The sequence below is a fragment of the Campylobacter sp. IFREMER_LSEM_CL1097 genome (genome assembly GCF_025772225.1).
Lineage (GTDB): Bacteria > Campylobacterota > Campylobacteria > Campylobacterales > Campylobacteraceae > Campylobacter_D > Campylobacter_D lari_D.
Genome location: NZ_JAKMRT010000011.1, coordinates 1 through 57,671 on the forward strand (window position 1 = coordinate 1; position 57,671 = coordinate 57,671).

At 29.0% G+C, this 57,671-nt stretch carries 56 protein-coding genes and 1 pseudogene (1 of these 57 running past the window's edge); 23 read left to right on the top strand and 34 right to left on the bottom strand.

Annotated features, from left to right (window positions below; translation table 11 throughout):
* The 10 genes from L8W64_RS05750 to L8W64_RS05795 form a co-directional block, all read right to left on the bottom strand.
* On the bottom strand, window positions 1-1,832 hold a 1,832-nt coding region (locus tag L8W64_RS05750), incomplete at its 3' end, for a hypothetical protein (protein WP_263673139.1).
* A gap of 190 nt (window positions 1,833-2,022) precedes the next feature.
* A complete protein-coding gene (gene cmoA, locus L8W64_RS05755; RefSeq protein WP_263673141.1) occupies window positions 2,023-2,727 on the bottom strand; it encodes a carboxy-S-adenosyl-L-methionine synthase CmoA in 705 nt (234 codons plus the stop codon).
* Window positions 2,717-3,568, bottom strand: coding sequence for a bifunctional riboflavin kinase/FAD synthetase (locus tag L8W64_RS05760; RefSeq protein ID WP_263673143.1), 852 nt, complete (start codon window positions 3,566-3,568; stop codon window positions 2,717-2,719). Before L8W64_RS05760 ends, cmoA begins: the two co-directional genes overlap by 11 nt.
* Window positions 3,534-4,256 carry a TlyA family RNA methyltransferase gene (locus L8W64_RS05765; protein WP_263670335.1) on the bottom strand — a complete coding sequence of 241 codons (723 nt, stop codon included), beginning with the start codon at window positions 4,254-4,256 and terminating at the stop codon, window positions 3,534-3,536. Before L8W64_RS05765 ends, L8W64_RS05760 begins: the two co-directional genes overlap by 35 nt.
* Window positions 4,246-6,201 carry an NAD-dependent DNA ligase LigA gene (ligA, locus tag L8W64_RS05770; protein WP_263673146.1) on the bottom strand — a complete coding sequence of 652 codons (1,956 nt, stop codon included), beginning with the start codon at window positions 6,199-6,201 and terminating at the stop codon, window positions 4,246-4,248. The genes L8W64_RS05765 and ligA overlap by 11 nt, the downstream gene beginning before the upstream one ends.
* Window positions 6,202-6,203: 2 nt before the next feature.
* The gene (gene folP / locus L8W64_RS05775) at window positions 6,204-7,346 is read right to left on the bottom strand and encodes a dihydropteroate synthase (RefSeq protein WP_263673148.1); all 1,143 of its coding nucleotides are present in this window, start codon (window positions 7,344-7,346) and stop codon (window positions 6,204-6,206) included.
* Window positions 7,333-7,944 carry a DNA polymerase III subunit delta' gene (locus L8W64_RS05780; protein WP_318529428.1) on the bottom strand — a complete coding sequence of 204 codons (612 nt, stop codon included), beginning with the start codon at window positions 7,942-7,944 and terminating at the stop codon, window positions 7,333-7,335. Before L8W64_RS05780 ends, folP begins: the two co-directional genes overlap by 14 nt.
* A gap of 41 nt (window positions 7,945-7,985) precedes the next feature.
* The gene (locus L8W64_RS05785; protein ID WP_126340811.1) at window positions 7,986-8,522 is read right to left on the bottom strand and encodes a HobA family DNA replication regulator; all 537 of its coding nucleotides are present in this window, start codon (window positions 8,520-8,522) and stop codon (window positions 7,986-7,988) included.
* A complete protein-coding gene (locus L8W64_RS05790; RefSeq protein WP_133319198.1) occupies window positions 8,523-9,725 on the bottom strand; it encodes an aspartate kinase in 1,203 nt (400 codons plus the stop codon).
* A complete protein-coding gene (locus L8W64_RS05795; RefSeq protein ID WP_133319199.1) occupies window positions 9,725-10,195 on the bottom strand; it encodes an RNA pyrophosphohydrolase in 471 nt (156 codons plus the stop codon). Before L8W64_RS05795 ends, L8W64_RS05790 begins: the two co-directional genes overlap by 1 nt.
* 80 nt (window positions 10,196-10,275) lie before the next feature.
* Here L8W64_RS05795 and hemW point away from each other — a divergent pair, with 80 nt between their 5' ends.
* A complete protein-coding gene (gene hemW, locus L8W64_RS05800) occupies window positions 10,276-11,325 on the top strand; it encodes a radical SAM family heme chaperone HemW (RefSeq protein WP_263673152.1) in 1,050 nt (349 codons plus the stop codon).
* On the opposite strand, the gene L8W64_RS05805 is transcribed toward hemW, so the two are convergent.
* Window positions 11,322-11,639 carry an ArsR/SmtB family transcription factor gene (locus L8W64_RS05805; protein ID WP_263666770.1) on the bottom strand — a complete coding sequence of 106 codons (318 nt, stop codon included), beginning with the start codon at window positions 11,637-11,639 and terminating at the stop codon, window positions 11,322-11,324. The genes hemW and L8W64_RS05805 overlap by 4 nt on opposite strands.
* Before the next feature lie 8 nt (window positions 11,640-11,647).
* The gene (locus tag L8W64_RS05810) at window positions 11,648-12,628 is read right to left on the bottom strand and encodes a permease (protein ID WP_263673154.1); all 981 of its coding nucleotides are present in this window, start codon (window positions 12,626-12,628) and stop codon (window positions 11,648-11,650) included.
* 154 nt (window positions 12,629-12,782) lie between these two features.
* Between L8W64_RS05810 and tatB the strand changes: the two genes are divergently transcribed.
* Genes tatB through queA form a run of 3 tightly spaced genes read left to right on the top strand, consistent with a single transcriptional unit; the run spans window position 12,783 to window position 14,933 of the window.
* Window positions 12,783-13,175 carry a Sec-independent protein translocase protein TatB gene (gene tatB / locus L8W64_RS05815; RefSeq protein ID WP_133319203.1) on the top strand — a complete coding sequence of 131 codons (393 nt, stop codon included), beginning with the start codon at window positions 12,783-12,785 and terminating at the stop codon, window positions 13,173-13,175.
* A 2-nt stretch (window positions 13,176-13,177) separates the two neighbouring features.
* On the top strand, window positions 13,178-13,918 hold the full coding sequence (gene tatC / locus L8W64_RS05820; protein ID WP_220566664.1) for a twin-arginine translocase subunit TatC: 741 nt from the start codon (window positions 13,178-13,180) through the stop codon (window positions 13,916-13,918).
* Window positions 13,905-14,933: a tRNA preQ1(34) S-adenosylmethionine ribosyltransferase-isomerase QueA gene (gene queA, locus L8W64_RS05825; RefSeq protein ID WP_263661309.1), complete on the top strand. Its 1,029-nt coding sequence runs from the start codon at window positions 13,905-13,907 to the stop codon at window positions 14,931-14,933. Before tatC ends, queA begins: the two co-directional genes overlap by 14 nt.
* On the opposite strand, the gene mrdA is transcribed toward queA, so the two are convergent.
* The 12 genes from mrdA to L8W64_RS05885 all read right to left on the bottom strand — a co-directional run bounded on the left by mrdA (window position 14,926) and on the right by L8W64_RS05885 (window position 25,631).
* Window positions 14,926-16,752 carry a penicillin-binding protein 2 gene (gene mrdA, locus L8W64_RS05830; protein ID WP_263673157.1) on the bottom strand — a complete coding sequence of 609 codons (1,827 nt, stop codon included), beginning with the start codon at window positions 16,750-16,752 and terminating at the stop codon, window positions 14,926-14,928. The two genes, queA and mrdA, sit on opposite strands and share 8 nt — an antisense overlap.
* A 1-nt stretch (window position 16,753) precedes the next feature.
* Window positions 16,754-17,245 carry a hypothetical protein gene (locus L8W64_RS05835; protein WP_133319207.1) on the bottom strand — a complete coding sequence of 164 codons (492 nt, stop codon included), beginning with the start codon at window positions 17,243-17,245 and terminating at the stop codon, window positions 16,754-16,756.
* On the bottom strand, window positions 17,235-17,834 hold the full coding sequence (gene yihA, locus L8W64_RS05840; RefSeq protein ID WP_263670319.1) for a ribosome biogenesis GTP-binding protein YihA/YsxC: 600 nt from the start codon (window positions 17,832-17,834) through the stop codon (window positions 17,235-17,237). Before yihA ends, L8W64_RS05835 begins: the two co-directional genes overlap by 11 nt.
* Window positions 17,831-18,289, bottom strand: coding sequence for a lipopolysaccharide transport periplasmic protein LptA (gene lptA, locus L8W64_RS05845; RefSeq protein WP_133319209.1), 459 nt, complete (start codon window positions 18,287-18,289; stop codon window positions 17,831-17,833). Before lptA ends, yihA begins: the two co-directional genes overlap by 4 nt.
* Window positions 18,271-18,750: a hypothetical protein gene (locus tag L8W64_RS05850; protein WP_263673159.1), complete on the bottom strand. Its 480-nt coding sequence runs from the start codon at window positions 18,748-18,750 to the stop codon at window positions 18,271-18,273. The genes lptA and L8W64_RS05850 overlap by 19 nt, the downstream gene beginning before the upstream one ends.
* A gap of 17 nt (window positions 18,751-18,767) precedes the next feature.
* Complete coding sequence (locus L8W64_RS05855; RefSeq protein WP_133319211.1) at window positions 18,768-19,256, bottom strand: HAD hydrolase family protein; 489 nt, start codon at window positions 19,254-19,256, stop codon at window positions 18,768-18,770.
* A 4-nt stretch (window positions 19,257-19,260) separates the two neighbouring features.
* The gene (locus L8W64_RS05860) at window positions 19,261-20,100 is read right to left on the bottom strand and encodes a septal ring lytic transglycosylase RlpA family protein (RefSeq protein ID WP_133319212.1); all 840 of its coding nucleotides are present in this window, start codon (window positions 20,098-20,100) and stop codon (window positions 19,261-19,263) included.
* Complete coding sequence (locus L8W64_RS05865) at window positions 20,036-21,187, bottom strand: lytic transglycosylase domain-containing protein (RefSeq protein ID WP_133319213.1); 1,152 nt, start codon at window positions 21,185-21,187, stop codon at window positions 20,036-20,038. Before L8W64_RS05865 ends, L8W64_RS05860 begins: the two co-directional genes overlap by 65 nt.
* A complete protein-coding gene (locus tag L8W64_RS05870; RefSeq protein WP_263673161.1) occupies window positions 21,187-21,984 on the bottom strand; it encodes a TatD family hydrolase in 798 nt (265 codons plus the stop codon). The genes L8W64_RS05865 and L8W64_RS05870 overlap by 1 nt, the downstream gene beginning before the upstream one ends.
* The gene (locus tag L8W64_RS05875) at window positions 21,975-23,219 is read right to left on the bottom strand and encodes a diguanylate cyclase (RefSeq protein WP_263673162.1); all 1,245 of its coding nucleotides are present in this window, start codon (window positions 23,217-23,219) and stop codon (window positions 21,975-21,977) included. Before L8W64_RS05875 ends, L8W64_RS05870 begins: the two co-directional genes overlap by 10 nt.
* A 67-nt stretch (window positions 23,220-23,286) precedes the next feature.
* Window positions 23,287-24,801 carry an AAA family ATPase gene (locus L8W64_RS05880; protein WP_263673164.1) on the bottom strand — a complete coding sequence of 505 codons (1,515 nt, stop codon included), beginning with the start codon at window positions 24,799-24,801 and terminating at the stop codon, window positions 23,287-23,289.
* Window positions 24,801-25,631 carry an NAD(+)/NADH kinase gene (locus L8W64_RS05885; protein WP_263659604.1) on the bottom strand — a complete coding sequence of 277 codons (831 nt, stop codon included), beginning with the start codon at window positions 25,629-25,631 and terminating at the stop codon, window positions 24,801-24,803. Before L8W64_RS05885 ends, L8W64_RS05880 begins: the two co-directional genes overlap by 1 nt.
* A gap of 85 nt (window positions 25,632-25,716) precedes the next feature.
* On the opposite strand from L8W64_RS05885, the gene aspS reads away from it, so the two are divergent.
* The 9 genes and pseudogenes from aspS to L8W64_RS05930 all read left to right on the top strand — a co-directional run bounded on the left by aspS (window position 25,717) and on the right by L8W64_RS05930 (window position 36,004).
* Window positions 25,717-27,468 (top strand): aspartate--tRNA ligase, encoded by a 1,752-nt coding sequence (gene aspS, locus L8W64_RS05890; RefSeq protein WP_263659603.1) that lies wholly within the window; start codon window positions 25,717-25,719, stop codon window positions 27,466-27,468.
* Window positions 27,465-28,037, top strand: coding sequence for an adenylate kinase (locus L8W64_RS05895; protein WP_263659602.1), 573 nt, complete (start codon window positions 27,465-27,467; stop codon window positions 28,035-28,037). The genes aspS and L8W64_RS05895 overlap by 4 nt, the downstream gene beginning before the upstream one ends.
* Before the next feature lie 10 nt (window positions 28,038-28,047).
* Window positions 28,048-28,566, top strand: coding sequence for an inorganic diphosphatase (gene ppa, locus L8W64_RS05900; RefSeq protein WP_263673166.1), 519 nt, complete (start codon window positions 28,048-28,050; stop codon window positions 28,564-28,566).
* A 36-nt stretch (window positions 28,567-28,602) separates the two neighbouring features.
* Complete coding sequence (locus L8W64_RS05905) at window positions 28,603-29,640, top strand: hypothetical protein (RefSeq protein ID WP_263659600.1); 1,038 nt, start codon at window positions 28,603-28,605, stop codon at window positions 29,638-29,640.
* A 74-nt stretch (window positions 29,641-29,714) separates the two neighbouring features.
* Entirely contained in the window at window positions 29,715-32,327 is a 2,613-nt protein-coding gene (locus tag L8W64_RS05910; RefSeq protein WP_263659599.1) for a valine--tRNA ligase, read from the top strand.
* Window positions 32,328-32,330: 3 nt separating this feature from the next.
* Complete coding sequence (locus L8W64_RS05915; RefSeq protein ID WP_263659598.1) at window positions 32,331-33,287, top strand: methionine ABC transporter ATP-binding protein; 957 nt, start codon at window positions 32,331-32,333, stop codon at window positions 33,285-33,287.
* Window positions 33,288-33,289: 2 nt separating this feature from the next.
* Window positions 33,290-33,946: pseudogene (locus L8W64_RS05920) on the top strand (methionine ABC transporter permease); the annotation flags it as partial.
* 9 nt (window positions 33,947-33,955) lie between these two features.
* A complete protein-coding gene (locus L8W64_RS05925) occupies window positions 33,956-35,161 on the top strand; it encodes a glycosyltransferase (protein ID WP_263659597.1) in 1,206 nt (401 codons plus the stop codon).
* A gap of 72 nt (window positions 35,162-35,233) precedes the next feature.
* Entirely contained in the window at window positions 35,234-36,004 is a 771-nt protein-coding gene (locus tag L8W64_RS05930; RefSeq protein ID WP_133319226.1) for a MetQ/NlpA family ABC transporter substrate-binding protein, read from the top strand.
* 31 nt (window positions 36,005-36,035) lie between these two features.
* Here the strand turns inward: L8W64_RS05930 and L8W64_RS05935 are convergent, their stop codons facing one another.
* Together L8W64_RS05935 and pta are read right to left on the bottom strand one after the other, a co-directional pair.
* Window positions 36,036-37,217: an acetate kinase gene (locus tag L8W64_RS05935; RefSeq protein WP_263660271.1), complete on the bottom strand. Its 1,182-nt coding sequence runs from the start codon at window positions 37,215-37,217 to the stop codon at window positions 36,036-36,038.
* 8 nt (window positions 37,218-37,225) lie between these two features.
* Window positions 37,226-38,695, bottom strand: a complete 1,470-nt coding sequence (pta, locus tag L8W64_RS05940) for a phosphate acetyltransferase (RefSeq protein ID WP_318529427.1) — start codon at window positions 38,693-38,695, stop codon at window positions 37,226-37,228.
* 85 nt (window positions 38,696-38,780) lie between these two features.
* Between pta and flgH the strand changes: the two genes are divergently transcribed.
* Window positions 38,781-39,482: a flagellar basal body L-ring protein FlgH gene (gene flgH / locus L8W64_RS05945; protein ID WP_133319229.1), complete on the top strand. Its 702-nt coding sequence runs from the start codon at window positions 38,781-38,783 to the stop codon at window positions 39,480-39,482.
* Between the two features lie 11 nt (window positions 39,483-39,493).
* On the opposite strand, the gene L8W64_RS05950 is transcribed toward flgH, so the two are convergent.
* The 6 genes from L8W64_RS05950 to L8W64_RS05975 are packed head-to-tail and all read right to left on the bottom strand — an operon-like array spanning window position 39,494 to window position 45,312.
* Window positions 39,494-40,894: a Mur ligase family protein gene (locus tag L8W64_RS05950; RefSeq protein ID WP_263673168.1), complete on the bottom strand. Its 1,401-nt coding sequence runs from the start codon at window positions 40,892-40,894 to the stop codon at window positions 39,494-39,496.
* On the bottom strand, window positions 40,887-41,630 hold the full coding sequence (locus L8W64_RS05955; RefSeq protein WP_263659595.1) for an alpha/beta fold hydrolase: 744 nt from the start codon (window positions 41,628-41,630) through the stop codon (window positions 40,887-40,889). The genes L8W64_RS05950 and L8W64_RS05955 overlap by 8 nt, the downstream gene beginning before the upstream one ends.
* A gap of 2 nt (window positions 41,631-41,632) precedes the next feature.
* Complete coding sequence (locus L8W64_RS05960; protein WP_087699049.1) at window positions 41,633-41,848, bottom strand: type II toxin-antitoxin system Phd/YefM family antitoxin; 216 nt, start codon at window positions 41,846-41,848, stop codon at window positions 41,633-41,635.
* Window positions 41,849-41,850: 2 nt separating this feature from the next.
* The gene (locus L8W64_RS05965) at window positions 41,851-42,891 is read right to left on the bottom strand and encodes a D-alanine--D-alanine ligase (protein WP_263659594.1); all 1,041 of its coding nucleotides are present in this window, start codon (window positions 42,889-42,891) and stop codon (window positions 41,851-41,853) included.
* A gap of 16 nt (window positions 42,892-42,907) precedes the next feature.
* On the bottom strand, window positions 42,908-43,459 hold the full coding sequence (gene ruvA, locus L8W64_RS05970) for a Holliday junction branch migration protein RuvA (RefSeq protein ID WP_263673171.1): 552 nt from the start codon (window positions 43,457-43,459) through the stop codon (window positions 42,908-42,910).
* Window positions 43,456-45,312, bottom strand: a complete 1,857-nt coding sequence (locus L8W64_RS05975) for a FapA family protein (RefSeq protein WP_263659592.1) — start codon at window positions 45,310-45,312, stop codon at window positions 43,456-43,458. Before L8W64_RS05975 ends, ruvA begins: the two co-directional genes overlap by 4 nt.
* 124 nt (window positions 45,313-45,436) lie before the next feature.
* Here L8W64_RS05975 and murJ point away from each other — a divergent pair, with 124 nt between their 5' ends.
* The 9 genes from murJ to rseP are packed head-to-tail and all read left to right on the top strand — an operon-like array spanning window position 45,437 to window position 55,730.
* Entirely contained in the window at window positions 45,437-46,891 is a 1,455-nt protein-coding gene (murJ, locus tag L8W64_RS05980; protein WP_263659591.1) for a murein biosynthesis integral membrane protein MurJ, read from the top strand.
* On the top strand, window positions 46,891-48,273 hold the full coding sequence (cysS, locus tag L8W64_RS05985) for a cysteine--tRNA ligase (protein WP_263659590.1): 1,383 nt from the start codon (window positions 46,891-46,893) through the stop codon (window positions 48,271-48,273). The genes murJ and cysS overlap by 1 nt, the downstream gene beginning before the upstream one ends.
* Window positions 48,266-50,029 carry an ABC transporter ATP-binding protein gene (locus L8W64_RS05990; RefSeq protein WP_263666793.1) on the top strand — a complete coding sequence of 588 codons (1,764 nt, stop codon included), beginning with the start codon at window positions 48,266-48,268 and terminating at the stop codon, window positions 50,027-50,029. The genes cysS and L8W64_RS05990 overlap by 8 nt, the downstream gene beginning before the upstream one ends.
* A gap of 50 nt (window positions 50,030-50,079) precedes the next feature.
* Entirely contained in the window at window positions 50,080-51,138 is a 1,059-nt protein-coding gene (locus L8W64_RS05995; RefSeq protein ID WP_220566636.1) for a quinone-dependent dihydroorotate dehydrogenase, read from the top strand.
* Window positions 51,135-52,388, top strand: coding sequence for a M16 family metallopeptidase (locus L8W64_RS06000; RefSeq protein ID WP_263673173.1), 1,254 nt, complete (start codon window positions 51,135-51,137; stop codon window positions 52,386-52,388). The genes L8W64_RS05995 and L8W64_RS06000 overlap by 4 nt, the downstream gene beginning before the upstream one ends.
* Window positions 52,378-53,274, top strand: a complete 897-nt coding sequence (dapA, locus tag L8W64_RS06005) for a 4-hydroxy-tetrahydrodipicolinate synthase (RefSeq protein WP_133319239.1) — start codon at window positions 52,378-52,380, stop codon at window positions 53,272-53,274. Before L8W64_RS06000 ends, dapA begins: the two co-directional genes overlap by 11 nt.
* Window positions 53,274-54,053 (top strand): enoyl-ACP reductase, encoded by a 780-nt coding sequence (locus L8W64_RS06010; RefSeq protein WP_263673175.1) that lies wholly within the window; start codon window positions 53,274-53,276, stop codon window positions 54,051-54,053. The genes dapA and L8W64_RS06010 overlap by 1 nt, the downstream gene beginning before the upstream one ends.
* A 38-nt stretch (window positions 54,054-54,091) precedes the next feature.
* The gene (gene pgsA / locus L8W64_RS06015) at window positions 54,092-54,622 is read left to right on the top strand and encodes a CDP-diacylglycerol--glycerol-3-phosphate 3-phosphatidyltransferase (RefSeq protein WP_263673177.1); all 531 of its coding nucleotides are present in this window, start codon (window positions 54,092-54,094) and stop codon (window positions 54,620-54,622) included.
* 1 nt (window position 54,623) lies between these two features.
* Window positions 54,624-55,730: an RIP metalloprotease RseP gene (gene rseP, locus L8W64_RS06020; protein WP_263673179.1), complete on the top strand. Its 1,107-nt coding sequence runs from the start codon at window positions 54,624-54,626 to the stop codon at window positions 55,728-55,730.
* Here rseP and L8W64_RS06025 read toward each other — a convergent pair.
* Together L8W64_RS06025 and L8W64_RS08920 are read right to left on the bottom strand one after the other, a co-directional pair.
* Window positions 55,727-56,557, bottom strand: coding sequence for a hypothetical protein (locus L8W64_RS06025; protein ID WP_263673180.1), 831 nt, complete (start codon window positions 56,555-56,557; stop codon window positions 55,727-55,729). The two genes, rseP and L8W64_RS06025, sit on opposite strands and share 4 nt — an antisense overlap.
* Before the next feature lie 11 nt (window positions 56,558-56,568).
* Window positions 56,569-57,671 carry the 3' portion of a methyl-accepting chemotaxis protein gene (locus L8W64_RS08920; protein ID WP_220566631.1) on the bottom strand. The gene runs 271 nt beyond the window's last position, so 1,103 of the gene's 1,374 nt are visible here — the last part of the coding sequence; the start codon falls outside the window, past its right edge — the gene reads right to left on this strand; the stop codon is at window positions 56,569-56,571.

The window sequence follows — 57,671 nt, forward strand, 5'->3', positions numbered from 1 at the left end:
GTAATAGTTTTTGTGTTTTTTAATGTTCCAATTATTTTAGCATTATCAGCTAAAGAAATATTTCCTTTTATAGTTCCATTATTGATTAAAGCATTGCCTGTGGTATTTATTTGATCATTATTCTGTGATGCTGTTATGGTGCCTTGATTTAAAATGATTGCATCAGAAGTATCATCTTTACCTATAGTTCCTTCATTATTAATACCGGCATTAACTCCTGCTATTAAAGCATTAGAACTAGTTGATATTATAGAATCTACCTTAGAAGTGCTATCTATATTTATTCCGTTAGAAGTATTATCTCTTCCTATTATACTTCCTGCATTAGCAAGGGTGCCACCTATAGCATTCTCAAAACTAATACCAGCTTGTTTTCCTTGTATGGTTCCTGAGTTGCTTAGATTTTCTAGAGTGGATTTTTTTAAAACCATGGAAGATGTTTGGCTATTTAATACTCCTGAATTAACAAAAGATTTTATAGTTGAACTATCTAAATTGAGAATTTCTTTTTGCGAATTAATACCAGCTATATTAGTAAAATTTGACATAGTTGAATTTATTAAAGATATACTAGGACCTATAGTAGATATAATACTTCCATAATTTTTAAAATCTACAATAGTGCTATTATTAACTCCAATAGCAGTAGCACCTTGTATGGTTCCTTTGTTAGTAAAATTTTGTAAAGTTGATTGCTTTTGCATATACAACCCGTATTCTTTTCCTAATATTTTACCTTTATTATCTAAATTATCTAGTGCTCCTTTACTTTTATAATTACTACCTATTCTAAGACCTTTTTTTTCACCACTAATAACTCCTAAATTGTTTAAAGTTTTTATTTTACCCCTATCTTCAATAGTTATTCCATCCCTACTACTACTAATTATATCTTTTGAGTTATACAAATTATCCAATATTGATCGTTCTCTAACTAAAATACCATAATTATTACCTTTAATAGTTCCATTATTATTTAAATTTTCTAAACTTTTTCCAAGATAAATACCATCGGTTTTAGCTACTATACTTCCCCTGTTATCAATCTTCTTTACTTTTGAACCATACTCTATAGAAATACCTCCTCTATTTAGACCTTGAATTAATCCACTGTTATTAATATTATCAATAGTGGAGCTATGTCTAATCAATATTCCAAAATTGCTTCCTTGTATGGTTTTTTTATTTTCGATAATAGTAACTTTACTATTGCCTATATAAAAACCATCATATTTTGCGAGTAGATTATTATTATTTGTAAATTTATCAATAGTTCCACCATAGATTAAAATACCATGATTTCCATCTATTAGATTATTATTTATGATACTTGCTACATGTGAGTTATTTCTAATAAAAATCCCATCTCCCTCTACAAATGGGTCTTGAGTCTCTTCAGGAGGTAATTCAGGTTTTTCTACTATTTCCGATTTTCCACCGATAATGGAACCATTATTAATAATATTTATATTTTTAGAATTTTCATCAATCATAATAGCATGTTGATTATCTTTAGAGATTTTACCTGAATTGCTAATATGTATATTATACCCATCAACATTTTTTAACCAAAGTCTAGTTGAAGCATCTGTGTTTATGGTGCAGTTTTTACCATCTAAACATCCAGCACCACTTACATTTTTTTCTAACATTCCTGCTTTAGAGATTTTTATAGAACCAGAAGAAGATGGATCGCTTATAACAACACTAGAATTAGCACATGTTGCTAAAAAAGATATAGTTGCCAAAGATAAAAAAATATTTTTAATTCTTTGGGTATTAGAATAATTAAAATTTTCCTTTGCATTTAATCTTTCTAGAGAGGAATTCATTATACCCCCCCCCCATATCGATAATAAGACATTATTACACCTCTTTTTTTAGTAAAATATCACTTATTATCACACTATATAATAAATTATTTTAAAATATATAAATAATTATTAATTTATAAATAATAAATATTTTTAACAATTATAAAAAATTATACAAAGCGATTTAAAAATTTAGCTATTAAATTTATCATTTAAAAGCTATGAAAGTTTCAAAATTTACCCACTTAAATACGCTTTCTACTTTAGAAAATCCTGCCTTTTTAAGCATAGCTATGTTTTCATTTTGAGTATAAGGAATGAGGACATTTTCTAAGGCTTCTCGCTTGCTTGAAATTTCTAGCTTACTATAACCTTGCTCTAGTTTATATTGCTCATAAATTTGTATCATTTTTTTAGCTATTTTTACATCTTCATAAAGAATTTTTTCACTAAGCACAAACATACCATTTTCATTTAAGTTTTGATAGATTTTATCAACTAATTCTTGTCTTTTAGGTGGGCGGATAAACTGCAAAGTATAAGTAGCTATAAAAACATCATTTTTAAAAAACTCAAAATCATCTAAATTTTTTTGATGAAATGCCACCCTAGCTCCAAAGGCTTGACATTTGTTTTTGGCGATCTCTAACATAGCATTAGCTTCATCAACCCCGCTTAAAAGAAAATCTTTTCTTTTTTCATAAAGTGCAAGCAATAAACTAGCCGTAGAACAACCAAGATCACAAATTCTCGCATTTTGTGGTGCAAAATGATCAATAAGTTCGACTATGAGTTTTAAATTTTGCGTATAAAAAGGCACAGATCTTGACACCATATCATCAAAAACACTTGCTACGCTTTTATCAAATTCAAATTGTTTTTCTAAGGGTTTTTTAAAAATTTCATCTTTCATTTAATCTTCCTAAAATTTCTTTTGCTTTGTCAATATCTTTACTAATTTGTGCTTTTAATAAGGCTAAGTCGTTAAATTTCTCATTAGCTCTTATATAGTCAATAAAACTTAACTCAACTGAAATTGCTTTTGTATTTGTGAAATTTTCATCTAAAATATGCGTTTCTAAAGCAAAATTTTCATCAGTAGATCTTATGCCTATAAAACTTACACTATGATAGCTTTTATTTTCAATCTTTACTAAAGTCGCATATACGCCATCTTTGGGTAAAAAGAAGTCTTTTGTATGTAAATTTAAAGTTGCAAAAAGCTCTTTAGCGCCTATACCTTGACCTTTGATGATATTTGCTTGTATATTATAAAATCTACCTAGAAAATTTTTAGCTTCTTTGACTTTTGCTTCTTTAAGTAAGGTTTTAATCATACTTGCATGAACACTTTTATTTTGAATTTTAAACTCATCTATGATGATGGTGTTTATACCACAAAGATTTTGTATGTCTTTGGCGCTACATTTTCTTTCTTTGCCAAATTTAAAATCATAACCTACGATAATCTTTTCTAGTTTGGGAAATTTTTGCTTTAAAAGTTTTAAAAAATCCCCACCTTTATAGTCCTTGATTTTATCAAAATCACAAAAAATCAAAGGAAAATCAACCAAATTTACTCTAAAATCCTTAGGTGTTAGGGCTTCTTTTTCCTCTTTAGTGATGATAAATAAGGCGCCATTTTCATCTAAATGCTTAAAAAGCTCAAAATGCCCCAAATGCATACCATCAAAACGCCCTATGGCTAAATTTGTGATCTTAGTTTTTTCTATAGGCGTAGAAAAACTCAACATTACCTTCTTTTCCTTTTAAGTGTGACTCTTGACTTGCTTGCAAGATCCAACCAAGCTTTACACAAGCTTTTTCAAAGCTTTCTTTAGCATTTTTGATAGCTTTGGTATCTTTTACCACTCCGTTTTTATCACGCTTAGCATTTTTACCTACTTCAAATTGAGGTTTAAAAAGCAAGATGATAAGATCTTTAGCAAGTTTATCTATATGAAAAATCAAATGTGTTAAAGATATAAAACTCACATCACAAGTGATAACATCATATAAAATTTCACTTTTAAACTCACGCAAATCAGTGTTTTCACAAATTTGGATATTTTCTAAATTTCTTAAGCTCTCATGAAGTTGGTTAGAGCCTACATCTAAAGCTGTGATGTGTTTAGCATTATTTTGGTGTAAAATTTGCACAAAACCTCCGGTCGATGAACCTATATCTAAACAAATTTTATCTTTTATGGTAAATGTATGCTCTTGTAAAAAATGCTTGAGCTTAAAAGCAGCTCTGCTTACAAAAAGCTCTTCTAAAAGCGTGAGTTTTAAACTCTCATCTTCTAAAGGATTTAAAGATGTGATTTTAAAAGAGGTTTTTTTAAACTCGCCATTGAGTAAAATTTGCTTGTTTTCTATAAACTCACAAGCTTTGTTGCGAGAAATGTTTAACTTTGCACTTACAAAGACATCATACCTCATCATCGTTACCTAAAAGAGCATTAAACTCAGCTTCATTAATACATTTAACCCCTAAGTTTTGAGCCTTTTCAAGCTTTGAGCCTGCTTCACTTCCATATAATACAAAGTCAGTTTTCTTAGACACACTTGAACTTACCTTTGCTCCAAAGCTTTCGATTAGTTCTTTAAAATGATCGCGTGATTTGCTTAAAGTGCCTGTGATAACAAAGGTTTTATTAGAAATATTATCATTTATAATAAGCTCTTTTTTCTCATCCTCTAAATGCAAAATTTCATAAAAATGCTTAATGCGATTTGCATTGACATGGGTAAATTCTTCTAAGCTTTTAGCCATTTGCTCGCCAAAGCCTTCTAAATTTGCATAAGCTTCATAGCTTTGCATAAACCATTCAAAGCCAAAAGATTGAGCTAATTTTTTAGCTGCTACTTCTCCAATATGCTCTATACCCAAAGCAGTGATAAACCTTGATAAGGGGCATTTTTTTGCATTTTCAATAGCACTTAGAAGATTGTTGATTTTTTTCTCTTTAAAACCTTCTAAGCCTTCAAAATCACTATATTTTAAGAAAAATATACTTTCTATGTTAGTGATTTTTCCTTCTTTAAATAAAAGCTCGACGATATTTTCTCCAAGGCCGTCTATATTTAAACACTTTTTAGATACAAAATGTATGATAGAATTTACAAGCCTTGCTTTACAGTCTAGGTTTTGGCATTTTAAAAAAGCACCCTCATCTAAAAGCTCACTTAAACACTCAGGACAAAGAGTTGGTTTAGCAATCTTACTTTCTAAACCATCACGCCTTTGAGTAAAAACTTTAGTAATTTTAGGTATAACATCTCCACTTCTTATCACACTTACGCTATCGCCTATCATCACTCCAAGTCTAGCTATCTCATCAAAATTATGTAAGGTTGCAGACTTTACGATAACCCCATCTAAATTTACAGGCTCTAAAACCGCCACAGGGGTAATCACCCCACTTCTTCCAACTTGTAAATTAACCCCAAGTAATGTTGTAGTTTTTTCCAAAGCAGGAAATTTAAACGCGGCCATAAATTTTGGAAATTTCACAGTATAACCCAAAAGCTTACAATGAGCTAAATCATCTACCCTTACAACCATACCATCCATCATCATAGGCTTTTGATCTCTTTTTTCTAAAAGCTCATGATATTTTTCCAAAACCTCATCTAAAGTTTTCACACAAAAAACAAAATCATCTTTTAAAAAACCAAGATTTCTTACAAACTCCATCACTTCAGAGTGCTTACTAAATTCCAAAGAATTCTCTCCCACTCCCCAAGGATAAAATTTTAAATTTCTTTCTTTTGTAATGCTTGTATCAAGCTGTCTTAGTGAACCACTTGCTGCGTTGCGTGGGTTTGCAAATAAGCTCAAGCCATCTTTAGCTCTTTTTTCATTGATTTTTTCAAAATCTTCTTTTAAAATTACCACTTCGCCACGAATTTCTATCTTGTCTTTATAAGGAATTTTTTGAGGTATGTTTGATATTTCTTTTACATTTAAAGTAATATCCTCACCCACTTCTCCATCGCCCCTTGTAGCACCGCTGATTAAAATACCATTTTCATAAGTAAGATTTAAACTCGCTCCATCAAATTTAGGTTCTATGAAAAAATCAAATTCACATTTAGCTCTTTTTGCCCAAGCTCTAAGCTCAGCTTCATCAAAAACATCTTCCATAGACCACATTTTTGCACTATGTGCAAGTTTATGAAACTCACTTTGTATAATAGGAGCGATATTTTGCGTAGGAGAATCTTTAGAAATCTTTTCTTGATGAAGCGTTTCAAATGCTTTTAACTCTCTTATAAGTTTATCATATTCTTCATCGCTTGCTAAAGGCTCATCATCTTCATAATAAGCCCTCATCCATTCTTTTGCTAATTTTACCTTTTCTAAATACTCTTGATAAGTCATCACTACTCCAAAGAAAGTTCATCCATAGCTTTTGCAAGTTCAAACATTTGCTTATGCTCATACACATCATGTGCTCTTATAATGCTTGCACCATTTTTAAAAGCCTCTAAATGTAAATAAAGTGTGCCCGCTAGTCTTTGTTCAACACTTGAGTTAAAATAAGCATTTATCACACTTTTCCTACTAGCTCCAATCAAAAGTTCTTTTTCAAAGCGTAAAAAATGCTCTAAATGTTTGATTAACATCATATTATGCCAAGGACTTTTACCAAAACCAATGCCAACATCTAAAATCACATCTTCTAAACCAAGCTTACCTAGTCTTTCTAGCTTTTGCGTAAAAAAATCATCAAGCTCGGTTAATACATCTTCATAATGCGGGTTATCTTGCATATTTTGTGGGGTATTTTGTATATGCATGAGTGTATAAGTGGCTTTGTATTTTAAAGCTAGTTTGGCTAAATTTTCATTTTTAAAACCGGCGATATCATTAATAAGTTTAAAACCTTTATTTAAAGCATATTCTAAACAATACTCATCAAAGCTATCTAAACTAAAAATACATTTTTCATAAAGTTTTTCTTTATAAATTAAATCTAGGGTGTTTTTTAAGCGCTTAAACTCTTCTTCTTTCCCACAATACACACTACCAGGTCTTGAAGAAACCCCGCCTATATCTATATAATCAGCCCCTTGAGAAATCATGAGTTCGATTTTTTCTAAAACTTCATTTTCTTTAACCCTACTTTGAGCGTTAAAACTATCTTCATTAACATTAATCACACCCATGATTTTTGCATATTTTGGTTTAGCAAAATTAGACTTTAAAAATAGTGCTAAATTTTTAAGTTTAAAATCTTGTAATTTTTCTTTTTCTATAAGCTTTTTAGCTTGATCTTGTGTTACCATAAGCAAGGCATTAGTATGTTCTTTACCTAGTATAACTTCTTTATGTGTTACAAGTTCAGCTCCAACCCTTAGTGCGTCTTGTTTAAGTATATTTGCAGCAGGTGCTCTTAGTTCTTTGATAAGAAAAAAATGAATTTGAGTTTTTTCACTCATAATTTTCTCACCTGCTTTATGTGGCTTTATATATTTAGAAATTTGCTCAAAGTCTGTGTTAGGATTGATTTTAATGATTTTCATTTTTTCTCTCGTGTAAAATTAAAGCTATGGTGCTTAGTAAAATAGTTGGCTTTGCATTTAATTTAGCTAGCTCATAAGCTTTATAAAAAAATTCAATTTCTTCATCGTTTAATTTTATATCTTGTTTAAAACACTCATAGCTTAAAACACTAATTAAATCTAAACATTCATGCTTGTCTATATTTTCATATTGTTTTAATAATGAAGCAATTTGAGCTAGATCCATTTTTTTAAGATCTAAATTTAAAGATATCTTTTCTTTTTGAATTTTATGCTTTTCTATGATAAATCTTGAAAGTATAGTAGGTAAAAAAACATTTTTTGAAGGAGCTACGATAATAAAATATACATTTTTTGGTGGCTCTTCAAAAAGTTTTAATAAAAAATTTTGTGCTTCTTCACGGAAAGACTTAGCTAGTATAATAATAATTTTAGCTTGTGCTTCAGCCATATAACTTTCTTTCATAATAGCCCTTGCCGTTGCTTGAGCGTTTTTGTCATAAGTTAAGTCATTTAATCTTAATTCTAAGTCAGGATTTTTAGGTATGAAAAATTTAAGATTTTTTGCTCCATATTCTTCTGTGAGTTTTTCTTGCATTAGTTCAAAATCATTATGGATAATGATTTTATTTCTTAGATTCAAATTTCTACCTTAGAAAAAAGTACAGCCTCTAAGCTTTGCTCAAATACTTTATATAAAGAAATGAGTTTATAGTCTAATTCTTTATCACGCGAGGAAAGATAAAAGCTATTTTGCAATTGCTCATCAAAAAGCCAAAGCATACTTTCTGCTTTAGAATTAGCGATTTTAAATTTAAATCCTGTATTAGTTCCTATATAAAAAAAAGCATAACCATTGGGAAAAGAAATACTTAAAAGATCATTAAGTAAATCTATATCTTCTTGGGTATTGCAAGCTTTGTTATAAATTCCTTTTAAAGACACAAAAGGCACTAAAGGTCTTGTAGTGCTAGCATTGATTTGGCTTAAAAAATACTCTTCAAACCAAGCTCTTTGATCATCAGTAATCACAATAAAAGTATAACCTTGCAAAAGCAAAGCTAATTTAGAAGCTATCAAAGGCGACCATTCAAGACGCCTTTCTTCTAACCAACTTGTATAAGTGCCATTTTCTCGGATTTGCTCTAGGGTAAATTTTAAAAAACTATTACTCATTTATACATCTAGTTTATAAACTTCATGCAATACTCTTACAGCTAATTCACCATATTTTTCATGCACGATAACTGAAATTTTAATTTCGCTTGTAGAAATCATTTGTATGTTAATATTTTCATTTGCCAATGCTTTAAAAGCTGCTGAAGCTACTCCAGAATGTGATTTCATACCCACACCCACAACTGAAACTTTTACCACTGCACTATCTGTTTCTATATTAGCATTAGCACCTAAAACTTTTTTCATAGCATTAGTTGCTAAATCAAGCTCGTTTTCAGGCACAGTAAAGCCCAAATTTGTAGCTCCATCTACACCTACATTTTGGATAATCATATCTACATTGATATTTTCATTTGCTAAAGTTCCAAAAATTTCAGCAGCAATTCCTGGCTTATCATCAATATTTCTTAAAGTAACCCTTGCTTGGTTTTTATCTAGTGCTATACCACTAACCAAAGCTTGTTCCATATTTTCCTCCTTAGTAATGATCGTCCCTTCATTTTCATTAAAGCTACTTCTAGTAACTAATTTTACATTTAATTTTTTAGCAAGCTCTACAGAGCGATTTTGTAAAACTTTAGCTCCCAAACTTGCAAGCTCTAGCATTTCTTCATAAGAAATTTTATCTAGCTTTTTAGCCTTTGGCTCAATTCTAGGATCGGTAGTATATACCCCATCTACATCAGTATAAATTTCACACAAATCAGCATTTAAAGCTCCTGCTAATGCAACTGCACTTAAGTCACTTCCACCACGACCTAAAGTAGTAACATTACCCATTTTGTCGATACCTTGAAAGCCAGCAACTACTACAATATACCCCTCATCTAAGGCTTTATTGATATTTGTAGTATCAATGTGTTCAATTCTTGCTTTAGTATAAACATCATCTGTAATAATCCCTGCATTGCGTCCGGAAAATGCAGTAGCTTTTAAACCCATTTCATTTAATGCAATAGCAAGTAAAGATGAAGTTACACGCTCACCACTACTTAAAAGCATATCCATCTCACGACCTGAAGGATTTTTACTAAAATGATGTGCAAAATCAATAAGCTCATTAGTAACTCCACTCATTGCAGAAACTACTACAACTAACTTATCGCAAGTTTTTTTACTTTTTGCCACTCTTTTAGCAACTTCATCGATACGCTCAAGCGTTCCTACACTCGTTCCCCCATATTTTTGTACGACCAGCATTAAATATACCCCCTTTCTTTAAAATATTTTAAAACCCTAATATATATAGGCTTTTTAAAATGATTAATCATATCATACACATCTTCCAATGAAGCAAATTTATAAGCATCAAATTCAGGATTTTTAGTATTTAGATTAACAATAGCTTTGTTTTTTAATCTAACTAAAAAATATTTTTGATTTTGACCATCATAAGGATACATTTTTTGTGCAACCTTAGGTGGAAAATCATAACTAATCCATTCAGGATGTTCGGCTAAAATTTCAATCTCATCTGTACCTATTTCTTCTTTTAATTCTCTAAATAACGCACTTTTAGCATCCTCTCCCTCATCTATTCCACCTTGAGGAAACTGCCATATATTTTCCATATCATTGCGTTTAGCGAGTAAAATTTTACATTCAAAAGGATAAGCTGATGATAGCACTATTGCGGCTACATTTGGCCTATATTTTTTTTCTTTTTCCATGATTTTCTTATCCTTGACTTTTTAATAATATAATTCTAACAAAAAAATACGAATTTATAATCACATTTTAAAGAAGTTTTATGCATTTATATATACATATACCATTTTGCGAAAGTAAATGTTTTTATTGTTCTTTTACTTCACTTAAAAAAAAGGACTTTGAAAAAGATTATTTAAATGCTTTAATGCAAGATATAAAATATCAACTAGATTTTTTTATGCTGGATAAAAATTCCATAAAAACTATTTTTATAGGTGGTGGTACTCCTAGTTTAATGAGTGTTAATTTTTATGAAAAAATTTTTATTTTTTTGCAAAGTTATTTACAAAAAAATAATGAAATAAGCATAGAAGCAAATCCTAACTCAAGCAATTTTTCTTGGCTTAAAGAGATAAAAAATTTAGGTTTTAACCGCATTTCTTTTGGGGTGCAAAGTTTTCATGAAAAAAAATTACAATTCCTTGGGCGTATTCATGATCAAAAAAGCATTTTTATAAGTATAGAAAATGCAAAAAAAGCAGGATTTAATAATATAAATTTAGACTTAATTTATGATACAAAACTCGATGATAGTAAAATGCTTGATTATGAAATTTCTAAACTCGCTTTAATTGATATTAGCCATGTGAGTGCTTATAATCTAACCATAGAAGAAAAGACAAGATTTGCTAAAAAATTTCATTATAAAAAAAACGCTCCACGCCTTGCAAAACATTTTATCAAAGCAATTGAAAATCTTGGTTATAAACAATATGAAATCAGTAATTTTGGACAAATTTGCAAACATAATCTTGCTTATTGGCAAGGAAAAGACTATGTAGGATGTGGTTTAAGCGCAGTAGGATTTTCAAAAAATCAAAGATTTTATACTAAAAAAAATTTAAAAGATTATATAGCAAATCCCTGTTTTAGGGAGGTTGAAAATTTAAATTCAAAAGATTTGTGTTTAGAGCATATTTTTCTAGGACTTAGAAGCATTATAGGAGTGGATGAAACAAAGCTAGAACCTTTAGAAAAAGAAAAAGCAATGTTTCTTAGCAAAAAAGGGAAATTAGTATATAAAAATGGAATTTTTTATAATACTAATTATCTTTTAAGCGATGAACTAGCTTTGTATATTAGCACTTAAGCTTTGCATTCACAAGAAAACCTTTTAAGCTCAGGAAGCTTTATGGAAAGTTCATTGATGTTTTTTAATATATCGCTGCAAAAATTATTTAAATTTTCTTTTACTCCATAATACGCCCAAACACCCTGTCTATCTACTTCTAAAAAATTAGCTTCTTTTAAAATTTTTAAATGTCTTGAAAGCCTTGATTGACTCATATTTAAAGAGCTTTGCAAATCACACACACAAAGTTTTCCATATTTTTGTAAAAAAGCTAGGATTAAAATCCTGCTTTCATCATTAATTGCACTTGTTATTTTTAAAAATTCTTGCATAAAATTCCTTATATAAAAAACATTAAAAGTCCAAAACTAATTGCAATAAAAACAATCATACCTGCAAATAAAAACAAAAAGCTTGTTTTAAAAATTCTTTTAAGCAAAATAAGCTCAGGTAAAGAACACCCTGCTCCTGCTATTAAAAAACTCATCATTATACCAAGCGGAATTCCACTGGTAGTTAAAGCTAGTGCTACAGGAATCATAGCAGTGCAATTCATATAAAGCAAAACCCCTATAAATGCTGCTATAAATACACCCAATACCCCATAATCTTTCATATAATTTTGAAAAAAATCTTGCGGAAAAAAGCCGTGTATAAAAGCCCCAATACCCATACCAATAATAATATATGGCAGAATTTTTTTGTATTCATTAAAGCTTTGCATAAATAATATTTTGATTTTATTTTCTTTTGTTTTAGTCTTAAATTTTAAAATTTTACTGCTAATTTTAGAATTTTTAACAAAAATAGAGCTAGGTTTTTCACAGCATAAACTTTTAGAAGTATCATTAGAACAACACTTTGAAGTTTGCTCTAAATCATTTTTTAAAAAGTCTTCATTAAAAAATCTTTGAGTGTTTATTTTTGAAACACAAAAAGCAATAAATAAAATCACGCTAAATAAAAATCCCACATAAAATAAAGAGATTTTTAAGTCAAAACTTACTACAAACATCACTACTATAATAGGATTAATTAAAGGCGAAGTTATCAAATAAGCTATACATACTCCAAGTGGTACTTTAGCTTTTAAAAATGCATTTAAAAGTGGTATGCTTGAACATGAACAAAAGGGAGTTAAGCTACCCAAAAGAATAGCCTTTATATAACTTACAAAAGAATCTTTCTTTAAATGTTCATTGAAAAATTTAGCATAACGCTCATTAAGATAAGCAATGAGCATACTAACTAATATAAATAAAATAGAAATTTCAATAAATAAAATCAAAAAATCTTTAAAAATAAAAAATAACTTTTCCATAATCTTTCACTCCATTTCATTTTAAAATAAGCATAACAAAAATATATTAATATATCAAGATATCTTTATATATTAATATTATAAAAGTAATAGTATTTTTAAGTATTTTTATGTAAAATGCAAACTATATATTTAAGCGAAAGAAGATAAAATAATGAGTTTTGGAGAAATTTTAGTTATTTTAGTTATAGCTATTTTAGTTCTTGGGCCTGAAAAACTACCTTCAACTATAGTTGAAATTGCAAAAATTTTAAAAGCCATTAAAAGTAATATTGATGAAGCAAAAGCAAGTATCAATAAAGAATTAAAAATAGCAGAGTTAAAAGATGAAGCACAAAAATACAAAGATGAATTTTCACAAACTAACGAAAATATCAGAAAAAAACTGAGTTTTGAAGAATTTGATCAACTCAAAGAAGATATTTTAAATAATACCAAAGAGTTAAAAAGTGAAATTAATGATTTAGAAAAAGATATACAAGAACTTTCGCGTGTAGAAGAAAAAACTCAAAAAGATGAAAAAAATACTCAAAAAATGGAAAGCTAAGAATGTTTGAAGAATTAAAACCACATTTAGTAGAACTTAGAAAAAGATTATTTATAAGCGTAGCTTGTGTTGTTGTAATGTTTTTTGTATGCTTTAGTTTTAATAGTTATATTATAGATATACTAAAAGCACCCGTTGAAGCAGCTTTACCTGAAATTTCAAAACAAATGACTTTCGTTGAATTACAAGAGCCTTTATTTACTGCAATGAAAGTTTCATTTTTTACAGCTTTTTTGATTTCTTTACCGGTTATTTTTTGGCAGTTTTGGAAATTCGTAGCACCAGGACTTTATGATAATGAAAAAAGACTAGTAGTGCCTTTTGTAGGCTTTGCTAGCATTATGTTTGCGCTTGGAGCTTTGTTTTGTTATTATATAGTCATACCTTTGGCTTTTAAATTTTTAATTGATTTTGGGGTGCAAACTCAAGATTTTAAACCTTTAATCAGCATAGGCTTGTATGTGGGATTTTTTACTAAACTTGTAGTTGCCTTTGGCTTAGCGTTTGAAATGCCTGTGATAACCTTTTTCTTTGCCAAACTTGGACTTATTGATGATGCATTTTTAAAAAAACACTTTAGGGTTTCAGTTTTAGTGATTTTTGTTTTTTCAGCTATGATGACACCACCTGATATAATCTCACAATTTTTAATGGCCGTTCCTTTGTGCGGACTTTATGGAATTTCTATTTACATAGCCAAAAAAGTTAATCCTAGTCAAAAAGAAAATGATGAAAACGATTGATAAAGATCTTTTGCTTTCTAGTTATGATTATGATTTACCTAATGAACTTATAGCAAATTTTCCTATCTTACCCAAGGAGAATGCTAAACTTTTAGTTTATGAAAGATGTAAAGATCAAATTTTACATTTACATTTTAAGGACTTAGCTAAAATTTTACCACCTTGTGAAATTATCTTTAATGACACTAAAGTAATAAAAGCAAGAATTTATGGATTTAAAGAAAGTGGTAGCAAAATAGAACTTTTCATTAATCACCCTTTAAAAAATAATGATTTTTTAGTTCAAATTCGTGGCAAGGTTAAAGAAGGACAAATTTTATATTTTGAAAATTCTTTAAAAGCTAAAATCAAAAAATTACACGATGATGGCACAAGAGAAGTAGAATTTTTTAATGATGAAAAAAAATTCAATCATCATGAAGTTTTTGAAATTTTAGAAAAAATAGGCCATATACCTTTACCACCATATATTAAAAGAGCAGATGAAGCACAAGATAACATTAACTATCAAAGCATTTTTGCCAAAAATCAAGGTGCGGTTGCTGCACCCACTGCAAGCTTGCACTTTAACGAAGCAATGATAAAAGAACTTAAAAAAAATCATAATATCCATACTATCACACTTCATGTTGGTGCGGGAACTTTTAAAGGTGTAGAATGCGAAGATATACGCGAGCATAAAATGCATTCAGAATTTTTCTATGTTGATGATGAAACTTGTGCTTTGATTAATTCTTCTAAAAAAATACTTGGTGTAGGCACCACAGTTACTCGTTGTATAGAGTATTATCATAGAAAAAAATTAAAAGAAGGTTTTTGTGATTTGTTTTTACACCCACAAAATACCCCACAAAGACTTGATTTTTTACTCACTAATTTTCACTTACCAAAATCAACTCTTATTATGCTTGTGGCCTCTTTTATAGGTAGAGAAAAAACTTTAGAACTTTACCATGAAGCTATAAAAAACAAATATCGTTTTTATTCTTATGGCGATGGAATGCTAATCATTTAGCTTTTTTCTTAATATATTTTTTATCAATATAACCCAAATCTATAAGTTTTTGATAAATTTTAGCAAGTACAGGTCCGCCTGCGCTACTACCACTTTTTCCATGTTCGATTAAAACTACTACTACATATTGAGGTTTTTCATAAGGCGCATAAGAAGTAATCCAAGCATGAGATCTTAAAAAATACTCTAAATCCTCTTCTTTAATACGCTTTTTTTCACTTTGGGAAATTCCAACTACTTGAGCTGTTCCTGTCTTGGCTGCTATAGTAATAGGAGAATTTCTTAAAAATCTTGCCGTAGTTCCACCATCAACATTGGCCACCTCATACATCGCACGCCTTAAAAGTGGAAGTTTTGATAATTCAAAAGTCGTAAAAACACTTTCATTATTGTCAAAATTTACCTTAGTAACATTATCATCAATACTATGTAAAAAATGCGGTGTGATATTTTTAGCCGTAGCAATCATAGCTGTAAATTTAGCCACTTGCATAGGAGTAGCAAGAAAATCACCTTGACCTATGCTTGTATTTAAAGTTTCACCTTGATACCAAGGTTGATTGTATTTTTCTTTTTTCCAAATTCTATTAGGAACCGTTCCTATAAATTCATTAGGTAAATCTACTCCTGTTTTTGTACCAAAACCTATTCTTTCAAAAACAGAACTAATAATGTCAATACCAACCTCCAAAGCTCCTTTATAAAAATATACATCACAGCTTTCTCTAATAGCATCTGTCATATCTACATAACCATGACCTATAGCCTTCCAACATCTAAATTTTCTACCACCAAGTTCAAAGTTAGAATCACACAAATATTTATGATTTTCAGTCACTTTTCCACTATCTAAAAATGCTAAAGCTGTTCCCATTTTTATAACTGAACCTGGAGGATAAAGACCATTAATGAGTTTATTAGTAAAAGGATGGTTTAAATCATTAGAAAGTTTATCCCATTCTTCTTGACTAATACCGGTAACAAAAGGATTGAGATTATATTCAGGAAAACTACCCGCTGCTAAAATAGCTCCACTTTTTACATCCATTACTATAGCAGCGCCTGCTAAATTTTCAAAAATACTAGCCAAGTATTCTTGCAAATCAAGATCAATGCTTAAAGTGATATTACTTGAAGTAGGTTTTTTATAAGAAAGTTCTTCTATTTCTTTATTTAACGCATTTACTTTGCTAACTTTTTCACCCTTTTGACCTTGCAAAATTTCATTATAAGAACGCTCTATACCGCTACGCCCTACATAGCTAGTTAATCTTGCAATTTCATTTTCATTCATATCGTTTAAATTTGCTTTTCCAACATAACCTATAACATGGCTAGCTAAAGCATCATAAGGATAAAATCTTTGAGTAGTAGATTTAACTTGCATATTTTCACGCAAATTAAGCTTAGTAAAATGCTTAATCATAGCATCATATTCTATAAATGGAACTACTTCTATATAATCTTGATTATAATAAGAATCTGCTTTTATATAATTTCGTTTTAATTTAGTTATGTTTAAATCAGGAAAAGCATCTACTATAACTTGCAATTCCTGCTCTAAAAGATTTCTGTTTTTCTTTTTTATATACAAATATGGCTTTATAGAGATTGAAAAACCTAATTTATTTACTGCTAAGGGCCTACCTTTAACATCTAAAATTTGCCCTCTTACAGGTGCTAAAAATTGCGTTTTAATGGCATTTTGTTTAGCTATTTCTTCATAATAAACATTAGATTTAATGCTTATATAATACACTCTAGCAAGTAAAAGTATAAAAAAACAAGCTATAAATCCCATCACCAAACGCATACGCATATTAGATTTTCCCTTTAAAAATAACAAAAGAAATCAAAGCTTCAACGACAAAAAACCATAGATATTCAATACCAAATTTTAAAATTTGACTATTATCTAAATATGCCAAAAATACATCAAAAAGATAGATAAAAATATAAGCACAAAAAGTGAATATAACGAGCAAATAATGGCCTAGTTTTAATTTACTTTTAAACCAATCAACAAAAAGATGATAAAAAACGAAAAAAGCTATCCAAGAACTAAAAAGATAAAATCCATGGATAATATCAATTAATAAAAGATAAAACAAAGAAAAATACCATCTAAAATCAAGCTTATTAAGAGTTCTTTCTTTTTCTTTTAAAAGCACTATCATATAACAAAAAAACACGCCAAACAAAGGAGGCATCCAATAATAAACAGAGCTTAGCACTTGATAAAAAATCAAAGATAAATAAAAAAATAAATAAGAAAAATCAAATCTATTTTTTACTAAATTTCTACTCCTCATTAAAACCTAAGCTCTCTAAAATAATTTTTTGTTCTAATTTATCAATACCACTTTTTTTCAAATTTGAAACTAAAATGGCATTTTTATTTACATTTAAAATTTTTACTTTTTGACTTTGATTGAGCTTATCTGCTTTTGTATAAACTATTATTTTTTTTTGATCAGCTCTAATAAAAGAATCTAAATACAAATCCAAATTTGCATCAATATCTAAATTTTCATGTCTTGAATCTATTAGATGAATAAAAAGCTTGATAGAACTACGCTCTTTTAAAAACTCATCTAAATTTTTGTTCCAAATAGCCTTAGTTTTTTTGCTCACTTTAGCATAGCCAAAACCAGGTAAATCGATAAACATCAATTTAAATTTATCCTCATCTTTTTTACAATCAACTTCAAAAAAATTAATGAGTTGGGTTTTGCCTGGAGTTGAAGAACTTTTTGCTAAATTTTTATTCTTACAAAGAGTATTAATCAAAGAACTTTTTCCTACATTAGAGCGACCTAAAAATGCAATTTCAGTATATATAGGCTGTGGAGCTTCATTTATTTTAGAAGCAGAAGTTAAAAATTTAGCATTTAATATCATTCTTTTACTTCAAATACAAATTTAGCAGGTTTTTTATCTTTACTAACTACTCTATAAGTCATATTTTTTCTATCTACTATGATTTTATCACCTATAAGCTCTTTTTTTGACTGCACTTCTATAATTTTTGCATTACCATTGATTTCATATGTATCTTTAGCTACATTATAAACAAACTCATCACCACTTCCATGATAAATCTTATCTTTCATCATAATTTTAAATTTAGCATCTTTAGTAGCTATATACTTAATGGGTTGTTTATTTTTCATATAAATGACTAATTTTTGCGAATTTAAAATATCTTTACCTTTTTTTACTTCCACATCACCGGTTAATATGCTCGTTTCATTTTTCTCATCCAAATAAAAATCTTTAGCATAAACTTCTATTTTTTGAGCACTAAATGCAAATAAATTTAACAAACACAAAAAAATTATTGCTCTAAAAACCATGCTTTTATTCCTTGAATTCTTAATTCTTTTTGATTTACATCATATAAAAAATTATCCCCAAAAACCTCATTTAACCCTATATATGCCTTAAATTTTTCATTGGAAAATAAAATTTTATTTTTCATATCATAAATTGCTTTTTGAGTAAAAATAGAAGTTTGATTTTGATCAAAATAACTTACATTACCTTCTAAAATGGATTTTTCATCATTTCTTACTAATAAATCCGAACTTAAATTATAATCAAGTGCTTGCACTTTAAAATCATCAAAAATATCTTTATCTTGGTATTTTACCCAACGACTTGCTTGATAACTAGCTTTTGTAATAGATGTATTAAGCTCATAATCAAGCACATCAAAAGCTTGCATATTTGCCACATCTACCTTTTGCGGTTTTATTGCAAACAAATAAGGATCTTGAGTACTTAAAATCACCATAACAAAGGCAAATAAACTCATTAATATAGCAAAAATTTTTATCGCCAAAGTTTATCCCATTGAGCTTGCATATTATTATGTTCAATTAAAATTTCTATCATCTCACTCACTGCTCCATTACCACCTTTTCTGTTTAAAACTTTATCAGTTTTTAAAGCCTTATGCGCATCTTTTGGCTTAAAACTATAAGCAACTGCTTCAAGTAAGCTCATATCATTATAATAATCCCCAATAGCAGCACATTGAGAAAAGTCTAAATTTAATTTTTCTAAAATTTCTTTAGCACAAGTTAATTTATCACTAATACCTTGATATACTAGATCAATTTTTAAATCTCTAGCTCTAAAATATACACACTCGCTAGTCCTGCCTGTAATAATAGCAACTTTTTTGCCAAGCTTTTGCCAAGCCTCAATTGCTGCACCATCTTTTACATTAAATTCTTTAATTTCACCATAATTTTGTGTGTAGATGATTTTACCATCTGTTAGACAACCATCTACATCTAAAAAAATAAGCTCTATCATAATTTTACTCTCTTACTATAAACGCACCGGGAAAAGAACCACCATCAACAAAATCCCTTGCTTCTTGCTCGCTTCTAAAGCCTTTTAAAAATACTCTATGTAAACCATCTTTAGCACTTGTTTGTATTGTTGAAGTATAAGAATTATAATTTTTATATCTACTTGCTATTAACTCTGCGCCACTTTTATTTCTAAATGCCCCAATTTGCACCATAAAAGCTCCACCTTGGAAAATATGGCCACTATCAGCAATCTCCCCACTGCTACCTAAATTAGAATTAGTATGTACTGAACCTGAATTTGCACTTGTTCCAAAACCAATTACTTCAAGTCTTACAGGAGCCGTTCCTGCTTGAATCATATCAATATCTCTTGCGGCCATATTAGATAAATCTATAATCCTACCTGCTACAAAAGGTCCTCTATCATTTATTCTTACGGTAGTTTGACGATGATTTTTTAAATTAGTTACCTTTACTATAGTATTCATAGGTAAAGTTTTATGAGCTGCTGTATAAGCATGTTGATCATAAGTTTCACCATTGGAAGTTTTTTTACCATGAAAGCCCGGTCCATACCAACTAGCTATACCATCAGCAGTCTCACCTACTTCTACTACGGTTGGATAATATGTTTTACCATTAATAGTATAAGGTTTCATAGTGCCTTTTAAGCCTGTATTATTATGCTTTATACTTTTAAAATCTCTTTCTGGATAATACACAGTAGGTGTGCTAATAGGCACCATACTACAAGCACTAAATAAAACCCCTACACAACTAACGACTAACGACTTTTGTATGAGAGTTTTTTGGTAATTTTTGAGTAGTTTTGATTTTTGCATTGTTATTCTCCTTAATTTTTAACACAAGTTTTTGATTAATATTAATCAAGTTTCCTTTGATTTTATTATATTCTTTAATGCTTTCAACACTAATTTTATGTTTTTTTGCAATAGTATAAAGACTATCACCCTTTTTTACTATATAAATTTTTGTATGCGGAATAGTTGTATCCACTTTAGCTAGCTTTACATTCTCTAATGCATTTTCCACAGCCACACTTTTACTTAAAGGAATATACATATAATAATCTTTTTTATCAGGCGGAGTAAAGTCATAATTAAAATGTGGATTATAACGCTTAAATTCATTATAAGACATCTTAGCTACTTTAGCAAGCTCTCTTAAAGAAACACTTGGTGGAACAGGTATTTTTTTAACTTCACTCGATAGAGCATAATTAAGCAAAGCACTATCTTGTGAAATCAAAAAATCATTATTATTAGCCAAAAATGCCATAGTAAGAATTTTTCTAATAAAAATTCTAGTTTCTAATGGTAAATATTTTTTATCAGGATCAAGCAAGATTCTTAAATCATCACTTTTTGCTTTTTTTATGGCTTGGCGTAATTTACCATCACCACAATTATAAGCTAAAATTGCTAAATACCATTTTCCAAACTGCTCTTTTAATTGCTTTAAATAAGCAATGGCTGCATAAGTTGATTTGACTAAATCTCTTCTTTCATCAACATAAGGATCTATTCTTAAACCTAAAGTTTGTGCTGTTGGCTTCATAAACTGCCAAACACCTACTGCTTTAGTTCTAGAAACACTATGAATTTTTAAACCAGATTCTACAATTGCCAAATATAAAAATTCTTGAGGAATATTTTCTTTTTCTAAAATTTTACGGATAATTGGAGTGATTTTATAAAATTCTCTCATAGTATCAACTAAAGTTTTAGAATGCATATTTAAAGAAGATTCTTTAAATTCTAAAAATAACATATCACTAAGATAGCTTGCTTCTATGTCTAAATTTCTTAGAATTTGAGCTTGCTGAGTATAATATTCAGGAGTTACCTGCAAGGCTTTAGCATTTAAACATAATAATACTAATATAAAAAATATAAAGTTTTTTTTCATTATAAACCTTGAAAAAACAAACGATTGGCATTTAAATTCGTAAGTTTTACTACTTCAACTTTAGATAATTTTAAAAGATCAGATATTTTTTGTGCTACAAAATGCGTTAAAATAGGATCATTTACTTTACCACGATGTGGTTCTGGAGTTAAATAAGGCCCATCTGTTTCCAAAACAAGTTTATCTTTTGGAATTTTAGGTAAAATTTCCACTAATTTTTTTGCATTTTTAAAAGTTAAAACCCCGCCTATACCAAAATAAAATCCTTCATCTGCTAGTTGAAGTAAAAGTTCGCTTGCATTAAAGCAATGCAAAACACCGCCTTGCAATTCTTTTGAGTATGTTTTTAAAATATTAAAACTGTCTTCATTAGCTTCACGCACATGCACAATCAATGGCTTTTTATATTCAATGGCTAGTTGTATTTGAGCTATAAAAACTTCTTTTTGTCTTGTTTTAATAGTATCATCATTAGTATTTAAACGATAATAATCAAGTCCACACTCACCCACTGCGATACATTTTTTATCATCTATAAATTCTTTTAAAACTTCTAAATCAAAATCATCTATATCATAAGGATGCGCCCCACAAGAAAAATACACATTATCATAAGTATGTGCTATCTCTCTTGCTCTTGGTAGATCTTTTATATCTGCACCTGGTATAATGATTTTATCTACACCATTTTCAAATGCATGCGTTAACATCTCATCTAAATATCCAAAATAAGCTTGGCTATCTAGATGACAATGAGTATCTATGATTTTTTCACTAAAATCACAATCTAAAAACATACCTCTACCCTATTTTTTCCATTAGCCTTAGCTAAATCTAATGCCTTTTGTGCTTTATTGAGCAAATCTTGCATTTGGCTTCCTTTGCTACCAAAAGCAACCCCCACAGAGATGCTATAATCAACCTCGTCTAAAGCTATCAAAACACTTTCTTTGGAAATATTAACTCTTATATTTGAAAAGGCTTTTAAAGCCTCTTTATTGCTTATATTTTTTAAAGCAATGTAGAATTTACCATCTTCAATTCTAGTAGCTAAATCCATACCACGAATTTGATCTTTAATCTTTTCGGCTGTATGTTTTATCACTCCATCACCGCAATCATAACTTAATTCATAATTAATTGTTGCAAGATTATCAATATCAATCAAAGCCAACGCCATTTCTTCATTTTCTTGTATATCTTCTAAATAATCTAAAAATCTTTTTTCAAAAGTAGCATAATCATCAAGTCCTGTTAATAAATCTTTACCTAAACTATACTCATCTAGCAAAACACACTTTTGCATATAATCTAAACAATTATTTACTCTACAATTAAGTGATTCTTTTTGGAAAGGTCTAATCACATAATCATTCACACCTTTTCTAAAAGCTCTTGCTTCTAATGCATCATCTTTATCCCCAACCATAATCACACCAAGTTCTATTTTAGAATATTTTGAGCGAATTTCTACAAGTAAATCTTCCCCATTAATTACCGGCATAGTAGCATCGCAAATTACTAATTTTGTATCAGGATGATCGCTTAAATAGCTTAGTGCCTCTTCCCCATGAGCTGCTGCTAAAACATTAAAAAGCTGATTGTTTAAGTTTTTCTTCATTTCTGCGCGTAAAGTTACATTTGCAATTGCTAAAATTATCTTAGTTTTATTATTTTTTTGAAGCATTCTAATAGAATTTAACATTTCATTAATACAATCTTCACTTTCTTTTTGAATATAATTAATAATATCTTTTTCCATAAATTTTTTACGAGTTTGTCCGTCATTACTTCCCGTAAGAACAATAGCGGGGATATTTTTTTCTAAAACTACATCAACCACTTCACCATTAGGAGCATCTGGTAAACAAAGATCTACAAAAGCCATAAAATAATCATTTTTCAATAAATCTTTTGCACTATTCATATCAAAAGCAACATCTACCTTTAATCCTAAAGTATTTTCTACTTTTTTTGCTAAAAGTTTAGTTAGCATTTTATTATCATCAATGATTAAAATTTTTTCTTCCATGGTAAAACACTCTCTTTAAATAATTTTAAAAAACTAATTATATCATATTGAAATTTACTTTTTGTTTTTAAAGCAAAGTTCTAGTAAATTCTAAAGCTTCTTGGGTAATATTTTCCCCGCTTACCATTCTAGCAAGTTCTTTTACTCTTTCTTCTTTTTCTATCTTTCTTACCCTACTTTCATTTCCTATTTTTTCTACTAGGAAGTGATTGCTTGCTTTTGATGAAAGCTGTGGTAAGTGTGAAATTGCAAAAATTTGATAAAACTTAGCAAGCTCTTTTAAAACTTCAGCTATACTCATTGCTTCTTTACCGCTTAAATTTGCATCAATTTCATCTAAAAATATTATCCCACTAGCTTTATTAGTAACATTACATTCAGTTGCGATAAAAGAAAGTCTTAAACGATTTATCTCACCTGAGCTTAAATTTTTCAAACTAGCTTCATTTATATTTAAATTCACTTCATCTTTACCTAAAATACTCAAAGCACAATCTTTAACCTCTAATTTAATCTCTTTCATATAAAGTTTTTCAAGATAAAAATTAAGTAATTTCTCAAGCTCTTTTAATCTTTTTTTGCGCAAAGTACTTAATTTTTGGCTTTTCTCATCTAAAAGTATTTTAGCATTTTGCACTTTCTCTTCTAATTCTTTTTTTTCAAAACTTAAATTTTCATAATGAGTTAATTCTGCTTTTTTCTTCTCTAAAGCTTCTAAAGTTTCTTCTATACTTCCATATTTTGAAATCAAAGAAGAAAGTTTTTCTATCCTATCAAGCACTTCTTCTATATCAAAATCAAAATCATCAAAACTTTGATTTTCCAACACCACCCTTAGTTCATTTAAACACTCTGAAAAAAATGAACTATCAACATCACTAATTTGCAAAGCTTCAATCACTGCTGATTCTAATTCAAAAATTTTGCTTGCCCTGTTCCAAGCTGCATCAATTTTGTCTTTTTTAGAAAGCCTTTTTTTTAAACTCATCAACTCATCAAATTCGCCTATTTTTGGGTTAATACTTTGGATTTTTTGTATTTCAAAGCTTGTAAATTCTTTTAATTCTTCTACCTTTTTTTCTTCTTCTTGAATTTTTTCTAATTTAATTTTATTTTCTATATATTCTTTATAAACATTTTTATATTCATTTAAAAAATCTTTAAATTTCTTATCTTCTTTTGATTGCATAAAATCAAGTAAGTTTAAAAATCTTTCATTTGAAAACTCATTATTTTCCTTAGCTGAAAGATATTTTACAAATTTCTTAGAAAGTAAGGCTAAATTCTTTTTTGAAATAAGTTGATTATTGACAAAATAACGCGAACTTTTATCTTTTAAAAGTTTAAATACATTTAATTCTTCATTTTCAATGCCAAACTCATCTAATTCAAGCTCATCATTTAATAAAACTTCCACCATTTTAGCTTCGCTCTCACTTAAAGCAAAAGCTGCCAAAATGGCCTTAAAAAGCACAGACTTTCCAGCACCACTTAAACCAGTGAAGACAGTAAGCCCCACTTCTAAGTCTAATTTTGCTTGTTTAAAACCTAAATTTTCTTTGATTAAAATACTTTCTATCATCACTTACCCCAATTTAACTTTTCTTTTAAAACTTGGAAATAATCTCTATCTTTTTTATGTATAAAACTAAGTTCTTTCTTGCTAAGCCCTATAAGAATTCTATCATATTCTTTAGGATCAACCACTTCTTGCCCGTCTAAATACAACAAACAATGCTCAACTTTCAACTCAAGCTCAAAACCATAAGGCAAAACAATAGGCCTTTGAGTTAAAGAATGAGAACAAACCGGAGTTAGAACAAAAATTTCACTCCAAGGATGTACTATAGGTCCACCTGCACTAATATTATAAGCAGTTGAACCACTTGAACTAGCTATAATCAAACCATCTCCATAATAAGCATTAAAAAGTTTATTTTCAAAAAAAACTTCCACATTTGCCATTAAAGCATTATCGCGAGAAAAAACCGCGTCATTAAAAGCAAATTTTTTAATGATTTTATTCTTTTTACAAAGCGTTATTTGAAGCATTTTAGCTTTTTCTATTTTAAAATCATTTTTAAAAAACTCTTTAAAAAAACTTTCTACTTCATTAAAAGAAAAAGCAGTTAAAAAACCTAAATTTCCTGCATTTATCCCTAAAATAGGCTTTTTTGCTTGATAAGCTTGCCTACATAAAGACAAAAGCGTGCCGTCCCCACCTAGAGAAATTAAAAAATCTAATTTCTGTAAATCTTTAAGATTATTTTTTTTCTGATCTAATAGCACAAGCTCTATATTTTTTTGCAAAAAAATTGTTTTTAAAAAAGCAATTTGCTCATTTAAATTTGTATTTAACCTGCAAAATAAGCCTACTTTTTGAATTTTTTCTATATTTATACATTTTTTCATAAAAAAATTATAACAAAACTTAGCTAAGCAAAAGAATAAAATACTATAATAACAAAATTGAACAAAATTAAGCTAAGGAAAAATTTTGAGAACTCATTATAATACAGAGCTTAACATACAAAATGTTGGCGAGGAAGTAACATTATGTGGTTGGGTAAATTCTTACCGTGATCATGGAGGTGTAATTTTTATCGATCTTAGAGATCGTAGCGGACTTATACAATTAGTATGTGATCCAGCAGATAATCAAGAAGCACATAATATAGCTTCATCAGTAAGAAATGAATATGTTTTAATAGCACAAGGAAAAATTCGCCCACGCGGTGAAGGACTTGTAAATCCAAAATTAAAAACCGGAGAAATAGAAGTTGTTATAAATAAACTTACTATTGAAAATGAAAGTGCTGTAGTACCTTTTGCTATAGGCGATGAAAGTGTAAATGAAGAATTAAGATTAAAATATAGATTTTTAGATTTAAGAAGCAAAAAACTTTATGATAATTTTGCTCTAAGATCAACTGCTTGTATAGCAACAAGAAATTCTTTAGCAAAAATGGGATTTTTAGAGGTTGAAACCCCTATTTTAACCAAAGCTACCCCAGAAGGCGCAAGGGATTATTTAGTACCATCACGCGTACATCAAGGTGAATTTTATGCCCTACCTCAAAGCCCTCAACTTTTCAAACAACTTTTAATGTGTTCAGGATTTGATAGATATTTTCAAATTGCAAAATGTTTTAGAGATGAGGATTTAAGAGCAGATCGCCAACCTGAATTTACTCAAATAGACATAGAAATGAGTTTTTGTGAACAAAAAGATATCATAGCTATGGCAGAAAATTTACTTAAAGATATTTTCAAAGCTTGCGGAAAAGAAATTAGCATACCTTTTAGACAAATGAGTTACAAGGAAGCTATGGAAAATTATGGCTCTGATAAGCCTGATTTAAGATTTGATATGAAATTTATTGATGTGATTGATATTTTTGCAAAATCAAATAATGAAATTTTTGCAAATATTGCAAAAGACACGAAGAAAAATCGCATTAAAGCTTTAAGAGTTCCAAAAGGTGATACAATTTTTTCTAAACGCCAAATGCAAAGATTTGAAGAATTTGTGCGTAAATTTGGAGCAGTAGGGCTTGCATTTATACAAATGAAAGAAGATGGTCCTAAAGGTCCACTTTGTAAATTCTTTAGCGAAGAGGACTTAAATGCTTTAATCCAAAGATGTGAATTAGAAGTTGGTGATGTGGTATTTTTTGGTGCAGGGATTAAAAAAACTGTGCTTGATTATATGGGCAGATTTAGATTATTCCTTGCTGATGAAATGAAAATTATCGATGAGGATAAATTAGAATTCTTGTGGGTTATTGATTTTCCTATGTTTGAGCAAAATGATGATGGAAGCTATTCTGCAATGCACCATCCATTTACTATGCCAAAAAATATTGATGAGCAAGACTTAGAAGAAATTAATTCTATTGCACATGATGTAGTGTTAAATGGTGTAGAATTAGGTGGTGGTAGTATAAGAATTCACAAAAGTCCTATCCAACAAAAAGTATTTAAGCTTTTAAATATTGATGAAGAAGAACAAAGAAAGAAATTTGGCTTCTTACTTGATGCATTAAGTTTTGGAGCACCACCACATGGTGGTATAGCAATAGGCCTTGATAGACTTATCATGCTTTTAACAAAATCTTCAAGTATTAGAGAAGTTATAGCATTTCCTAAAACACAAAGAGCGCAATGTCTTATGACTCAAGCTCCAAGCGAAGTAAGCAATGAACAAATGAGAGAACTAGGTATAAGATTAAGGGAGAATACTAAATGAAACAATTATTTTTAATCATAGGTGCACCAGGTAGTGGTAAAACAACCGATGCAAGCATCATAGCTACAGATGATGCAAGCATTACTCATTATTCTACAGGTGATTTACTAAGAGCAGAAGTGGCTAGTGGAAGCGAACTTGGAAAGACTATTGATAGTTTTATTTCTAAAGGAAATTTGGTTCCTTTGGAAGTGGTAGTTAATACTATCATCACTGCTTTAAAAAATGCACCAACTAATACTATATTAATAGATGGTTATCCAAGAAGTGTTGAGCAAATGCTTGAGTTTGATAAGGTATTAAAAAATCAAAGTGAAGTAATTTTAAAAGGTGTGATAGAAGTTAAAGTTAGCGAAGAAGTTGCTAGAGAAAGAGTTTTAGGGCGTGCTAGAGGTGCTGATGATAACGAAGAGGTTTTTAACAATAGAATGAAAGTTTATTTAGGACCTTTAGAAGAAATAACAAATTTTTATACTAAAGAAAATATCCACCATGTAATCAATGGTGAAAGAAGTATTGAAGCTATCGTAGCTGATATGAAAAATTTAATCAATGATTTATTAAAATAAAGGATAAAAAATGGATATTAGCAAAATCAAAGTTGGAGAAATACCAAATAAACTTAATGCAGTTATTGAAATTCCTTATGGATCAAACATTAAATACGAACTTGACAAAGAAAGCGGAGCCATCATGGTTGATCGCGTGATGTATTCAGCTATGTTTTATCCAGCAAACTATGGTTTTATACCAAATACTCTTGCAGATGATGGCGATCCTATTGATGTTTTAGTATTAAATGAATATCCTATCCAAGCAGGAGCTGTGATTCCTTGTCGTTTAATAGGGGTATTATTAATGGAAGATGAAAGTGGTATGGATGAAAAATTACTTGCTGTTCCTGTAAGTAAAATAGATCCAAGATATGATAATATTAAATGTTTAGATGATTTACCAAAAGCAAGCCTAGATAAAATCAAAAATTTCTTTGAAACATATAAAATGCTTGAGCCAAACAAATGGGTAAAAGTAAAAGAATTTGCAGGTATTGAAAAAGCAAGTGAAATTTTAGAAAATTCTATTAAAAATTATAAATAATTAAAGTCCTTTTGAGGACTTCACAAAGGATAAAAAATGAAAAGTATTATTGCTTTTAGTATAGCTTTTGTGGTGCTAATAGGCGCTAGTATTGGTTTTTATATGTGGTATTTTGAAGATGATTCAAATACTTATGTATATGATTATAAAAAAAGTAGTTCTTATCAAAGCTACACTCCGCCAAGTACTCAATACAATCAAGAAAGAAATAATATAAGTGATAATACTTATTATCCATCACAACAAATAAATCCGGAGTCTTTAAAAGAAGAAATTCCAGTACAAAATAATCCTATCATAGATGAAAATACAAGCACTCAAGAAGTCGCGCCAACAACCCAAACAAATATAGCTGAAGTTTCTAAAAATGAAACTATTACTCCTAAAGTAGCCCAAGAAGAACAAAAAGTTCTCGTTGAAAACAACAAACAAACAAGCATAAAAAAAGAAAAAACAACAAAATATAAAAATACTATGCAAGAATACATTACAAAAGGTAAAACTAGCAGATATGAACCAAGATTAAGTAATGATTTTGTTAAAGTTTATGTATTGGATGGAAAAAGTTTAAGTGATTATAGGGTTGATATGTTAAAAGAAATGATCAATCCTGTTAAAATTAATTCTCAAGATTATAATTTAACGATTTTTATCGATATGCTTTCAAATGACAATATGAAACTAAGCATATATAATAAAGATATTGTTTTTGCTAAAAATAAGAAAAAATACAATTATGTAGATGTTAAAATTTCTGATTTAAAATTTTTATTTGAAAGAAATGGATATAGTGAATACAGCAATGAAAATCTACTTGAAAAAATCAATCAAAATCTAGCAAGAGAAGATATACTCAAAAGAGTTAAAATTCAAGGTTATGCAGACGATAGAGGTAGCACTTTTGCAAACTATATGATAGGATTAAATAGAGCAATGAATGTGGCTAAACATTTCTTTAGTTTTACTGAGGTTATAGAAATAAAATCTTTGGGAAAAGACACCTATCCTACTAAAGATAAGTCTGATTCTCAAAGACAAAATAATCGTAAAGTAGAAATTAGTTTTTATAACTAATTTCTAAATTTCAAAACTTCTTTAACAATTTTAAGCTAACATAACAATTTATTTTCATTCTCAAGGTAGCAATTATGTATGATAAATCACTAGAAAAAGAATATTATAAAATTTGCGAAGAACGCGGATATTTTGAAATCAATGGTAATGAAAAAATTCAAGAAAAAGGTAAAAACTTTTGTATTATGATGCCACCACCTAATGTAACAGGTGTTTTGCATATAGGTCATGCTCTAACTTGTACTCTACAAGATATCACAACGCGTTATAAAAGAATGGATGGTTACAAAACTCTTTATCAGCCAGGACTTGATCATGCAGGGATTGCAACACAAAATGTTGTAGAAAAACAACTTTTAGCTCAAGGCATTAAAAAAGAAGAACTCGGTAGAGAAGAATTTATAAAAAAGGTATGGGAATGGAAAGAGCAAAGCGGTGGTACCATAGTTAAGCAAATGCGAATTTTGGGTATCACTCCCGCTTGGAGTCGTTTGCGTTTTACTATGGATGAAGGTTTAGTAAATGCAGTAAAAAAAGCCTTTGTGGATCTTTATGATAAAAAGCTTATTGTGCGTGGAAATTACATGGTAAATTGGTGCACTCATGATGGAGCATTAAGCGATATAGAAGTAGAACACAAAGAAAATAAAGGAAAATTATATTATTTAAAATATTTCTTAGAAAATTCTCAAGAATATATCGTAGTAGCCACCACAAGACCAGAAACTTATTTTGGTGATAGTGCTGTGATGGTTAATCCAAGCGATGAAAGATTTAAACACTTAATAGGCAAAAATGTCATTTTACCTTTAATAGATAGAAAAATTCCTATTATTGCTGATGAGCATGTGGATATGGAATTTGGTACAGGCTTTGTGAAAGTAACCCCAGCACATGATCATAATGACTATGAAGTAGGCTTAAGACATAAACTTGAATTTATTACCATCTTTGATGAAAAAGGTATTTTAAATGAACATTGCTTGCATTTTAAAGGCTTAGAAAGATTAGAAGCAAGAAATATTATTATAAAAGAATTACAAGAAAAAGGTTTTGTTGAAAAAATAGAAGATTATACTAATCAAGTAGGATATTGTTATCGTTGTAAAAATGTAGTTGAACCTTACATTTCTAAACAATGGTTTGTAAAAAATGAAATCGCAAAAGAAAGCATAGAAAAAGTTAATCTTGGTGGAAGCAAATTCTACCCTGCACATTGGATTAATAGTTTTAATGCTTGGATGAGGGATTTAAAAGATTGGTGTATTTCAAGACAACTTTGGTGGGGTCATCAAATTCCTGTGTATTACTGTGAATGCTCTCATGAATGGGCAAGCGAAGAAACTCCAAGTCAATGTCCAAAATGCCAAAGCACTAATTTCAAACAAGACCCTGATGTTTTAGATACTTGGTTTTCTTCAGGTCTTTGGGCTATGAGTACTTTAGGTTGGGGTAATAAAGACTGGGGTAAAAACACACTTTGGCATGAAGATGATTTAAAAGATTTTTATCCAAATTCTTTATTAATCACTGGTTTTGATATTTTATTTTTCTGGGTTGCTAGAATGATGTTTCAAAGCACTAATGCCTTAGGTGAACTTCCTTTTAAAGATATATATTTGCATGCTTTGGTTAAAGATGAACAAGGTAGAAAAATGAGCAAGTCTTTAGGTAATGTCATTGATCCTGTGCAAAGCGTGGATGAATACAGCGCTGATATCTTGCGTTTTACTCTTGCTCTTTTAGCTATCCAAGGTAGAGATATAAAGTTAAGCAATGACAAACTCATACAAGTTAGAAATTTTACCAATAAGCTTTATAACGCAAGTAAATTTTTACTCTTAAATGAAGAAAAATTTGAAGATTTAGATAAAAGTAAAATTCAAACTAACTTAGCAAAATACATGCTATCTCGTTTTGAAGTATGCGTAAAAGAAACAAGAGAAAATTTAGACAACTACCGCTTTAATGATGCGGCAAATACTTTGTATAGATTTTTCTGGGATGAATTTTGTGATTGGGGGATTGAACTTAGCAAGGCTGAAAAATCAAGTATAAAAGAACTTGGAAGTATTTTTAAAGAAGCATTAAAACTTTTAAATCCTTTTATGCCATTTATTAGTGAGTATTTATACCATGAGTTAAGTAAAACTTCTATCCAAACTCATGATTCTATAATGATTTCAAAATATCCTAAATTTAATTCTAGAAATGAAAAAATAGAAAAATTATTCAATATCATTATAGAAAGCATAGTGAGTTTACGCCGTGCAAAAACCCTAGTAGAGCTTGCAAATGCAAAAATTCAAAAAGCTTGTATAAAATTAAACGATGAGAGCTTAATGGGTGAGTTAAAAAATTACACTAATTTCATCTCAACACTTGCAAAATGTGAAAACATCGAGTTTATCAATACAAATTTAGAAAAATCCATTAGAGATGTAAGCGAGAATTTAGAAGTATTTATACCAACTCAAGATCTTGATTTAAGCGGTGTTTTAAATAGGCTTAATAGTCAAAAAACAAAACTTGAAAAAGAATTTAACAAGCTAGATGCTATGATGAAAAATGAAAAATTTATCTCTAATGCACCGGCTACGGTTGTTGAGCAAAATAAAACTCAACTTGAAAGCATTAAAACTCAACTTGAAAAAATCAATGATGAAATTTCTAATTTAGAAGGCTAATAAGTGATAAAAATACAAAATCTTAAAAAATATTATGGCAAAGAATTAGTTATAAATGATGTTTCTTTAGAAGTTAAAGAAGGGGAAATTTATGCTCTTGTTGGACACAGCGGGGCAGGAAAATCAACTTTGCTAAGATGTATTAATGGTTTAGAAAATTATCAAAGTGGTAGTGTGGAAGTTTTTGGTAAAGAAATAGCTACTTTAAAAGAAAAAGAGTTAAGAGTATTTAGAAAAGATATAGGGATGATTTTTCAGCATTTTGCACTTATGAGTAGAAAAAATGTATTTGAAAATGTAGCTATGCCTTTAGAAATTCATAATTTTGACAAAAGCACAATTCAAAAAAGAGTTAATGAACTTTTAGATCTTGTGGGACTTTTAGCTAAAAGCAAAGCTTATCCAAATGAGCTAAGTGGTGGGCAAAAACAAAGAGTGGCCATAGCTAGAGCCCTTGCTTTAAATCCTAAAATTTTACTAAGCGATGAAGCTACTTCTGCACTTGATCCAAATACTACAAATAACATTTTAGAACTTATTGCCACAATCAATCAAGAATTTAACATCAGTGTAGTATTAGTAACTCATGAAATGGAAGCAGTAAAACAAATAGCACAAAAGGCTGTATTGCTAGAGCATGGACAAATTATAGGTCAAGGGAAAATCGAGGATTTATTCTTAAAGCCAAGTGAAAAAATGCGTGAATTCTTAGGTGAGAGTGATTTTTTACCACTAAATGGAGTTAATGTGCGTTTATATTTTTGTAAAGAAAAAGCAAATCAAAGCATTATCACTCATATGGCTAGAAGTTTAAATATTGATTTTAATATAGTTTGGGGTAAGATAGAAAAACTAAACAACAATGCTTTAGGAAATTTGGTGATCAATATAGAAGCTAAAGATCAAGAAAGAGTTTTAAATTATTTACAAGAAAATGGCGTTATTTGGGAGCTTGTGTAATGAACTTAGAAACAATTTTGAGAAATTTTGAAAATATACTTTATCCAGCATTACTAGAAACTCTTTATATGAGTTTTACAGCCACTTTTTTAGCTTTTTTAATCGCGCTTATCCCTGCAATTGTGCTTACTATTACTGATAAAGGTGGCTTATGTGAAAACAAAAGCATTTATAGCGTGCTTGATTTTATCATTAATATTTTAAGATCTTTTCCATTTTTAGTACTTATTGTAGTTTTAAGTCCTTTTACAAAATATCTCATTGGTATTAGCATAGGAACAACTGCTACCATAGTACCACTTACCATAGGAATTGCGCCTTATTTGGCCAAAATGATTGAAAGTGCTTTTAAAGAAATTGATCCTGCTATCATTGAAGCAGCAAGATCTTATGGAGCTAGCAAAGCACAAATTATCTTTAAAGTTATGTTTAGCGAGGCTTTACCAAGTATTATTAATGGTATTACTTTAATTTTGATTATTGTTATTGGTTTTTCTGCTATGGCAGGAACTGTTGGTGGTGGTGGTTTAGGTGATGTGGCCATTCGCTATGGTTATGAGCGCTTTAGAACTGATATTATGATTCAAACTGTTGTGGTTTTAATTGTTTTAGTTCAAATCATACAATTTATAGGAAATATTCTTTATAAAATCACCAAAAGATAAACAATGAAACATAAACTTGGTATCTTACTAGCAGCGACTAAAAATTCAAGTTTTACCATAGGAACCTTGCTCATTAACATCATGGATGTTATGGGCGAAAAGGTAGATATATTTTATATTTTACATGATGGTTTTAGCTTGAATGATCAAAATATCATGCAAAAAATTGTTAAAAATAAAACAATTAAATTTATTCTTTTTACCCAAGAAGATTTTTTAACCACTCTTGATAAAAATCAAAACGATATTAATAATTTATTTTTCTTAAAAAGATGGACGCATATGGCTTTTGCAAGATTTGAAGCTTTTAAGTTTTTAGATGAATGCGAAAGTATTATCTATCTTGATTTTGATGTTTTACTTTTAAAAAGTATAGATGAACTTAGTAAATTAAGAGCTAGAAAATATCATTTTGGTGCAAGATTAGGTAAAACATTAATTCACACAGCACTGCCTTTAGAAAAAAAATATTTCAATAAGCGTGTATATCAAACAGGAATTTTAGTCTTTAACGATCTTATACCAAATCCTTTACAGTGTTATCAATTCATTTATAATTATCTTTCACAAAATACTAAAAATTGGCAAGATCAAGGAATTTTTTCCTTAATGGTTTATGAAAATCACTTTAAAGTCAAAGATTTAAAAGACAAATATACGGGAAGTACTCATTACCTTACAAATCTTACACAAAATGCTTCTATAGTTCATGCTTGTGGCACCAACAGTCGTTTTTGGAATAGTAAATTTTGCAATCAAACATGGCCTAAATGGCAAGAATATTATGAAAAATGGTTAAAATTTGGAGGAAGTAAATATATAGGCTCTTTTCACAAAGACAACAAGCAATCCATCCAACGCACAAGATATCATTTATCATACAAACTAGGTTATGCCTTTATAGAGTGTGCTAAGAATAAGAAAAAAATTCCTTTTTTACCTTTTACTCTACTAAAGATTTATTACAAACACACAAAACTAGCTAAACAATACCAAAAAGATTTGAAAACAAAACCTTACCTTAAACTTCCACCTTTATCAAGCTATGATGATTACAAAAGCGAAGGTATTAAAAATCAAAATACTTATTCTTATAAAATTGGAAAAGCCCTTATTAATGCTCAAAAAAGTTGGTATAAAGGTGGTTATATAAAATTTATAAAAGAACTTAAATGCTTTTCTAAAGAATATAAAAACAAACAAAAATAAAACTTTTCTCATCTTATTAATATTTTTACAATATAATCAAACATTTTAAAAAACTATAAAAAAGGAGTTAATATGAAATTGTTAAAATTGCTCGCTGTAAGCACAATTTTAGGTGCAAGTTTATTTGCTAATGAAGTTATCACTGTAGGTGCAACACCTGTTCCTCATGCTGAAATTTTAGAACAAACTAAAGATTTATTAAAAAAAGAAGGTTACACATTAGAAATTAAAGAATTTAATGACTATGTTTTACCAAATCTTAGTACAGATAGTAAAGAACTTGATGCGAATTTCTTCCAACACCAACCTTATTTGGATGAGTTTAATGCCAATAAAGGCACAAAATTAATTAGCGTTGCAAAAGTTCACATCGAACCAATGGCTGTTTATTCTAAAAAATATAAAAATATCCAAGATCTTCCACAAAATGCTACTATAGCTGTACCAAATGATCCGACAAATGAAAGCAGAGCTTTAGATATTATCGCTAGTACTAAACTAGTTAGTTTTAAAAATATCGCATTAAAAACTCCACTTGATATTAAAGATAATCCAAAAAACATCAAATTTAAAGAGTTAAAAGCAGCACAACTTCCAAGGGCTTTAGATGATGTTGATTTTGCAGTGATTAATTCAAACTATGCTTTATCAGCAAATTTAAATCCTGTAAAAGATTCTATTTTAATAGAAAGTAAAGAAAGTCCTTATGCAAATATCTTAGTAACTACACAAGATAATAAAGACAATCCTAAAATCAAAGCTTTAATAAAGGCTTTGCAAAGTCAAAAAGTAAAAGATTTTATCAATGAAAAATACCAAGGTGCTGTAGTTCCTGCATTTTAAAACAAACCTTGAGTTTAAAACTCAAGGTTATTTATTTTTTAATAAGTTCTGTGGTAATTTTAGCTATTTCTAATTCTTCTTCTGTTGGAATAATTAAAATTTTAATTTTAGAGTCTTTTTTACTAATCTCACCATTTCTAAGTTGTGTATTTTTATCTAAATCTATATCAAATCCCAAATGCGCTAGTCTTTGACAAACTTTTGCTCTAACAATATTATCATTTTCTCCAATACCAGCTGTAAAAATCAACGCATCGACTCTAGGTAAAATCGCAAAATATGAGCCAATATATTTACTCAAACGATAACAAAACATATCAAGAGCAAGTCTTGCTTTTTCGTTATTTTCTTCAATTTGTGCTTCAATATCTCTAAAATCATTAAACCCACAAATTCCATAAACACCACTTTTTTTATTCATTATAGTATCTAAATCAGATGGATTTAAATTTAATTCTTTTGCTAAAAATGGCAATACAGCAGGATCAATATCACCACATCTAGTTCCCATAATCAAACCTTCTAGTGGAGTAAAACCCATAGAAGTATCTACGCATTTTCCATTTTCTATAGCACAAACACTCGCACCATTTCCAAGGTGAGCGCTAATTGCATTAAATTCATTAATATTTTTACCAAGTATATGTGCAGCTTGTTTACTTACATAAGAATGTGAAGTACCGTGAAAGCCGTATTTTCTAACTTGGTGTTTTTCATAAAACTCATAAGGCAAAGCATACATATAAGCATAATCAGGCATGCTTTGATGAAAAGCTGTGTCAAAAACTGTCACATTGGGAACTTTTGGAGCTGCTTTTATCATAGTTTTAATACCTATTAAATGTGCAGGATTATGTAAAGGTGCTATATGAGAAACCCTATCAATTTCTTTTAAAATTTCATCATCTACTAAACAATGTTTAGTTAAATTTGGACCTCCATGAACTATCCTATGTCCACACCCATCAAGCTCATTTAAATCATGTAAAATTCCACTTTGAGAAAATAATTCATTTACTAATTCAATACCTTGCTCATGATCTTTAATTGCTAATTCTTTTTGGTATTTTTGACCACTTTTTAGATCTTTTAGTTCTATTTTAGAGCTTTGCTCGCCTATTTTTTCCACTAAACCAGATGCTAGGGCTTCATCTTTTTCAAAAAGCTTAAATTTAATTGAAGATGAACCTGAATTTAAAACTAATATTTTCATTTTTCTCCTTATTCTTGTGCTTGAATAGCACTTAAAATCACAGTATTAACAATATCTTCCACCAAGCAACCTCTACTTAAATCATTAATTGGCTTTTTAAGACCTTGTAAAATCGGGCCAATAGCTAAAGAATTTGCTGTTCTTTGCACTGCTTTATAGCAAATATTTGCCGCATTTAAATCAGGAAACACATATACATTTGCCTTTCCTGCTACTTTAGAATTTGGCATTTTACTTTTTGCTGTTAGCATATCATATGCTGCATCAAATTGTATAGGACCTTCTAGCTCAAGTTGAGGATATTTTTCTTTAGCTATTTTAGTAGCTTCTTTAATCGCATCCACACTAGCTCCACTCCCACTATCTCCACTAGAATACGAAAGTAAAGCCACTTTAGGTTCAAGTCCAAAAGCCTTAGCACTATTTGCACTCACATAAGCAATTTCAGCAAGTTGTTCAGGGGTTGGATTTGGCATAACAGCGCAATCAGCAAAAACCAAAACCTTATCTTCTAAAGACATAAAAAACATACCAGAAACCAAACTCACATCAGGTTTTGTTTTGATAATTTGCAAAGCAGGACGAATAGTTTCAGCAGTAGTTGTACTTGCACCACTTACCATAGCATGGGCTTTTTGAGTATGCACAAGTAAAGTCGCAAAATAAGTTTTATCTTGCACGAGTTTTTTAGCTTCTTCTTTATTCATACCTTTGCTTTTTCTAGCTTCATATAAAAGCTCTTCAAATTCTTCATTATATTGAGAATTTTTAGGATTTATAATACGCACACCATCGATATTGATATTTAAACTATTGGCTTTCGCACAAATTTCATTGCTATCACCTAGCAAAATCAAATCAACAATTTCATTTTGTATTAAAAATTCACTAGCTTTTAATACTCTTTCATCAAAACTTTCAGGTAAAACTACTATTTTTTTATCTGCTTTTGCTTTTTCAAAAAGCTCATAAGAAAATCTTGCCTGAGTTTTATAAGTATATTCTTGTAATAAATCTTGAGTAAAATCTTCATTTTCTTTTAACAAAACAAAGTCGCTAAGCTTTTGGCTTAGTAAAAAATTTAACATAGTATGATTTTCATCTTGACTTTTTGCATACAATGGAGTGTTTAGCTCTTTAGCTAAGGCTATATTTAAACTTAAATCCCCCATCAAGCCAAAATCATCTACTCCAACTACTATAGTAAAATCATTTTCTTTTTTTGTTTTCTCAAAATCTTCAATAATTTTTTTAAAAAAATCATTTAAATTTTGAGTGAATTTACCTTGATACTCATTTTTTTCAAAACTACTAAAAAAATCTATTTTAAGATTTCTTTTTGTGCAAAATGAAGTAATTTTTTCTTTATTTTTTTCACAAAAAATAGGAAAGTAAAAAGCTATTTTGCCTCGTACCTTTTCTAAACACTGCTGCAAAAATTTTTCATCAATGCAGTTTAATAAAAACATAGATTTCATTTTTTCCTCTTTATTTAACAAAATAATTGTTTTTTGTAATATAATTATTTTAAAATTCATCATAATAATATAAGGTTATAAAGCTATGAAATTTAAAAATGTTAATTTTTACTTGTTACCTTTTGTAATGTTTGGGTGTAGTGCCACAGTTGATCCACATATTAATATGAAACCACCTACTTATGTAGAAGAACTAGCTCCTAAGCAAAATCATAATACTCAAAGCAATCCTGGATCGCTGTTTGGTAAAGGAGATAACCCTTTATTTTCTGATAAAAAAGCAATGAATGTAAATGACTTGGTAACCGTAGTCATTAGAGAAAATGCTACACAAAATTCACAAGGCTCTAAATCTACAAGCAAAAACAACAATGTAAATTTAGGCGGTGGACAAATAACTACAGGTGCTGGACTTAGCAAAGTTAGAGATTTTGTTAATGACTATACAAATATAGGCTATACCACAGCAAGTACTTCACAATATCAAGGCACAGGAAGCCAAACTAGAAGTGAAAATTTCCAAACTACAATTTCTGCTAGAGTAATTAAGGTTTTATCTAATGGAAATTATTTTATAGAAGGAAGTCGTGAGCTTTTAATCAATGGAGAAAAACAAATCATTCAACTAAGTGGGGTTATAAGACCTTATGATATTTCTCAAGATAATATGATAGATAGTAAATATATAGCTGATGCAAAGATTCTTTATAAAACCGAAGGCGATATAGACAAATCTACACGCAAGCCTTGGGGGACAAAATTTATGGAGACCATTTGGCCTTTTTAAGCTAAATGGTTTTACATAAAACTTGGCGCATCATTGGAAAATAAAATCAAATCCCCATTTTGAGTTAATCTTGATAAAGTTTGCACAAGTTGAGATTTTTCTTTTAATACATAAAAATCTAATGTGATATGTTTTTGTAAAATCGCGCTATTAGCCTCTGAAGTAATAATCACAAAATCAAAACATTCATTAATAATTTTACATAATTTTATATTTTCTTCTTCATTAACTTCAACTATACCAGGAGTTACTAAAACTCTTCTTCCTTGATAGCTTTTACAAAGCTCATAGCTTTGACTCATACCCTTAAAATTTCCATTAAAGCCATCATCTATGATAAATTTAGGCTCTTTAGAAATCACTTGCAAGCGATGTTCTACTGCCTTTAAATTCGATACGCTTTTTGTAATATTTTCTATTTTAATTCCTAAATAATGTGCAAGCAAAATACACACACTAATATTATAAGCATTAAAAGCACCTAGTAAATTTGCATGAAAATCATAAATACTATCATCTAATCTTATTTTAAAATCCAATCCTTCCAAACTTGCCCTAACATCACTTAAATACTCATCATAAAATTCATTTTCATATAAGGTGCTTGAGTGTAAAAAGTATTTTTCTAAACGCTTGGATTTTAAAGCTTGCAACTTAGCTTTGCGAATATTATCTTGAGTTTTAAAATATTCCAAATGTGCCAAACCAATCTCACCTACTATGCAAATTTGAGGATTTAAAAACTCTGTAATTTCTAAAATATCATTTTGCTCTCTTGCACCAGCTTCTACGATATAAATTTCAGTATTATTTTCCAAATTTTCATTGATATCTTTTACTATACCCATAAAAGTATTAACACTTCTTGGAGTCTTATAGCACTTAAACTCATCTTTTAAAAGTTCGTATAAAAAATTTTTTATACTTGTTTTTCCAAAACTTGCAGTTATTAGAATAATTTTTAAATTTGGATTATCACAAATCTTTTTACTTGCTTTTTTTATAAAACTTTTCTGATTAATTTTTTCCACAAAAAAGCTTAATAAAAATGTAACTACTAAAGCTTCTAAACCGATCCAAAAAAATGGTATAAATATCAAGCTAAAAAGCGACAAAAATAAAAAATAACGCTTAATCCTAGCAGTAAAAACTAACTTTTTATCTAAATTTTTATATAAATATCCACCATATAGTAAAGATAGAGCAAAAACTATAAAATATAAATAAAAATTTCCACTATATAAAGAAAATACAAAAGCAAAATAAGGAATTATTAAAAAATACAAATGCCATAAAGGTTTGGGAAAGTGTAAAATTATGCGTGAAAATTTATAAGAGTACCATTGTAAGGCTAAAATCAGATAAAATCCAAGTAAAAAATTTAAACTTAAAAAAGCTATCATACTAATCATTTTTAAAAAATTCCTCATGTATTTTTTCATTTATAAAATCAGCATGTTTTAAAAAGAAAAAATGATCCCCATCTAATGCAAAAAATTTCCCTTTTTGTGCTAAAGAATGGATAATTGCTCCGCTTTTTAAAGGTGTAGCCTTATCTTCATTACCCCAAAAAATCAAAATAGGGTTTTTAAGCTTTTGAAATTCATTTTCTAAATTTTCATTAACAACCTTTTTAAAGGTTTCATACATCACTTCATTCATGCCTTGAGCGTCTTTACTAATAAAAAATTTCCTCCAAAAATCCCCATAAGGGAGATTTTTCAAAATTTTAAACAAGGCTATTTTAAACTTCACTTTAAAACTTTTTGGTAAGACCACGCCTGCACTAGAAAGCAAAATCAAACCTTGAAAATTAGCATTTTGGCACATAATAGTCGCAACTTTTCCGCCAAAAGAATGCCCCATTAAGTAATCTGTTTTTTGCTCAATTGTAGTTAAAAAGTCTTCTACAACCTTTGCATAAGCATAAGAATCCATAGGTGCGTCTATACTTGAATTTCCAAAACCAGGTAAATCTAAATAAATTTGCTTAAAATCACTCAAAGGCTTTTCAAAAGCTTGCTTCATAAGCTCTTTATTAGCACCCCAACCATGCAAAACAAGAATTGTTTTTTCGCATTTTGGATTGATGATTTCATAACTTAAATTATAAAAATACCCATTAGAATATACTCTAGTTTTTGCCATTTCTAGCCTTTTTTATCTTTGTAAATCTTTTCTAAAAGCATCACAGCTTCATTTAAACGCTCATATTCTTCAAAGTTCAAAAGTACAGCTTCAAATTTATTGTTTTTTACAATCACCACTCTACCATTTTCACTTTTTTTTGTTTTTTCAAGCATAGTGCTGAAATTTCTTACCACTTCAGTTGCAGTATAAATTTCATCTTTGCTAAAAGTAGCCATGGTTATAGCTTACCTTTTTGTCCATTAATACTATGAATAAAAGCATAATCAATCTTAATTTGCTTTTCAAATTCTATATTTTTAGCTAGACTATTAATTACATTAGTAAAATCTTCAAATAAATAATTTGCTAAAGATCCTGGATTTGGATTGATCTCATTTAAATAAACCTCATCATCTATCACAAAAAAATCACAGCGAATCAAAGCTCCTTTAAATAAAGGATTATAAATTCTAGTAAAATTATCCCTTAATTTTTGTTTTAATTCTTCACTAATCTTTGCTTCACTTACTTTAGAACTTTCTGAAAAACCTAAATATTTTTGTTCAAAATCTAAAATTTCATTTTTTCTAGGCTCTTCAATAATAGAAAATTCCATTTTTTCATCTATCATACAACCTGCTAAGTTATATTCTTTAATATTACTTACAAATTGTTCTATCACAACATCCTCATCAAATTCAAAAGCAACATCTTTGGCATACTTAAGCTCGCTTTCATCTTTAACTATGCTTATACCTATACTACTACCTAATCTTGCAGGCTTTAAAATACAAGGAAAATCCAAAGATACATTTTGCTCTTTATGCAAATTTAAAACCTTATAATCAAGTGTTTTCACCCCTACGCTTTGTGCATAAAGTTTAGTTAAAACCTTATTAAAAGATAAAACACTAGCTTCTATGCGTGGGCCTATGTATTTTATACCATAAAAATCAAACAAAGCAGCTATTTTGCCATCTTCACCATCTTTTCCATGTATGATATTTATCGCTATATCAATGTCAAGTTTTTTCTCACCTAACATAGTTTTTATAAAAAACCCACCCTGCTTTAGCACCAAGGCTTTTTCTTTTTTATAAGCACCGCTGCTAAAAGTTTTTGCATTCATTTTTTCTTCATCTATAAGAAAAAATTCCTTATTTTTATCACAAAATATAAATTTTTTTTGTGCTTTAAGTACTTTTTTTAATACCACAGCACTTACAATGCTAATTTCATGCTCATAAGAATTTGCACCAAAAATTACACCATATATCATTATATTTTTCCTTTTATTATGCTAATTTTTTCAAAGCCTCTTTAATAAGCTCACTAGTATTTTTACTCTCACAAGTTCTTAAAACCTTTAAAATATTTTCTTGTTTAAAACCAAGTGAAAGTAAAGCTGCCAAAGCTTGTGCTTGGTCTTGATTAGAATTTTCTATATTGATTTTTGCATCACTTAACTCAGCTATAATTCTTTTTGCACTTTTTGGACCAATACCAGGAACCTTTTTAAATACACTCTCATCGCCATTTTGTAAAGCCGCATAAAAAGTATTAGTATCTAAGCTTGAGCAAAGTGCCATAGCAGTAGTTGCTCCTATACCACTAATTTTGATTAATAATTCAAACATTTTTTGCTCATTTATATCTAAAAATCCATATAATTTATGAGAGTCTTCTTTGATAATTTGTGTGATTAAAAACTCAATCTTTTGATCTTTTTCAAAATTACTTGAGCAAAAAAGCGAAACAAAAACACCATAACTTACCCCACTTGAAGTTTTCAAAACTACAAAAGTAGGTTCTTTTTTACTCACTATTCCTTCAATTGCCACTATCATTTAGTTTCTTCCTTGTAATTACTAATAGCACGAATTTCAAAAAGTTCCATCTCATTTTCTGTATTAATTTTTTGAAGCTCAAAACATTGAATTTTTTCTTCATCATGAGGATAATAGCTTAATTCTTTTCTAGGATTTAACAAAATGAATTTAATTTCATTTAAATCCATCCATTTTCCACTTTTATTAATAATCTTAGATTTTAAAAGTTTTTCTTGAATTTTCTTAAGCTTTTCCATATTTGCTTTTTCTTCTTCTTTTAAAGATTCTATTTTATTGGCAAAAATACTTAGATTTTCAATCTTTTGATTAAAATCTTTAATAGTAGCTTTATAAGCTTGCGGTATAGCTCTTTTTGCACTCATTAATTCTTTTACTTTTTGCTGTAAAATTCGTATGGAGTCTTTACTTATATTGATTGTGTGTTTAGTCTCTTCTATTTCTTTAGCTAAATTTTCTTGTTCTTTTTTCAATCCATCAACATGTATTAGTATCTCTTCTCCGCTTTTTTCTTCTCCAAAAGCTTTAAGATCTTGAATTATAAATTTATTTCCACTGCCTTGAATTTTTTCAACATGGATTAAACTTTTAGCACTACATAAACAATTTCCGCCGAGTTCTTGTATGTAAATTTCATCAGCAATAATCTCTCCACCCATAGCCTTTTTAATATTTACTTTTTTAGCCTTGATAGAGCCATTTTCCAAAGTTTCAGCAAAAACCTCCTCAGCCTCACAATATCCTCTTAAGATATTAACCTCAACCTTTTGTCCTATGATAGTGCTTTTATGATGCATATTGCCTTTAAGAATTATTTTTTTACCTCTTAAAACAGAATCTTGAGCCATATTACCAGTAACTTCTAATTCCTGAGCCTCAACAGTAATTCTAGGACCTATTGCATCTTCTAGAGTGTTTGTATTTTTAATCACAATAATAACTTGCTTATCAAAACCCGCCCAAATAGAACCTGTACTTTTAAAATCAACTTTACTAAATTCTAAATAATTTTCTATCTCATAAATGGATTTTCTTTGTATAATAAAACCATCTTTTTTAGCAATATATTTTATACTCTCATCATCTTCTTTAACTTCAAATTTATCAGAACAAACAACTTTTTCTTTATTTATTTTTGGTGGAAGTGCTTTTAAAATTTTAAATCTTAAATCCTTGCCATCGCTACCCTCTTTTGGCTTGATTCTCTCAATAGCCACCTCATCTTTTCCTATAGGTGCTACATAGTTTCTATTCATCACATCATTATACTTTTTTAGATTTTCTAAATAATGATATTTTATTTCTTCATTTGTAGGCTCTTGCGGATTAATTCCTTTACATACTTCAAATTCAACTTCAAAATCAAATTTTTGCTTCTCTTTAACCTTAGCATTAAAATCAATAATTTGCTTTTTAAAATCAAAAATTCTAAGCCCAAGCAAATATTTTTCTTTTATCATCACTTTATAAATAGCTTCTAAAAGCTCTAGTGCTAATTTATCATGAAAAGTAATAGTTTCACTAGCTCTAACGCTGGCTTTTAATAAAGTACAAAGCTCGTTAGTATGTAAACTAACTTCAAAAGTTGAAATGCGTGCAAATTTTTTAAAATAAATTTCTATTTTATATTCTTGTTCTATATTTAATTCATGATTTAAAAATTTCTCATCTTCTTCAAAAATTTTCAATTCTTTTTCATTAACTTTTATCCATTCTTGATTATCATAAGTATAAGAAGTACTAAAACTTAACAACCTAAAATCAAGTTCATCAACTTCACATTTATTTTCAGAAGCAAATATTAAAAGCTCTCTATAAGGGTCTTTAGTGTATAAAATTTTCTTTTCTTCCATAGCTTAAGCTTCCTTATTATATATAAAATTTTGATTTTAGCAAAAATAAAATCAAAATTTAGTTAAAATTAGCTCTATTAAAAATTTTATAATACTCAAACTAATGTTTAAAGAATGAAAACTAATGAGAAAAAATATTGTTTTTAAAAATTTCATCATCAATGCCTTAGGAATTTTATTTTCTAGAATTATGGGCGTTTTAAGAGATATTGTTTTAGCTTTGTACTTAGGAGCTGGAATTTATAGCGATATTTTCTTTGTGGCTTTAAAAATGCCTGCTTTTTTTAGAAGAATTTTTGCAGAAGGGGCTTTTGGACAAGCTTTTTTACCAAGTTTTTTAAAAGCAAGTAAAAAAGGTGCTTTTTGTATAAATGTTTTATTGCAATTTAGTATTATAGTGTTTTTAACCTGTATTTTAGTGAGTTTTTTTGCTGAATTTTTTACAAAGATTTTTGCTTTTGGCTTTAATAAAGAAACAATTATCTTGGCTGCGCCTTTGGTTTCTATTAATTTTTGGTATTTGTTTTTTATTTTTTTGGTAACTTTTTTAGGCTCTTTATTAAATTATAAACAAAATTTTTTCATCACTTCTTTTTCTGCTTCATTTTTTAATCTTTTTGTTGTGATTGCAGGTTTTTTTGTCAATCAAGATGAGCCTTTAGAGGCCTTGTATTATTTTTCATATGCGACTGTCTTAAGTGGTTTAGCTCAACTTATATGGCATATTTTTGCTTTAAAAAATACTAGAATTTTAAAAAGCATGTATTTAAGCATAAAACTTAAAAAAACAAAGACCAATTTAGATAAATTTCATTCTACTTTTACCCATGGACTTTTAGGCTCTTCGGCAAATCAAATTAGTTCATTATTAGATACTACTATAGCTAGTTTTTTAATGGCTGGAAGTATTTCGTATTTGTATTATTCTAACAGAGTTTTTCAGCTTCCTTTAGCTCTTTTTGCAATCGCTCTAAGTCAAGTAAGCTTTCCAAAAATACTAAGACATTTAAAAGCAAATGAAGAACAAAAAGCCTTAGCTTTTATGCAAAAAGCTTTTGAATATTTAAGCGTGCTTTTGATTTTAGCTAGCATAGTAGGGATTATTTTAGCTAAAGAAATTGTAGAGTTTTTATTTCAAAGAGGAAATTTTAATCAAGAAGATACAAAAATCACTGCATTTTTATTACAAGCTTATCTTTTAGGACTTTTACCTTTTGGTTTGCAAAAACTTTTTTCTTTATGGCTTTATGCTAAATTTAAACAAAAAATAGCCGCTGTAATAGCCTTTAAAACACTTTTTATATCAGCATTTTTTAGTATAGTGATTATTTTACTTATCAAAGAAGAAGCTTATAAGAGCTTAGGCATTGCATTAGCTTCATCTATTAGTGCTTTTTATTTATTATATGCCAATATAAAAGAATTTGGCTTTAAAAATCTTTGGGGTATTTTTAGGATTAAATTTTGGCTTATTAGTATAGTATTTTTAAGTTTATTTGCTCTAAGCTTATTTGAAATTAAAGATATTTTAATACAATTTTTAATTGAAATTTATCATTTTTTTAAAGGTTTATTTTAATGGTTTTTTTTGATAGTGTTTTAAAGAAAAAATGTGAATTTATCCCAAATGAGGCAAAAAAAGCAAACATTTATCTATGCGGGCCTACTGTATATGATGATGCACATTTAGGACATGCAAGAAGTAGTGTTTGTTTTGATTTTTTAAGAAGAGTTTTACTAGCAAGTGATTATGAAGTGATTTTTGCTAGAAATTACACTGATATTGATGATAAAATTTTAAAAAAAATACAAGAAAGTGGTAAAAGTTTAGAAGAAATTACAAATTTTTATATTAAAAGATATGAAGAAGATATGCAAGCGCTTAATATCTTAGAACCTAACTTTAAGCCAAAGGCCACAGCTTATATTGAGCAAATGATTATATATATAGAAAAGCTTTTAGAGTTAAACCTAGCTTATAAACTTGAAGATGGGATTTATTTTGATACCAGCAAAGATGATAAATACTTTTATATCTCTAAAAGAAATTTAGAAGATAATCAATCACGCTTAGAAGAAAGCGTGGCTAAAAAAAATGATAGCGATTTTGTTTTATGGAAATTTGATGAAAAATTTTATCCTGCAAGTTTTGGCAAAGGAAGACCAGGCTGGCACACAGAATGTGTTGTGATGATAGAAAGTATTTTTAAAGATAAACTTGACATTCATGCAGGAGGCATAGACTTACTTTTTCCTCATCATGAAAATGAAGCTTGTCAATGTCGTTGTAAAAACAATCATGAGCTGGCTAATTTTTGGCTGCATAATGGCTTTGTGCAAATTAATGGTGAAAAAATGAGCAAAAGCTTAGGAAACAGCTTTTTTCTAAAAGATTCTTTAAAGCTTTTTAGTGGAGAGGTTTTGAGATTTTATCTTTTAAGTGTGCATTATAGAGCACATTTTAACTACGCTTTAGAAGACTTACAAGCTGCTAAAAAAAGACTTGATAAATTTTACCGTTTAAAAAAACGCTTAAATTTAAATGCTTTTATAGATGAAAAAACTACCATAGAAAGTGAAGTAGCTAAAAATATCTTAGAAGTTTTAAATGATGATTTAAATGCCTCTAAAGCCTTGGCTTTACTTGATGAGTTTATCAATGAAAGTAATATTTACTTAGATCAAAACCTAAAAGACAAAGCTTATAAAATACAATTAGAAAAAACCTTAAAAGAACTCGCTTTTATTTTTGGTATAGGTTTTATGGATACTATAAAATATTTTCAATTTGGCATTAGTGAAGAAAAATGTCAGGAAATAGAAGAAAAAATCGCTCTACGCAACAAGGCAAAGCAAGAAAAAAACTATGCCTTAGCAGATCAAATTCGTGATGATTTAGCTAAAGAGAATATTCTTTTAATGGATACACCAAATGGTGTGGTATGGGAGAAAAATGGATAAAAATTACAAAGAAATGAAGCTTAAAGAGGTTTTTACTCGCTTTAAGCCTTATTATAAAGATTATTGGTTTTATTTTGTTTTAGCTATTATTGGCATGCTTTTAACTAGTGGTGGAACGGCAGCTAGTGCATACATCATAGAGCCTATTTTAAATAAAATTTTTATAGAAAAAAATGTTGACTTGCTTTATTATATGCCTTTGCTTGTTGTTTTAATTTATGCTTTAAAAAATCTTGGTGCTTATATGCAAGTTTATTATATATCTTATGTTGGGACAGATATTTTAAGAAGATTAAGAGAATTAGTTCTTGGCAATCTTTTGCGCTTAGATATGAGCTTTTTTCATAAATACAGAAGTGGAGAATTAATCAGCAGATGTACTTCTGATATTGGAGCTTTACAAAATATAGTTTCTACTATAATACCTGAAATTTTAAGAGAAAGTTTAACCGCGATTGGACTTTTAAGTGTGGTAATTTATCAAAGTCCAAAACTTGCTTTTTTTGCTTTAGTTATTTTACCTTTAGCAATTTACCCTCTTGCTATTTTTGCTAAAAAGATCAAAAAAATAGGACGCAATACTCAAGAAAAAAATTCTGATCTTACTTCAAGATTAAGTGAAATCTTTTCTAATATAGAACTTATTAAAGCTTCTAATGCAGGTAAAAATGAAATGCAAAAATTCAGCCAAACTAATAGCGAAGTTTGCAAACTTTCCTTAAAAGGCATTAGAATTGAAGCTTTAAGTAGCCCTTTAATGGAATCTATGGGTTCAATTGGCTTTGCAATAGTAATTATAATAGGTGGTAAAGAAGTAATTGATGGAAGTTTAAGCATAGGTTCTTTTTTTAGCTTTACTACAGCTTTATTTATGGCTTATACTCCTATTAAAAGACTTTCTTCACTTTATACAAGATTGCAAAATGCAGTAGCAGCTAGTGAGAGAACTTTTTATCTAACTGATTTAGAACCACAAATTAAAGGTGGTGATGAAAAACTTGCAGAAAACATCCAAAATATTCATTTTAAAAATGTCTCTTTAAGCTATCAAAAAGATAAAATGGTATTAAAAGATGTAAATTTTTCTTTTGATAAAGGAGAAATTCTAGCCTTAGTTGGATCAAGTGGTGGAGGAAAATCTTCTATTATCAATCTTTTGATGTATTTTTTTGAAAAAGATAGTGGTGAGATTTTAATCAATCAAAAAGACATTAGCTCTTTTGATATTATTAGTTTAAGAGAAAATATTTCTTTGGTAACTCAAAATATTTATATATTTAATGACACTATAGCTCAAAATATTGCTTATGCTAAAGAATATAACGAAACACGCGTGATAGAAGTTTTAAAACAAGCTAATGCTTATGATTTTGTCCAAGAACTTGGTGGTATACATACTGAATTAAAAGAACATGGAAAAAATCTCTCCGGCGGACAAAAACAACGCATTGCCATAGCAAGGGCTTTATATAAAAATCCTCAAATTTTAATTTTTGATGAAGCAACTTCAGCACTTGATAATGAAAGTGAAAAAGCCATAGTAAGAACTATAGAAAGCTTAAAAAAAGATCGCTTAATACTCATCATCGCTCATAGACTTAGCACTATAGAAAATGCTGACAAAATTGCTGTGCTTGATAAAGGAAAAATAGCTTCTATAGGAAATGATGCTTATTTAATGCAACATTGTGAAATTTATCAAAAATTAAAACAAAAAGTACAAAAAACTGATAAAGTTAAAGAAAATGAAAACTAAGAATTATCATTTTTTTAGTAAAATATGCTATTTTGTAAAAAAGGAAAAATATGACTTATGAAAGTTTAAAACCTTTAATATATAAATTAGATCCAGAAAATGCCCATGCTTTAGCTGAATTTAGTATGCGAACGCTAGATTGTATATTTCCTGGAGGGCTTAGTTTTTTTGCAAAAGATTGTATAATAAATGATGAAATTTTAAATCAAGAAATTTTTAATTTAAATTTTTACAATCCTGTGGGCTTAGCAGGTGGCTTTGATAAAAATGCAACTATGATAAGACCGCTAAGTGCTTTAGGTTTTGGCTTTTTAGAATATGGAACTTTCACCCCAAAACCTCAAAATGGCAACGAAAAACCTAGACTTTTTAGACTTGTTGAACAAGAAAGTATTCAAAATGCTATGGGTTTTAATAATAAAGGTAAAGATGCTATCGCAAAAGAAGTAAAAAAAGTCTATCCTTTTAGCATACCTTTAGTAGCAAATATAGGCAAAAATAAAATCACTCCAAATGAAGAAGCTATTAATGATTATATTATTTTATTAAAAGAATTTAAAGATTTGTGCGATTTGTTTGTGATTAATATATCCTCTCCAAATACCAAAAATTTAAGAGATTTACAAAGTGAGGAATTTGTAAGCACCTTATTTAATCAAGCAAAAGAAATCACAAAAAAACCTGTGATTTTAAAAATTGCTCCAGATATGAGTATAGATAGTGCAATTTCACTTTGCAAAAGTGCTATTAGTGCAAAAGCTGATGGTATTATCATGGCAAATACTAGTATAGATTATTCTTTAATTGATAATACAAGAACCTTTGGTGGAATTAGTGGTAGATTAATCACTCAAAAAAGTGCGACATTTTTTAAAGAAGTAGCTAAAGAAATTTATCAAGATACTATTTTAATAGCAAGCGGTGGTATAGATAGTGCTGAACTTGCTTATGAACGCATTAAAAATGGAGCTAGTTTGGTTCAAATTTATACAGCTATGATTTTCAAAGGACCAAGCATTGTTAAAAATATCAATCAAGGATTAATTGAACTTTTAAAACAAGATGGTTTTAATCATATTAGTCAAGCTATAGGAGTTAATTTTAAATGATTAATTATAAAAAAATCACCCTTGAAAATGAACTTGAAATTTACACTTTACCTGTAAATAAAAAAAGCGGGGTTATAAGTGTAGATATTTTTTATAAAGTTGGCTCAAGAAATGAAAAAATGGGAAAAAGCGGCATAGCTCACATGCTTGAACATTTAAATTTTAAAAGTACAAAAAATTTAAAAGCAGGCGAATTTGATGAGATAGTCAAGGGTTTTGGTGGAGTGGATAATGCAAGTACTGGTTTTGACTATACGCATTATTTTATAAAATGCTCTAGTGAAAATTTAGACAAATCTTTGTGGCTTTTTGCTGAATTAATGCGTAATTTAAATTTAAAAGATGATGAGTTTCAGCCTGAAAGAAATGTAGTTTTAGAAGAAAGGCGTTGGAGAACTGATAATAATCCTTTAGGATATTTATATTTTAGATTATACAATCATGCCTTTTTACATCATCCATATCATTGGACTCCAATAGGCTTTTTTAAAGATATACAAAATTGGAAAATAGAAGATATACAAGATTTTCATCAAACTTTTTATCAACCCAAAAATGCTATTTTGCTTGTGAGTGGCGATATTAATGAAGATGAAGTTTTCAATCTTGCTAAAAAACATTTTCAAGATATAAAAAACACCAAAGAAATCCCTATAGTTCATGAAAAAGAACCTGAACAAGATGGTGCTAAACGCGTGATCTTGCACAAAGAAAGCGATACGCAACTACTAGCACTTGCATACAAAATTCCTGCATTTAATCATGAAGATATGCCAAAACTTTGCTCATTGAGTGAGCTTTTAGGAAATGGAAAAAGCTCATTAATAAGTGAAATTTTAATTGATAAATTAGAACTAATCAATGAATTTTATGCCTATGCAAGTGAAAATATAGATGAGAATTTATTTATATTTATTTGTGTTTGTAATGAAGGTATAAAAGCAGAAGATGTTGAAAAAGAGCTTTTGAAAATTCTTGAAGATGTAAAAAATGCCAAATTTGATGATGCTATCATGGAAAAAATCAAAAACACCGTAAAAAGTGATTTTATTTTTTCACTAAGCAATGCAAGTAGCGTTGCAAATATTTATGGATCTTATCTTGCAAAGGGTGATTTAAAACCTTTGCTTGATTATGAAAAAAATATAGAAAATCTAAGCAAAGATGATTTAATTCATTGTGCTAGAAAATACTTCAATGAAGACAAATCTACAACAATAATCTTAAAAAGGGGCGAAAATGGACAATAACATCATCATAGGAGCAATGACAGCTTTAATAACTCCGTTTAAAAATGGAAAATTAGATGAGCAAACTTACCATAAACTCATCAAAAGACAAATCGCAAATGGAATTGATGTAGTAGTGCCTGTTGGAACAACCGGAGAAAGTGCCACCTTAACCCATGAAGAACATAGAATTTGTATAGAAATAGCACTAGATGCATGCAAAGGAAGTTCTTGTAAGGTTTTAGCAGGAGCAGGAAGCAATGCCACACATGAAGCTGTAAGTTTGGCTAAGTTTGCACAAGAGCATGGAGCTGATGGAATTTTAAGCGTTACTCCATATTATAACAAACCCACACAAGAAGGTTTATATCTTCATTATAAAGAAATAGCAAAAAGTATAGATATACCTGTACTTTTATATAATGTCCCAGGAAGAACAGGGTGTGAGCTTCAAACAGAAACTATTATAAGATTATTTAGAGATTGTGAAAATATTTACGGAGTAAAAGAAGCTAGTGGAAGCATTGATAAATGCGTTGATTTGCTAGCGCATGAACCTAGAATGATACTTTTAAGCGGGGAAGATGCGATTAATTATCCTATACTTTCAAATGGCGGTAAGGGTGTGATTTCAGTTACTTCAAATTTACTTCCTGATATGATTTCAAAATTAACTCATCTAGCTTTAAAAGAAAAATACATTGAAGCTAAAAAAATCAATGATGAGTTATATAATATTAATAAAATTTTATTTTGTGAAAGCAATCCTATACCTATTAAAGCGGCAATGTATATAGCAGGTTTAACCCCTACTTTAGAATATCGTTTGCCACTTTGCAAACCTAGTGATTGCAATTTAACAAAAATAGAAGCGATTATGAAAAACTATAATATAAAAGGATTTTAATGGATACTTTTTTTCAAAATAAAACTTTAGTAATTAGCGGTGGAACAAGAGGGATTGGTAAAGCTATTGTATATGAGTTTGCAAAAGCGGGAGCCAATGTAGCTTTTACTTATAATTCTAATGCAGATTTAGCTCAAGAAATTGTGAAAGATTTAGAAAATAATTATAAAATCAAAGCAAAGGCTTATGAATTTAATATACTTGAACCAGAAACATATAAAGAGTTATTTGAAAAAATCGATCAAGATTTTGATAGAATAGATTTTTTCATCTCTAATGCTATCATTTCAGGTCGTGCCGTTGTAGGTGGATATACTAAATTTATGAAATTAAAGCCAAAAGGTATTAATAATATTTTCACAGCAACCGTAAATGCTTTTGTTGTTGGAGCACAAGAAGCGGCAAAAAGAATGGAAAAAGTTGGTGGGGGTAGTATATTATCTATTTCTTCAACAGGAAATTTAGTTCATATTGAAAATTATGCTGGTCATGGTACAGCTAAAGCAGCGGTTGAAGCTATGGCAAGATATGCTGCAACCGAGCTTGGTTCTAAAAATATCCGTGTAAATGTAGTTAGCGGTGGACCAATTGATACTGACGCGCTTAAAGCATTTACAAATTATGAAGAGGTAAAAAATGCAACTATCAATCTTAGTCCGCTAAACCGCATTGGACAGCCACAAGATCCAGCTGGCGCATGTTTATTTTTATGCTCTGATAAGGCAAATTGGATCACAGGCCATACTTTGATCGTAGATGGTGGCACCACCTTTAAGTAATATTACCTTAAGGGTGCTTTATAAAGGATTTTAAAAGTATGAATTTACCCAATATCTTAGCTTTTATAAGGATATTATTAGCTCCACTTTTGTTTTTTTTACTTATTAATGATTTTGAAAATATCCATCCTAGTTGGGTAAATTATTTTGCTTGTGTTATTTTTAGCATAGCTGCTTTAACTGATTTTTTCGATGGCTATATTGCAAGAACTTGGAATCAAACTACTAAACTTGGAGCTATTATAGATCCTTTAGCAGATAAAATGCTTATTCTAGCTGCATTTTTAGGGTTATTACTTACACAAAAAGCTGATCCATGGATGGTTTACATTATCTTAGTAAGAGAATTTTTCATCACCGGCTTTAGAGTGGTTATGGTAAGTGAAAAATTTGATGTAAGTGCTTCTTTTGCAGGTAAAATAAAAACAACTTTTCAAATGATAGCTATTATATTTTTAATCATGCAATGGCCTTTTGCCAATACATTGTTATTTATTGCTTTAGTGCTTACACTTTATTCAGCTTTTGAATACATACTAGCTTATGTAAAACATTTAAAAAAGGTATAAATTGAAATCATATTTATTTTTATTTATTATCTTAGCTATTGGCTTTAAATTTTATTCTTTTAGTTTTTTAATAACACTTTTAGTGATATCTTTTTTAATTTTTTTTCACGAATTAGGACATTTTTTAGCTGCAAAACATATGAGAGTTGATGTAGAAATTTTTAGCATAGGTTTTGGAAAAGCTATTTTTAAAAAAACTTACAAAAATACAGAATATCGCTTATCCGCCCTACCATTTGGTGGTTATGTTAAACTTAAAGGACAAGATGATTTAAATCCTAGTGAAAAAAATTATGAGCCAAATAGCTATAACACTTTAAGTCCTTTAGCTAGAATTTATATACTTTTTGCGGGACCATTTTTTAACTTTTTTCTAGCATTTTTACTTTATATAGCCATAGGTTTTTTAGGTGTGCAAAAACTTGCACCTGTTATTGGCAATATAGCACCAAACTCAGCTGCACAAAAAGCAAATTTACAAATTGGTGATAAAATCCTAGCTATAGATGGAGTTCAAATTCAAAGTTTTGAAGAAATTGGCAAACTTGTTCACGCAAAACCAACCCTGCTTGACATAGAACGCGATAATAAATTTATCAATATCACTTTAACACCGCGAATTGACCAAGGCTATAATGAGTTTTATCAAAAAGTTCAAAAACCTCTTATTGGTATAGCACCTAAGGGTGAGTTTGTTACTATTTATCACTCAGGAATTAGTAGTTTAAAATACGCTTATGAAGAAAGCATAGAGGCTTCTTTGCTTATTTTTAAAGGCCTTGCTAAAATCATCAGTGGGGAGTTAGATGCTAAAAATATGGGTGGAATCATCACTATGGTGGATATAACCTCCAAAGCAGCAAATACTAGTATAGTAGTTTTATTTTTAATCACAGCTTTAATTTCCATCAATCTTGGAGTATTAAATTTACTTCCCATTCCAGCGCTAGATGGAGGACATATACTTTTTAATCTTTATGAATTAATTTTTAAAAAAGAAGTACCAAAAGTATGTTTTGAATATCTTAGTTATTTTGGTATGGCTTTGCTTTTAAGCTTAATGGTATTTGTAACTTACAATGACATTACTCGTTTTATGAGCAATTAATAAGTCCTAGTAGCAAAATCATAGCGATTAAACTCGGCTATACTATTTTTACGATAAAAGCTATTATAAAATTGCTTACTTAAACTTTGCTCATAATTTAGTCTAAACTTAACCCACATTGCTGTTTGATCTTTTGCACTTGTTTTTTCATCTTGATAATTAAGCGATAAATCTAAAATAGAAATTGGAGAATAAGTAATGTTATACTGATTTTGTGTTTCTTTCATGTTAGAATTTACATTTAAAACATTTAAATAAGGTAAATCAAATACAACCCCAAACTCTGTACTATCATCACTATTATTTTCTTTTATATCATAATGATTAGCATATGCTTTAAAATATTGACTAAATTGCAATTCAGCACCAAAACTATTTTTTGCATAAGCTTGTTTATATTGATCATTAAAATAATTAAAACCCAAATTGATTTCATCAAATTCATAACGATTAATAATTCCCAAAGAATAAGCTTGCTCTAACTGCCCTATTCTTGCTTGTTTTTCTAAAAGTAAAGTAGCATTATCATAATCTAAAATTGAGTTGATATTTTTAATATTTACATTTAAAGCGTTATAATCTAAACTAGCTTCTGTTTTGTCCTTTGAGCTTAAATTTAAAACCTGCGCTAAAGAATTACTAGCAAAAGTACCAAAATCAACATTTTGAGCTTGATACTCTTGCGGTTTTTGAAAAAATACTTGTTTGGAAATTGCATTTGTTTTTTGTTCTTTAGTTATATTAACATCACCCTCACTTAAGCTCTCTTCTAAATTAGAAGCAAGCACATTTAAACATATACAACTTAAAAAAATGTATTTTTTCATTTAACCTCTTATTAAATATGTTTTTTATGCTCTATTTCGCTTATCATTTTTTCATTTATATCTTGAATTTGCTTAATATGTGCATAAATTTTTCTTTCCTCTTTGACTATTTGATTGTTTCTTATACAATCAAATAATTTTTCTATATAAGAATTTAAATTTTGATTTAAAACATAAATATTACTTGTAGAATCAAATTTGGCTAAATTTTTATCTTCTATATCTTCTATTTTGGAATTAATCACACAAGAGCAAGCTAAATATGTTTTTAAACAACACTCTAAATAAAGCAATATTTTATTAGTATCAACACTTGTCTTAGAAATCTCATCTAATAAAATTTTAGCTTTCTCATCAACACCGGTAAACACCTCTTGGAATTCTTCTAAACTTGAGTTAGATTTTTTAGCAACTTTATAAGCTTCATTAGTTATATTTTTAATATTACTCATTTGCTCTATTGATACTTTAATCATCACAGAAATTTCTTTGGCAGCCTCTTGAGTTTTTTCAGCTAAATGTCTTACCTCATCTGCAACTACCGCAAAACCTCTACCATGCTCTCCTGCACGAGCTGCCTCAATAGCTGCATTTAATGCTAAAAGATTGGTTTGCTCTGTAATATCTTCTATAATAGATATAAAAGAAGAAACATTATTAATTTGCTGTGAAAAAGTATCCATTAAAGTATGAATTTGAGTGATATTTTCGCCTAAATTTTGCAAATCGACTGAAATTAATTCTGCATTTTTGGCACTTTTTGAAGAATGAGTAGAAATATCATTTGCTTGCTCATATATATCATGCATAGTGCTTGCATTATCATTTAATTTCACATTAATCAAAGCTAATTCTTTTTGCAAAGAATCTGACATATCCTTAGAAACATTTTCAACGACAATACTTCTTATGGATAAATTTTGAGTTTTTTCTATTTCTAAAGTAGCTTCATTAATAATTTTAGCATTATATGCAAAAGTACCCATTAAGCCTTCTAATCTTGCTTTTCTATAAAATCTTTGTTCTTTTACAGCTAAAATAGCATTAAGAATTTCTCTATTAAAAGCCTCCATTTGATCAGCTAAATCATTCACAACCCAACTTAATTTTCCTA

Excerpts from the sequence above, each read along its gene's own strand:
- hemW (WP_263673152.1), top strand. The coding sequence starts at position 10,276 with ATGCATTTATATATACATATACCATTTTGCGAAAGTAAATGTTTTTAT.
- mrdA (WP_263673157.1), bottom strand. The coding sequence starts at position 16,752 with ATGCGTATGCGTTTGGTGATGGGATTTATAGCTTGTTTTTTTATACTT.
- L8W64_RS05905 (WP_263659600.1), top strand. The coding sequence starts at position 28,603 with ATGAAAAGTATTATTGCTTTTAGTATAGCTTTTGTGGTGCTAATAGGC.
- L8W64_RS05865 (WP_133319213.1), bottom strand. The coding sequence starts at position 21,187 with ATGAAAAAAAACTTTATATTTTTTATATTAGTATTATTATGTTTAAAT.
- pta (WP_318529427.1), bottom strand. The coding sequence starts at position 38,695 with ATGAAATCTATGTTTTTATTAAACTGCATTGATGAAAAATTTTTGCAG.
- L8W64_RS05795 (WP_133319199.1), bottom strand. The coding sequence starts at position 10,195 with ATGGAAAAAGAAAAAAAATATAGGCCAAATGTAGCCGCAATAGTGCTA.
- L8W64_RS05790 (WP_133319198.1), bottom strand. The coding sequence starts at position 9,725 with ATGCTGGTCGTACAAAAATATGGGGGAACGAGTGTAGGAACGCTTGAG.
- tatC (WP_220566664.1), top strand. The coding sequence starts at position 13,178 with ATGTTTGAAGAATTAAAACCACATTTAGTAGAACTTAGAAAAAGATTA.
- L8W64_RS05880 (WP_263673164.1), bottom strand. The coding sequence starts at position 24,801 with ATGATAGAAAGTATTTTAATCAAAGAAAATTTAGGTTTTAAACAAGCA.
- L8W64_RS05950 (WP_263673168.1), bottom strand. The coding sequence starts at position 40,894 with ATGATTAGTATGATAGCTTTTTTAAGTTTAAATTTTTTACTTGGATTT.
- L8W64_RS06000 (WP_263673173.1), top strand. The coding sequence starts at position 51,135 with ATGATTAATTATAAAAAAATCACCCTTGAAAATGAACTTGAAATTTAC.
- cysS (WP_263659590.1), top strand. The coding sequence starts at position 46,891 with ATGGTTTTTTTTGATAGTGTTTTAAAGAAAAAATGTGAATTTATCCCA.
- L8W64_RS05875 (WP_263673162.1), bottom strand. The coding sequence starts at position 23,219 with ATGGAAGAAAAAATTTTAATCATTGATGATAATAAAATGCTAACTAAA.
- L8W64_RS05990 (WP_263666793.1), top strand. The coding sequence starts at position 48,266 with ATGGATAAAAATTACAAAGAAATGAAGCTTAAAGAGGTTTTTACTCGC.
- L8W64_RS05785 (WP_126340811.1), bottom strand. The coding sequence starts at position 8,522 with ATGAGTAATAGTTTTTTAAAATTTACCCTAGAGCAAATCCGAGAAAAT.
- ruvA (WP_263673171.1), bottom strand. The coding sequence starts at position 43,459 with ATGATAGTGGCAATTGAAGGAATAGTGAGTAAAAAAGAACCTACTTTT.
- flgH (WP_133319229.1), top strand. The coding sequence starts at position 38,781 with ATGAAATTTAAAAATGTTAATTTTTACTTGTTACCTTTTGTAATGTTT.
- L8W64_RS05810 (WP_263673154.1), bottom strand. The coding sequence starts at position 12,628 with ATGGAAAAGTTATTTTTTATTTTTAAAGATTTTTTGATTTTATTTATT.
- L8W64_RS05935 (WP_263660271.1), bottom strand. The coding sequence starts at position 37,217 with ATGAAAATATTAGTTTTAAATTCAGGTTCATCTTCAATTAAATTTAAG.
- yihA (WP_263670319.1), bottom strand. The coding sequence starts at position 17,834 with ATGATATTAAATGCTAAATTTTTAACTTCTGCTTCTAAAATAAATGAA.
- L8W64_RS05765 (WP_263670335.1), bottom strand. The coding sequence starts at position 4,256 with ATGAGGTATGATGTCTTTGTAAGTGCAAAGTTAAACATTTCTCGCAAC.
- L8W64_RS05835 (WP_133319207.1), bottom strand. The coding sequence starts at position 17,245 with ATGAGGAGTAGAAATTTAGTAAAAAATAGATTTGATTTTTCTTATTTA.
- L8W64_RS05930 (WP_133319226.1), top strand. The coding sequence starts at position 35,234 with ATGAAATTGTTAAAATTGCTCGCTGTAAGCACAATTTTAGGTGCAAGT.
- ligA (WP_263673146.1), bottom strand. The coding sequence starts at position 6,201 with ATGACTTATCAAGAGTATTTAGAAAAGGTAAAATTAGCAAAAGAATGG.
- L8W64_RS05995 (WP_220566636.1), top strand. The coding sequence starts at position 50,080 with ATGACTTATGAAAGTTTAAAACCTTTAATATATAAATTAGATCCAGAA.
- tatB (WP_133319203.1), top strand. The coding sequence starts at position 12,783 with ATGAGTTTTGGAGAAATTTTAGTTATTTTAGTTATAGCTATTTTAGTT.
- L8W64_RS05860 (WP_133319212.1), bottom strand. The coding sequence starts at position 20,100 with ATGCAAAAATCAAAACTACTCAAAAATTACCAAAAAACTCTCATACAA.
- L8W64_RS05975 (WP_263659592.1), bottom strand. The coding sequence starts at position 45,312 with ATGGAAGAAAAGAAAATTTTATACACTAAAGACCCTTATAGAGAGCTT.
- L8W64_RS05780 (WP_318529428.1), bottom strand. The coding sequence starts at position 7,944 with ATGCAAGAAAAACTCACAGAAGAATATGGAGCAAAAAATCTTAAATTT.
- L8W64_RS05855 (WP_133319211.1), bottom strand. The coding sequence starts at position 19,256 with ATGATAGAGCTTATTTTTTTAGATGTAGATGGTTGTCTAACAGATGGT.
- L8W64_RS06010 (WP_263673175.1), top strand. The coding sequence starts at position 53,274 with ATGGATACTTTTTTTCAAAATAAAACTTTAGTAATTAGCGGTGGAACA.
- L8W64_RS05760 (WP_263673143.1), bottom strand. The coding sequence starts at position 3,568 with ATGTTGAGTTTTTCTACGCCTATAGAAAAAACTAAGATCACAAATTTA.
- queA (WP_263661309.1), top strand. The coding sequence starts at position 13,905 with ATGAAAACGATTGATAAAGATCTTTTGCTTTCTAGTTATGATTATGAT.
- L8W64_RS05885 (WP_263659604.1), bottom strand. The coding sequence starts at position 25,631 with ATGAAAAAATGTATAAATATAGAAAAAATTCAAAAAGTAGGCTTATTT.
- L8W64_RS05870 (WP_263673161.1), bottom strand. The coding sequence starts at position 21,984 with ATGTTTTTAGATTGTGATTTTAGTGAAAAAATCATAGATACTCATTGT.
- L8W64_RS05965 (WP_263659594.1), bottom strand. The coding sequence starts at position 42,891 with ATGATATATGGTGTAATTTTTGGTGCAAATTCTTATGAGCATGAAATT.
- folP (WP_263673148.1), bottom strand. The coding sequence starts at position 7,346 with ATGAAAATCATTAAAATCAATCCTAACACAGACTTTGAGCAAATTTCT.
- ppa (WP_263673166.1), top strand. The coding sequence starts at position 28,048 with ATGGATATTAGCAAAATCAAAGTTGGAGAAATACCAAATAAACTTAAT.
- L8W64_RS05805 (WP_263666770.1), bottom strand. The coding sequence starts at position 11,639 with ATGCAAGAATTTTTAAAAATAACAAGTGCAATTAATGATGAAAGCAGG.
- L8W64_RS06025 (WP_263673180.1), bottom strand. The coding sequence starts at position 56,557 with ATGAAAAAATACATTTTTTTAAGTTGTATATGTTTAAATGTGCTTGCT.
- L8W64_RS05925 (WP_263659597.1), top strand. The coding sequence starts at position 33,956 with ATGAAACATAAACTTGGTATCTTACTAGCAGCGACTAAAAATTCAAGT.
- L8W64_RS05850 (WP_263673159.1), bottom strand. The coding sequence starts at position 18,750 with ATGAGTTTATTTGCCTTTGTTATGGTGATTTTAAGTACTCAAGATCCT.
- L8W64_RS05955 (WP_263659595.1), bottom strand. The coding sequence starts at position 41,630 with ATGGCAAAAACTAGAGTATATTCTAATGGGTATTTTTATAATTTAAGT.
- L8W64_RS05910 (WP_263659599.1), top strand. The coding sequence starts at position 29,715 with ATGTATGATAAATCACTAGAAAAAGAATATTATAAAATTTGCGAAGAA.
- L8W64_RS05960 (WP_087699049.1), bottom strand. The coding sequence starts at position 41,848 with ATGGCTACTTTTAGCAAAGATGAAATTTATACTGCAACTGAAGTGGTA.
- L8W64_RS05895 (WP_263659602.1), top strand. The coding sequence starts at position 27,465 with ATGAAACAATTATTTTTAATCATAGGTGCACCAGGTAGTGGTAAAACA.
- cmoA (WP_263673141.1), bottom strand. The coding sequence starts at position 2,727 with ATGAAAGATGAAATTTTTAAAAAACCCTTAGAAAAACAATTTGAATTT.
- dapA (WP_133319239.1), top strand. The coding sequence starts at position 52,378 with ATGGACAATAACATCATCATAGGAGCAATGACAGCTTTAATAACTCCG.
- lptA (WP_133319209.1), bottom strand. The coding sequence starts at position 18,289 with ATGGTTTTTAGAGCAATAATTTTTTTGTGTTTGTTAAATTTATTTGCA.
- murJ (WP_263659591.1), top strand. The coding sequence starts at position 45,437 with ATGAGAAAAAATATTGTTTTTAAAAATTTCATCATCAATGCCTTAGGA.
- pgsA (WP_263673177.1), top strand. The coding sequence starts at position 54,092 with ATGAATTTACCCAATATCTTAGCTTTTATAAGGATATTATTAGCTCCA.